Raw genomic sequence first — 57,221 nt, 5'->3', positions numbered from 1 at the left:
GTTGTCGGTCCGTTACTCAGGGGAAGTCGGCCAGTTCGGCTTCTGGGAGCGCGGCTGTGCTGAGGCCGGCCTCCGAGAGTGACGTCGACGAGGCGCAGGTGCAGCCGCCGTCGGCGGATGCTCGGGGGGCAGCAGCCCGTGGTGTTTCAGCCGGGTGTGGAGGCCGGGCAGAGCCTTCGCGTCGTGGCTGGTGGCGTCGGTGGTGGCCGAATCTGTGATCGCGTAGACGCCGTCAGGGTGACAGATCTCGGTGAGATGTCTGGCGCCCCCTCCAACGGATGCCGTATCCGCGGCGCGCGTGGCGGACCGTCGGGTCGCGGGGCGGGACGACTGCGACGGCCGAGGACGGCAGGCCACCGTCCCCGGCCGTCCGCCGGCGCAGGCAGCCAGCCCTGTCGCGGAGCGACGCTCACCGCGCCGATGAGTTTCCGTGGCGGGATCGGTCTGCACAGCATGAGAACTCACACACTCCAGACCGCCGGCGCGGACCTCGTCTATGACGTTCGCGGGCCGCTGCCGACCACAGATGGACGCCCCCCGTTGTTCATGATCGGGCAGCCCATGGACGCTGCCGGCTTCGCCGCGCTCGCCGCGCGCTTCCCCGAGCGGACCGTGGCCACCTATGACCCGCGCGGGCTCGGTCGCAGTACCCGTAAGGACGGGCGAGTCGAGCACACGCCGCAAACGCAGGCCGACGACGTGCACGCCGTCATCGAGGCGCTCGGGGCCGGGCCGGTTGAGATGTTCGCCAGTAGTGGTGGAGCGATCACCGCGCTCGCGGTCGTGGCGAAGTATCCCGCAGACGTGACCACTCTGGTCGCGCACGAGCCGCCGCTCATCACCCTCACGCCGGACGGCCCAGCGGCCGTGCGGGCGCGGGCCGGAGTCCGGGAGGCCTACGAGAAGCGCGGATGGGGGGCCGGGATGGCTGCGTTCGTGGCCATGACCTCGTGGGCGGGAGAGTTCACCGACGCGTACTTCGCACAGCCGCAGGCCGATCCCGCCGCGTTCGGGATGCCCACGGAGGACGACGGCTCACGTGACGATCCGCTGCTGTCCGACCGGTCATGGGCGGTGAGCAGCTACCGGCCGGATGCCGAGGTCATCGCCGCTGCGCCGACCCGCACCGTGATCGCCGTGGGCGAGGAGTCCGAAGGCTTGCTGACCGGACGCACCGCTGTCGCGACCGCCGACCTGCTCGGGCAGCGAGTGACCGTGTTCCCGAGCCATCACGGCGGTTTCTGCGACGGAGAGTTCGGATGGCCGGGGAAGCCGGACGAGTTCGCGCATCGGCTGCGGGAGGTCCTTGACGGCACCTCGTGAACCAACCGCCGACAGAACACGCCGACACCGGCGGCGCCGGGAAGTACCAGAGATCTTCGGACACTCGAAACACCCGCCCATCACGCACTGCGGCGGGTGCGCGTGCGGCACCGGACGGTGGCAGCCTCCTCATCAACGGAGCCACCCGGCCAAGGATCGCGTACGCCCCCCCCACCGCCCGTCCGGGCCAGGGGTTCGAGCCATTTCGCATGTGCAGGTGTGGGTATGCGGGGAGGAGCCCGCGCATCACCGTGGCCGGCACGCGGGTGGGGAGCCTTGCGACCGTACGCGGTCGATACTGGAAGTCCGATCATCTGCGCACCACCCTCCTTCAGCCCCACCTCGTCCTCACGAACCTCAAGATCGCTCGCTGAAGGTGAGCTACGGCCCGGACAGCCGGCCATGACCAGCATGAGCACCAGGGACAACTGGTGCGGCGGAGAGGAGTTCGAGGAGAGCCATGCCTCGCGTGGTGGCTTGCAGTCGGACGCGCTGGCCGTGCCGTTCGCGTTCCAGTAGCCCTGCCGCGGCGAGTTGATCACAGTGGTAGGCGGCGGTGCTGGGACTGATGTGCAGGTTGCGGGCGAGCTCTCCGACCGCGGGGCGGTGGGTCAACTGCCGCAGGATCGCCGCCCGTATGACTCCGAGGACGAGACCGAGCGCGTCGGCTGCCGGGGGAGGGACGTCCGGGGAAGCGCCGGTGACATGGCCCAGGCCCGGCAGGGGCTCGGGTCAGGCCGGCCCATCGGTCTCCCCGCCTCTCCACCGGACGACGCCGGACACGCCTTCGCCTCAGGTGTGCGCGGCGGTGTCCGACGGATTCCCGGCAGCGATCACTCTGATGACCAGGCGCATCACGCAATGGCAGTCCCGACGGACCCGTCCGGCGACCTGCCCGTTCGCTTCGCCTTCCCGCGGGCCGACCGCCCCGTGCGGCACCGACCAAGGGGCGGAGACAACCCGACCGGCATCGACCGGCGCGCCCGACGAGAGGCCCCTGCTACCGCAGGCCGTCCAGGAACTCGATGACCCGCCTGGTCAACAGTTCCGCCGCAGCCCGATCGTAGGACGGCAGCGAGGAGTCCGCGAACAGGTGCTGCTTGCCGGGGTAGAGGAACAGTTCGGCATGGTCAGCACCGGCGGTCAGTTCCCTGGCGGCGTCGAGGTCGCCCTCGTCGGCGAAGAACGGGTCACCTTCCATCCCGTGCACCTGCACCGGGACGTCGGCCGGCCATGCCTCACCGAACTCGGACACCGGCAAGCAGGAGCAGAAGAGCAGAGCACCCTTGGCGCCGGCGCGCGTCTGGGCCAGGCGCTGGGCCGGCATGACGCCGAGGGAGAAACCCGCGTAGATCACCTCGCCACCGAGCGGCTGAACTGCGGCGATCCCGCGCTCCATGACGGTGCCGAACCCCGTCTGGCTCGCATAGCCGAGGCCCTGCTCCAGGGTGTCGAACGTGCGCCCTTCGTAGAGGTCCGGCACGTGGACGGTATGGCCTGCCCGGCGGAGTTCGACCGCGAAAGCCTCGACCCCGGGAGTCAGCCCCTGAGCGTGGTGGAACAGCACAACCTCGGCCATGGCATGCCTGCTTCCGACTCATCGAACGATCCATATTTCTCGAACAATCGGCGATGCTAGTCTAATGCCATCATGTCGAGCAACACTCCCGACTACGACCTCGACGAGACGATCGAGCTCACCACCACCGAGCAGGTGCGGGCCATCAGCGACCCCCTGCGCACCACCATCCTCGGGCTGCTGCACGAGCGCGCCGCGACTGTCACCGAGCTCGCCGCCGCGGTCAAGCGGCCGAAAAGCACCGTCGCGCATCACGTCGCGGTCCTGTCCAAAGCCGGCCTTCTGCGCGTGGTACGGACGCGCAGGGTCCGGGCGATCGAGGAGCGCTACTACGGCCGCACCGCACGGATGTTCTTCGTCGGCCTCGGTCGGCAGACGGCGGGCGGAGCGCTGCCGCCCGACTTCAACGACTTCGAGGTGGCAGCGAGGGAATCGGCTGCGGCACACGAGCTCGGGCGGCTGCGTCAGTTCATCCGGCGGGCCCGGATCTCCGAGGAACAGGCGGCCGAGTTCTGGGAGCGCGTCGAGCAGGTGATCCACGAGTTCGACAGACTGCCGCGCACCGGTGAGACGGTTCACGGCTTCGCCGTCGGCGTGTATCCGATCCCCGACTACCCGGCCCTGCCGCCGACCGGGGATACCGCGGAACAGGACTGAGGCGTCCGCTCATCCTCTCCGGCCTGCCCCGAGCAGCGCCTCCCCCCGGCCGGCACGCCATGCGAACGCCGGGGGCTGGCACCCGGCCCCGTTCGCCGTGACCTCGCCGGGACGCAGGCCACCGGTGTGAACCGCCCGACCGCCCGACCACTGTCCGGACGGGGCCGGAGGCACACACGCCGCCCTGTTGCCGGGCGGCGGATGGTTGCACGCGAAGCCCGTGCCGCCTGCCGCTGTCCGCGTCCCACCGGACGTCGCTCCAGGTGCTCGTCATCCCCTGCCCCGTCCGCTCCCCGGGCGGGGCAGGGGTGGCCGGGCCGGCTCGCGTGGTCAGTGTGCGTCGGCCCCCGGTGGAAGGCTGTCCTCCGCCCGTACCGGCTGGAGGAGGGGGCGTTTGGCGGTGCGGCCGTCTCCCGAGGACCGTCCCCTCAGACGGCGTACGAGCCAGGGCCCGAGGAAGCCCGCCGCCCAGCGGAGTTCGGCGGTGGTGGCCTGCCGGCCGGTGGACAGAGGAGCCGGCGGCAGAGGATGCGTCCACGTGTCATCGCTCCCGGGGAGGTGAAGAGCGTGGGCGAGAGCGGCGGCGACGCGCTGGTGGCCGAGGGTGCTCGCGTGAAGCCGGTCGGTGCTCCACAAACGGGAGTCGCCTGCCACCGGATGAAGCGCGGTCTCGGCGACCGTGACCCCGTGGCGGCGGGCCGCCTGACGGATGTGCTGGTTCAGGGCCGTGACGCGTGGGACCAGGGGGCGGGCGAGCGGGCTGATGCGCGCGGGATCAGGGATGGTGATCGTGGCCACGTGAACGCCCTGGGCAGTGAGCGCGGCAAACATGGTCTCCAGGTGGGCGGCGACCTGGCCGGCGTCGAAGCGGGGCCGCAGGAGGTCGTTGACACCGGCGACGACGGTGGCCAGGTCGGGTCGCAACGCGAGGGCGGGCGCCAGCTGTTCGGCGTGGATCTGTGCGGCAACACGACCCCGTACGGCCAGGTTGGCGTACTGGAGCCCGGGCTCGAGCCGGGCAAGCTGTTCGGCGAGGCGGTCAGCGAAACCACGCAGGCCGACGGTCTCGTCACCGTCGCCCAGGCCTTCGGTCTGACTGTCACCCAGGGCGACATAACGGAGATACGCCACGTCAGAGCCCGGCATGGAGCTGCCGCCTCTCTTCCAGGACGGCGATCGTGCGCGCGCACCAGTCGCGGTTCTCCTGCTCGAAGGCCACGCCACGCAGACAGGTCAGGTACGGGCCGATCCGGTCGCCGTGGCGCAGGAACTCCTCCTCCGTGAGATCGCCGCGCAGGCGGAGCAGCAGGGAACCGAACAGGTCGATCTTGGCCTGGGCGATGCGGGCGCGTTCGGTGAGCCGGGCGATGAGGGTGTCGGTGTCGACGCGGTCTGCGGCCTGAACCTTGACGAGGAGGTCGTCGCGGATGAAGGCCGGTTTGGCGGACGCGGCCGTGAAGGTCTCCAGTTCTGCCAGGCCGGCGTCGGTGACGTGGAACAACCGCTTGTTGGGCCGGGTCTCCTGCACGACTTCCCGGCCGGCGACCAGCCCTTCCTCCTCCAGCCGGGTCAGTTCGGAGTAGAGCTGCTGCGGCTGTGCGTACCAGAAGTTGGCTACGCCGATGTCGAACGCCTTGGCCAGTTGGTAGCCGCTGAGCTCGCCGTCGAGCAGCGCCGCGAGCACGGCGTGCCGTAGTGCCATGGGATCGGCTCCTCACATGCCTCTGTTGCCGTACGGGCCACCCATGATAGTCATGAAGATGACTATTCCTGTTCATGACTGTGGAGGTGCGCCCCGTGGACACCGCAGACCGTTTCCGCGCAGCCGTCGACAACCGGGACCTCGCCGCCCTGGACGACCTGTTCACCGACAACATCCGCCTCTACAGCCCCGTGAAGTTCACGCCCTTCGAGGGCAAGCCGGCGGTGATGGGGCTCTTCGGGGTCCTGTTGCGGACCTTCGAGGACTTCCGTTACATCGGCGACCACACCGGCACCGCGCAGACCAGCGCCGACGCCACGACCGCGCCCTCCGCGGTGCTGCTCTTCCGTGCCAGGGCGGGCGGCAAGGAGATCCACGGCATCGACCTGCTGCACTTCGACGACGACGGCCGGATCAAGGAGTTCACCGTCATGGTCCGGCCCCAGTCGGCCGTGCACGCCCTCGGTGAGGCCGTCCTCGCCGGCCTCACCGCGGACGGACTGGCTGTAGCCCCCATCCGTCCGTAGACGACCCGCAAGCCCGCGGACGGGCCCAAGGGCCCGTGCGTCCGCGAGCAACGGTCGCACCCTCGCAGTGGGCGAGCACCGCGGTCAGAGACGTGGCTCCGCCGGGTTCGGCCACGGTACGCAGCCGCTGTCGACGGCGAGGGCCTTCGTACCGAGCGAGCGGCCGACGGCATGGCGGTACTGCCGGCTCAGTGGGCATCCCAGCGGGATCCGAGGCGGAACAGGCCGGGCCGGGAGTGAGGCGCTCGCCGACCCGGACCACGGCGCCGGACACCTCCACCCGTGCCAGCAACCGCTTCGGTGTCCCCGTCGCGCGTGATCCCCGCGCGGCGCACAAGGGCCCAGGAGGCGTCCAGAGCGCCGAGGATCGCGACGTCCCCATGGAGGACTCCGCATCCGAGTGCCGTCCGCTCATCGACCGTCGGGTTTCACCTCCGGGAGGGGACCTCACATCGGCGGGGGCGGCTGAGCAGCCGGTCGATCTCGGCGAGCACACGGTCCGCATGCGGACGCCCCCGCGCCCGCACCGCATCGCTCCGGTTCTCCTCGGAGGGGCGGCGGTCGCGATGGAGCTGCCTGGCGTGCTCGAGGGCGGGGCGATGCTCGGGCGGGAGCTGGGCGAGGGCCCAGCCGGCCGCGCTGGAACGGGATCTCGGCGTGCGGCTGTTCGACCGCGACCGCCACCCGGTCCCGCCAAGTGGTGACGAAGCGAGGTGGCCTCTCCTTGAGTGGCCTGCGTACGGGACGCCGTGGTGATGGAGCCCTCGCAGACGTAGGTGCCCCTCCCTCAGCGGCCCGGATTGGTACGGGGCCGCGGGGGCACGTGCACCCCAGGACGGGCCAGGACGGAGGAGAGGTGATCGCCATGGCCGAACAATCCATGCCGGTGGCGAAGCAGAGGGCTCGAACAGTGGGTTGCGCGGACACGCGGACGCCGCCGCTGCGCCCAGGCGAGTATGCGCCGGCCGACTACTCGGCAGTCGTGACGCGCGCTGCCCGGGAGGCCGGAGTTTCCCCTCTGCTCGTGATGACCGTGCTCCACAACGAGGCGTACAAGCCGCACCATCCCCTGCTGGAGCGGTTGTGGCAGTGGTGGAAGCCCGGGGCGTCCTTCGGCGTGGCCAACATGCACCACGCGACGTTCGAGCGGGTCCGGCGGACGCACGGCCTGCCGGGGCGATGGCAGGACCTGCGCGACGACCCCGCCTTCGCCATCCGCACGGCCGCCCTGCACTTGAGGGACCTTGACCGGAGCCTCCCGGAGCGGCACGTACGCCGGTACACCCGCGACGAACTCCTCGCCCTCGGATACAACACGGGTGAGCGCAACATGCGCGCCTTCGCCCGGGGCGTCCCGCCGGGTCCGATGGCGCGGTCGTACCTGCGCCGTTTCCGCGCCCACCGGGAACGAGCCGCCGCATCCCTGGCCGACGGCGGCAAGCCGCACGACGCGGTCACCGGCTAGCGTGTCCGCGAGTGGGTGACGTCGCCGGTCGGCTCGGTTGGGTCGGCGATGGGGGGAGAAGGCGTCCGGGCCGGCCGCCGAGCCGGAGCCCGGCGGAGCGCACGAGCCCACGAGCACACGAAGCGCACGAAGCGCACCGAGAACCGGAGCAGGTCTGCGAGATCCGCCGGTGTACTGCGGCGGATCCTGCGGGGAAGTGACTCGTGGACACGAGGGCCACCGCACGCCGACGGCGGCCCCCTCTTACTTCCCTCCGGGCGCGGTTCGAGACGCACCCGCTCCCCGGGCGACCGCGGCCGGCCGCGGCAGCGGCCTCGGTCAGCCTGTCGCCGTGTCGAACGCGACGAAGCGCAGTTCCGAGGTGTACCGCCGTCCTTCGTCGTCGCGGAGCCAGGTCTGCTCCGGGGTGGGCAGCATTTCCGTGATCGTGACCGTGCCCTGTGGGTCACGGCGGGCCAGACGGCGCAGCGCCTTGGCGAGGATGGTGACGTAGACAGGACTGTCGAAGTCGACGTAGAACGGCCGGGACTCGGTCGGTGAGACGACGAAGACGTAGCGGGGCAGGCCGAGCCGGCCGCGCCAGCGGCGGGCGCGGACGAAGCGGCGGGCCTCGTCCTTGTCGTCGGCGAAGTCGGCTTCGGCCGCGGGCAGTCGCCAGGTCTCCCGGGCCACCACCAGCCGGTCCAGGGTGACGCGCGGGGTGTGGTCGTCCTGCGGCAGGAGTCGGAAGAGATCCATCGACAGGGTGGTCAGGACGTGCGAGAAGACGTCCGTCACCGGGAACCGCGCGCCGTCCGGCAGCCGGACGACGAGGTCGTCCCCGTCCCCCTCCACGACCGCGTCGGCGCTGCGCACGGCCCGGGGACGGGTGGGGTCGGCGGTGAAGTCGGTGAGGGCGACCTGGTAGTCCTGGGGCCGTATCAGCGTGTGCCGGACCCGGGTGGACAGGCGTGCGCGGTGCTCCTTGGGGAGCAGCGGCAGCAGGCGTGGGCCGGGGTGGTCGCGGTCGGTGAGACGGACCAGTTCGCCGACGTCGGGGTGCTGGTGGGTGAAGAGGGAGGCGCCCAGTGTGTTGGCGGCCAGGTGGAGTTCACCGAGAACGAGGGTGAAGTCGCCGCGGGCCACCGCCTCGGTGCCGTCGGCGGCGATCATGATGTCCGGACTGAGGTAGCGGGCCGCCGTCCAGCCGCCGGATCCGGGGAACTCCTCCCGCACCGCCGCCTCGATGTCCGCGGAGCGGACGTCCACGCGCCGGGTGCCCGCGGGGACGGCGAGGATGCGCCGCCAGACTGCGGCGAACTCCTCCTGGAGTTCGCCCGCGGTGGCGCGCACGGGGCCGTGCAGCACCGGCAGGCACGCGAACCAGAAGGCGGCCAGGTCGACCGTGCCCTCGGCGGCGAGGCGTTCGTACACCGGACGCATGCCGGTCCGCAGCGCGGTGGCGAGTTGTGAGGTGAGCCATCCGGCGCTGTCCATCAGCAGCCGGAGCGGGCGCAGCGCCTGAAGAACCTCGGGGCCGAGGCGGGCCGTCGCGGACCGGCGCGCGTCGTGGTACACGAGCGCCCGGCACGGCGCGGTCGACGCGGACTTCTCCCGTACGGCGGCGGTGTCGGTCAGGTCGGTGAAGTCCCGCTCCAGATCCGTCATCGCGCCGGCCAGCTCGTCCACGCCGCGAGCGGCCGCCACCGCCGCGCGCCCCTCCTCCAGCCGGTCCAGCGCGGCGATCCCCCGCCGGCGGGGCCCGGTCGCGCCGACGGTCGCCAGCCAGGTCCGCAGGTCCCGGTCCGGGTGAGTGCCCGCAGGGACCTCCAGGCGCCAGGTCACCCAGCGGCGCGCGACCAGGTCGGCGAGCACGGCGGGCACGTCGTGGTCCGGAAGCGCGGCGGTGATCTCCCGCGCCGGGCGGACACCGTCGCAGAGGGCGAGGACGGCCGCGGTTTCGGCGGGGACCGCAACCGGACGTCTGCCGGGAACGCGGACCCGGTCGCCGTCCATCGTGACGAAGGGCACCCGGCGGGGGGCGATCCACTCCCTCAGGGCCGGGTCGGCGTCCAGCGTTTTGGCGAGTGCGTCGATGCCCCAGCTCGCCCAGTAGACGGTGGACTCCGCGACCAGTCCCGATCCCGTGCCGAGGGCGGCCCCGGACGTCGCGGCGTCCCAGCGGCCCCAGCCGACGGGGCCGAAGAAGCCGATGGTGTCGTTCTTCACGCAGAACCGCTGCCAGTAGTGGGCGACCAGTTCCTCGCGCTGGCGGGGCATGCTGCTGCGCTTGTCCACGCCCGGCGTCCAGCGCAGGAACGGCGCGATGCCCGAGGTGAGCACCGGACGGTTCTGCCAGGCCACGGCCTCCCGGAAGGACGGCATGCGGGCGATGTCCTGGAGCGTGTGCGCGCTCTCCACGGCGGCATCGGCGAAGAGGCGGGAGAAGTCCGCCCATCGGGCGCCGTCGAGGGGGGCGTCCGCGTCGAACTTGTCGGCGGCTTCGGCCAGTCCGGGCGGGGCCAGGCGCAGCACCCCGTCGGCGGGGAAACCGGGGCCGCGCAGCGCGAACTGCTCCCACAGGCGCCAGCGGCCGAGGGACGGCGGGAGGTCTTCGGTCATGGCAGGGCTCTCCTTGCGAGCGCGGACGGGGCGAACGGCACAGAGGCACGGGGCGCGCCGGGTGGGCGGGAGGCTGCCCGGCGGCTGGTGTGGAGGGAGGGCGGCCCGCACCCGCCTCCCGGTGTCGGTGCGGGTGGGTCGCGCCGGCGTCGGGGACGGGTGGGAACGCGGTGCGGCCGTGGGGTCAGGGACGGCCGTAGTCGGTGTCGACGACCTCGGCGAGGTCCCGCGGCGTGGGGTAGGCGAAGACCAGGGAGACCGGCACCTGGGCGCCGAGGATCTCCTCGAGGCGGCCGGTGATCTGGAAGGCGGTGAGCGAGTCGCCGCCCGCCTCGTAGAAGTCGGTGTCCTCGGTCAGGTCGGGCAGGCCGAGCACCTCGCGGAAGATGTCGACGAGCAGGTCGGCGGTGCGGGTGGCGGTGGCTGCGTTCTCGGTCATGACGTGTGCTCCTCGGTGGTGGTTGCCACGGTGCTTTCCGTGGGGTCGGTGGTGGCCGGGTGGCGCAGGGCGTGCAGGCGGGCGGGTGTGTTGCCGCCGGAGACGACGGCCACGGCCCGCTCACGGCGGCCGGCGCTCAGGGCTCCGGCCAGTGCGACGGCTCCGCTGGGCTCGGCGTCGACGCCGAGGCGGCGCAGCAGAGCGGCGGCGGTGAGGATCGCGTCGTCGTCGACGGTGATGAGGTCGTCGACGCGGTCACGGATGATCGGGTAGGGGACGCGTCCCGGCCGCTGGCCGCGCAGGCCGTCGGCGACGGTCGCGCAGGGCGGCAGTTGGACCGGGTGCCCGGCGGCCAGGGAGCGGGCGTAGCGGGGGACCCGGTCCGGTTCGACGCCGACGATCCGGACCGGATGGTCCGCGGCCGCGACGCAGACGCCGGCGAGGAGGCCGCCGCCGCCGGTCGGAACGTAGACCGTCTCGGTCTCGGGGGCGTCGGCGAGGAGTTCGGTGCCGACCGTGCCCTGGCCGGCGACCACCAGACGGTGGTCGGAGGAGGGCACGAGAGTGGCTCCGGTCTCCCGCGCGAGCGCGACGGCCCGTTCCTCCCGCTCGGCCACTCCCCCGCCCACTCGGACGACCTCGGCGCCCAGCGCGCGGACGGCGGCGGTCTTGGCGGGGTCCGCACCCGCCGCGAGGACGACGGTCAGGCGGATGCCGAGGGAGCGGGCGAGCCGGGCGAGGGCGATGCCGTGGTTGCCGGACGAGCCGGTGACGACCCGCTGGGCCCCGAGCGCCAGGAGGGCGTTGGCGGCTCCGCGTGTCTTGAACGAGCCGCCGTGCTGGAGGTGTTCGGCCTTCAGCAGCAGTTCCGTGCGGTGTGCCGCCGGCACCGGGCCGCTCAGCAGGGGCGTATGGCGGATGTGTGGGGCGATGCGGGCGGCGGCCGCGGCGACGTCGGCGGGCCCGGGCCTGGTGCCGGTCCCGGCCGGCCGAAGGCCGGTGGCGGTCACGGGGTGCTCCCCGCGACCAGCCGGCGGCGGTCCGTCTTGCCGCCGCGGGTGGTGGGCAGCGTGTCGTGGCGCCGGAAGTACCGGGGCATCAGGTGCGGCGGCAGCGAGCCGAACAGGTGGGCGCGCAGCTGTGCGTCCTTCGTATCGGCCAGGTCTCCGGTGACGTGGGCCGCCAGGTACGTGCGTCCCCGCTCGTCGGTGTGGGCGGTGACCACGGCGCCGCTGACCCGGGGGTGGGTGAGCAGGGCGCCCTCGATCTCGGCGGGGTCCACGCGGTAGCCGCGGATCTTGACCTGCCGGTCGGTGCGCCCGGCGTAGGCGAGGCCCTCGGGGCCCCACCGTCCGAGGTCGCCGGTGCGGTAGAGGCGGGCGCCTGGCGGGCCGTAGGGGTCGGGCAGGAAGGACTCGGCGGTACGGTCCGGGCGTCCGCCGTAGCCCCGGGCGACGCCCGCGCCGCCGATGTACACCTCGCCCACCGTGCCGTCGGGGACGGGCGCGAGGTCGGCGTCGAGCACCCGGACGACCGTGCCGGGGCGGGGTGCTCCGACCAGGTCCGCCGCCGGGTCCGGCTCGGCGGGGACCCGGTGACGGGTGGTGGTCATGGTGCACTCGGTCGGGCCGTACTGGTTGATGAGCGTGCCCGGGACCGACCGCCGTCCGCCGGCGGCGAGGAAGGGGCGCAGGGACTCGCCGCTGGAGGCGACCAGGGTGACGCCGCCCAGCGGGTCGGGCAGATCCGGTTGCCCGGCCAGGTGGGCCAGGAAGGAGGGGGTGGTGCTGAGCAGTGCGGTCACCCGGTGTGCGCGCACGGTGTCGGCGAAGTCGGCGGGCCGCAGCAGCCGGGAGCGTTCCACGATCACCAGGCGCCCTCCGGCCAGCAGCGGGGCGAAGGTGTCCCGGAGGGACGCGTCGTAGCCGAGCGGGGCCGTCTGGAGGGCCACGGTGTGCGGGCCGAGGCCGAAGGCGCGGGCGGTGTCGCGCAGGTAGGCGTCGAATGCGTGGTGTTCGACGAGGACGGGGCTGGGGTCACCGGTGCTGCCGGAGGTGTGGCTGACGTAGGCCAGGGCGCGTGGATCGACCCGGGCGTGCGGGGTCGCGGGCGTGTGGGGCGGAGTGACGGGATCGTCCAGCAGGAGCGTCGGCAGATCCGGGTTCCGGCCGAGGGCGCGGATGTGGGCGGTGGTGGTCAGCAGCAGGCGGGTGCCCGCGCTCCGGACGAAGGCCGCGAGCCGGTCGCGTGGCTGGGTGACGTCCAGGGTGAGGAAGGCGGCTCCGCAGCGCAGCACCGCGGCCATGGCGGCCACCGCGTCGGCCCCGTGCTCGACGGCGATCGCGCATACCGTCTCCGGCCGGGCTCCGTGGGCACGCAGCAGGCGGGTGAGTTCGTCGGTGCGTGCGGCGAGGCCGCCGTAGGTGACCTGCCCCGCGGGGGTGTCCAGCGCGACGCGGGCCGGGTGGCGGGCCGCGTGGGCGGCGAGGTCGTCGGCGACGGTGTCCATCACGCCTCCTGGGTGCCGGTGACGGTCAGGTCGACGGCCACGAAGCGGAGTTCGGAGGTGTAGCGGTGCCCGTCGGCGTCGGTGAGCCAGGCCTGTTCGGGGGTGGGCAGCATCTCGCTGACCTTCAGGCGGGCCCCGGGGTCCTTGCGGGCGAGCCTGCGGGCCGCCTTGGCGAGGATGGTGACGTACACGGGACTGTCGAAGTCCACGTAGAACGGGCGGGGTTCGGCCGGGGAGACGACGAACACGAAGCGGGGCAGGTCGTGGCGGCGTTGCCAGTGCCGGGCGCGGACGAACCGGGTGGCCTCATTTTTCTCGTCGGCGAAGTCGACATCACCGACGGGCAGTTGCCAGGTCTCCCGGGCCACGGTCATGCGGTCGATGGTGATGCGCGGGGTGTGCTCGCCCTCCGGGCGGAGCGTGAAGCGGTCCATGACGCGTTGGGTGAGGGTGTTGGCATAGGCGTCGAGGACGTCGTGGACGGTGCCGTCGGGCAGGACGGCGGTGAGGCGGCCGTCCCGGTCCTCGACGCGGACGTCGGCGCTCGGCACGGAGTTCGGGCGGTGCGGGTCGCCGGTCTGGTCGACGAGGGTGACGTAGTGGTCCTCGGGCCGGTCCAGGGAGGGCCGGCTGCGGGTGGACCAGCGCAGGGGCAGTTCCTTGGGCAGTGTGGGCAGCAGGCGGGGGCCGGGGAAGTCGCGGGTGGTCTCCGCGATGAGCCGGTCACGGTCCGGGTGCTGGTGGACGAAGAGGGAGGCGCCCATGGTGTTGAGCGCGCAGTGCATCTCGCCGAGGACGAGGCCGACGTCGCCGCGGGCGAGGGCGTCCGCGTCCTCGGCGACGACCAGGACGTCGGGACTGATGTAGCGGGCGAGGGACCAGCCGTCTCCGGGCTCGGCGAACTCACGGCGCACGCGGTCGGCCAGGCTTGCGGTGGTCAGGTGGACGCGGCGGGCGTCGGGCGGCAGGTCGAGGATCCGGGCCCACTTGGCGCGCAGTTCGGCCTGGGCGGTGTCGATCAGGCCGTCGGCGTCGGGGTGCGGGGAGGGCAGGGTGTGCATCCACAGGGTGGCGAGGTCCACCGGTGTGCCGTCGGCGCTCAGGCGGTCATGGACGGTGCGCAGGCGGGCCCGGATGGCGTCGGCGAAGCGGTTGGTCATCCAGCGGGCGGCGGTCAGGCACAGCTGGAGGGGTTCGAGGTGCTCCAGCAGGGCGGGGCCGGCCGTGGCGGTGGCCGAGCGGCGGGCGTCGGAGTACACCAGTCCCCGGCACGGGGCGGTGCGTGTGCCCTTGGCGCGCTGGGCGTCGCTGTCGGTGAGGGCGGCGAAGTCGGCCTCCAGGGCTCCGATCGCGGCGGTCAGCGCCTCGGCGTCGGTGCCGGCGGCGCGTACGGCGTCCCGGCCGCGCTCCAGCACGGCGAGTTTGGTGAGGGCACGGTCGCGAGCGGGCTCGTCGGGGACGCGTTCGAGGATCCGGCGCAGGGCCTGGTCGGGGTGGGTGGCGGCGGGCACCTCCAGGCGCTGGGCCACCCAGCGCCGGCGGACCAGTTCTCCCACGATGCCGGCGACCTCGCCGGGGTCCAGGTCCAGGTCGGCGGCGATGGCGGCCGTGTGCCGGGTGCCGTCGCAGCGCCGCAGGACGGCCTGCTGGAGCTCCCCGACGGGCTGGGCGGGCCGCCCCGGGACCCTTACCGTGCCGTCGTCACAGCGCACGAAGGACATGCGGCGCGGGGGGATCCACCGCATCAGCTCGGTGTCCTCGGCGAGCACCTTGGCCAGGGCGTCGACGGCCCAGCCGGAGAAGTAGACCTCCTGCGCGGCGAGGAAGTCCCGGCCGGCGTCCACGGTGACGGCGTGCGGTGCGGACGGGTCCCAGCGGCCCCAGCCGACGGGGCCGAAGAAGCCGATGGTGTCGTTCTTCACGCAGAACCGCTGCCAGTAGTGGGCGACCAGTTCCTCGCGCTGGCGGGGCATGCTGCTGCGCTTGTCCACGCCCGGCGTCCAGCGCAGGAACGGCGCGATGCCGGTGCGCAGTACTGCCGGGTTCTGCCAGGCGAGGGCCGCCTGGAAGCGGGGCCGGCCGGCGATCCGCTGGAGCTGGCGGGCGGTCTCGACGGCTGCCGCCGACAGCTCCTCGGCGAAGGCTCCCCACTCGGGTCCGGACAGGTCGCTGCCGGGGCCGAACTTGTCGGCGGCCTCGGCCAGTCCGGGCGGGGCCAGGCGCAGCACGCCGTCGGCGGGGAAACCCGGGCCGCGCAGCGCGAACTCCTCCCAGAGCCGCCAGCCTCCGCCCGGTAGCAGAACCGGTGCGTGCTCGTCCGACATCACGTGCTCCTTCCGGAAAGGGGGGTACGGGCCGGCCGGGCGGTGGCCGCCCGGCCGGACGCCGGGCTCCCCGGCCGGACAGCACCGTCCCGCGACGGACGGCACGGCACCAGAGAAGATCCGGCAGCAACGCGCGCCACGGGCTCGGCGCGTTCGTCCCTGCCCCGGGCGGGCGGGCGCCCGGCACGCTGTCGGCGTCGGCCCCGACCTGCGGCCGGCCCCACCACCTGCGGGAGGTTCACCATGACGCAATCCGACTCCACGACCGGCCCGGGCGCCGGCGAGACCCGTCCGGACACCGACGAGGTGTACCTCGTGGTGCGCAACGACGAGGAGCAGTACTCGATCTGGCGGGCGGACCGCGAGGTGCCCGCCGGCTGGCACCCGGAGGGCAGGCGGGGCAGCCGGCAGGAGTGCCTGGAGCACATCGGCGTGATCTGGACGGACATGCGCCCGCTCAGCCTGCGCCGCCGGCTGGCCGGGGCAGATGTCTGAGCCAGGGGCGGCCCGGCTGCTGGACCCGCCGGCGCACGCCCCGCCGCCGACCGCGTCCGGGCTGCTGTGTCCGGCCGTGCTGGACCTGTCCGGGCTGCGGCGGCGGAGGCAGGCGCCCGGCCCCCGGGTCCTGCGCGGCCCGCTGGAGCTGTACCTGACCCATGTCGGGGCCCAGGACGAGCGGACCCTGCGGGACGCGCGGGAGCTGCTGGACGCGGAGGAACGTGACCGGGCCCGGGCGTTCCGGCACGAGCGCGACCGGGCCGCGTACGTGGTCGCGCACGCGGCGCTGCGTGACGTGCTGAGCGCGCTGCTCGGCGTGCGCGCCGAAGCGCTGCCGCTGGCGCGGGAGCCGTGCGCGGGCTGCGGCGGGCCGCACGGGCGACCGGTCGTGCGCCTACCGGGTGTGCATTTCTCCCTGTCGCACAGCGGGGACCTGGTGCTGGTGGCGGTCGCCCCGGCTCCGGTCGGCGTCGACGTGGAAGGGCTGGCCACGAACCGGGCGGTGCTCGGCGCCCAGTCGGCGCTGCACCCGGCGGAGGCGGAGGAACTGGCACTGCTGCCCGCGCACGGGCGTCCGGCCGCGTTCACCCGTGCCTGGGTGCGCAAGGAGGCCTACCTGAAGGGTCTGGGCACGGGTCTGGTGCGTGATCCGGCGCTGGACTACGTGGGTACCGGGCCGCTGCCGGCCACCCCAGCAGCGGGGTGGCGCGTGTGGGACGTCCCGGTGCCGGCGGGGTACGCGGCGGCGGTGGCCCTGCGGGCGCCCTGAAGGCGAACGGACGCCGACGGCGGGGACCGGTGCGGTGACCGGTCCCCGCCGTCGTGTCGCAGGGTCTGCCCGCCGGCCGTCCTCGCCCGGTCCGCCGGCCCAGGGGCCCGGAGCGCGATGCCTTCACCCATGACCCACCCATACGGCGGAGTCGGCGCGCTACGATCACCCGCGTGACCGCTCCGGAACCGACCATCGTCGCCACTTCCGGAGGTCATCGCGTCGGCGCGCGCACCCGGGTCCTCTTCGACGCCCTGGTCCACCACGCGGTCGATCTCTCCGGTGTGCACGGCAGACGCCCCCGCATCCTGTACCTGGGCACGGCGGTGGGCGACGCCGAACACGTCACGGCACGGGTGGGCGAGGCGGCCCGGGTGGCGGGCTTCGACCTCACCCCACTCCCCCTCTTCCCGATGCCGAACGTGGAGGACGTCGAGGGCACGGTCCTCGGCCACGACGTGGTCTGGGTGATGGGCGGCTCGGTGGCCAACCTGCTCGCCGTGTGGCGGGTGCACGGGCTGGACGAGATCCTGCGGCGCGCGTGGCGCGCCGGGGTGGTGCTCGCCGGGGTGAGCGCGGGTTCCCTCTGCTGGTACGAGGGCGGCACCACGGACTCCTTCGGCCCCGAACTCCGGCCGGTCACCAACGGGCTGGGGCTGCTGCCGTACGGCAACGGGGTGCACTACGACAGCGATGCGGGCCGGCGGCCGCTGACCCACCGGCTGGTCGCCGAGGGCGTCTTCGCGGCGGCGCACTGCACCGACGACGGTGTGGGGCTGGTCTACCGCGGCACCGAGCTGGTCGAGGCGGTGGCGGAGCAGCGGAACAAGGGCGCCTACACGGTCTTCCGGGACGGCGACCGGGCCGTGGAGGAGCGGATCGAGCCGCGCCTGCTGCCCCCGCCTCCCGGCTGACGGACGCCGGGGGGCGCGGGCGGCCGGCCGCGAGGGCCGGTGGGCGCCCGCGGCCGGATCGGGCGTCTTCGGATCACACCAGGCCATGGCGTACGGCGTGGGCGACGGCGTGGGCCCTGTTGCGTGCCTGCAGCCGGGCCATGACCTCGTAGATGACGTTCTTGACGGTGTGTTCGGAGCACCGCAGCAGCAGGGCGATGTCGGCGTTGCCGTGGCCCTCGGCCATGAGGCGCAGCACCGAGGCCTGACGTGCGGTCAGGGCGGGACGTGCGCCGCCGTCGGCCGGGTCCGCGGAACGGCGCCCCCCGGTCAGCAGGTGGGAGAGCTCAGGGTAGGGGATGCTCGGGTGCGGATGGGTCGCGCGGCGCACCGCGGCGGTCAGGCTCTCCTGGGTGAGGTCGGCGGCCCGCAGGACGACCGCCCCGGCCCGCAACGCGAGCCGCAGGTCCGTCCGGCCGACGGTGTCGCACACGACGACCAGGGGACCGGTGTCCCGCCGCCCCCGCAGGACCCGGGCGGCGTCGGTGGTGGTGACGACGGTGACGGTTCCGGGCCCGCCGTGTTCCGGCGCGCAGGCCAGCCCCGCGCGGCGGGCCACGCAGCGGACACGGTCCGCGCCGGACGCGGGCGTGATGCGCAGGACGACGGGGGCGGGCGTCGCGCCCGCACCGGGCGCGGGCGGCGCGGTGGTCAGGGTCGCGGTCACAGCAGGCCCGCCCGGAGCGCGTAGGCGACGGCGTGGGCGCGGTTGCGCAGCCGGAACCTCTGGGTGATGTCGTGGACCACGGTGGTCACGGTGCGCGGCGAGTAGGCGAGCCGCTGGGCGATCTCGGCCGTCTCGTGGCCGTCGGCGAGCAGCCGCAGCACCGAGCGTTCCCGGTCGGACAGCATGCCATCGGTCCAGCCCCCTGCGGCGTGCCGGGGGTCGGCCGGGCGGTCCAGGAGCTGTTCGAGCAGACGGGGCGGCAGGGTGCAGTCGTCACGGGAGGCGGCCAGCACCGCGTGGGCGAGGCGGGGTGCGTCGGCGTCCCGGCGCGGCAGCAGGCCGCGGGCACCGGCGGCGAGGGCGTGCAGGGCGTCGCCGGAGGCGAGGGCGCCCGCCACCAGCACGACGGCGGGGCTGTGCCGCAGGGCGCGGGTGGCGCGCACCATGTCGAGTTCGGCCGGTCCGGGGCGGTCCACGGTGAGGACGGCGACCCGTGCGTCCATGGGCTCACACACGGTCAGGTCCGGGCAGGCCAGCAGGGTGGTGCGCGTGCCGGCCTCCAGTACCGGGTCGAGGGCGACCACGCCGACGGTTACGGGTGCTCCCATCTGCTACTCCTAGGAAGTTCGTCCGCCCGGTCGTGCGCGCTCCGGGTCGGTGCTGCGGTGGGGACTGGGCACCACCGTGCCGGGGGCGGGGGTGCGCCGGCATCGGTAACCGGTCCCCACCTTTCCGGCGGGCGGGGCCGCCCTCCGTCCGTATCGGCTCCCCGGGACGGCTTCGCCGCCGATCGCGCGGGGGTCGGTGGCCGGCCGGCGCGACGGCGGTGATCTGCGGCTGAGGGCCGGTGCGGGGCGGGCGGGAGGGGGCCCTGGGGGTCCGTACCCCCTGAGGAGCGGGAGCGGAGAGGGCCGGGCACGCGACGGGGGCTCGCACAAGGGCCGAACGCGCAGAACCGCGCTTCCCCGCGGCGTCCCGCTACCCATATGCACCGACCCGGTACCCCAGCCGCTGACCTGCTGCTTCCACCGGCCGGTGGCGGGCCGGCGCGACGGGTGCGGCGGGGCCGCGCAGAATATGGGGGACGCCTACCCATGTGGCGGCAACGGGGGGTCTGCGACCTTCTTCTCGTGACTGAGACCGCCAGCCCCCCGACTCCCCGGAACGCCGGCCTCCCGCCCTCCTGGTGGGCGCCGGCGCTGTCCCTCGCGGAACGGCTCGCCGCCCCCGGCCTCCCCGGGGTGCCCGCCGAAGCCGCCGCCGGCCCCGCTCCGTGGGCCGTCGGGGACGCCGACGGCTTCGCCGTCCGGCTGGCCCACCTCGGCGTCGCCCCGGCCACGGCCGCGGCGCTGGCCGCCGAGCCCGCCGAGCGGCTGGCCGCCCGGGCCGCCAAGCCCGGCTGGGCACGGTACGCCGAAGCCGTCCTGGCGGACGCCCCCCGGGAGCCGGCGGAGCCGGCCGGCCGAGAGGGCGAGGGGCCCGACGTCTTCGCCCCGGTCGTACGTCCGCTCGTCGCCGCCGCCACTGCGCGGCTGGCCGGGCTGCTGCCCGCGGGTCCCGGACAGGGCGTGTGGCGGGAGGCGTTCGCGCGGCGGCTGACACACCAGCTGGTCCGCCAGGCGGCACGGACCCTGGTCCACGAACTCGACACGGCGCGGCGCGCCGGGCGACTGGCCGGCGCCGGCCCCCGTGAACGGTTCGACGCCTTCACCGCCGCCACCGGCACCCGGCAGGGCCTCGGCGCGCTGTTCACCTCCCGCCCGGTACTGGCCCGGATGCTCGCGCAGACCGCGCTGGACGCGACCGCGGCCACCGCCGAGCTGGCGACCCGTTTCGCGGCCGACCGGCAGGACCTCACGGCGGGGCTCCTCCGCGGACGGGACCTTGGACCGCTCACGGGGGTGGACCTCGGCCGCGGGGACGCCCACGAGGGCAACCGGTCCGTCGCGGTCCTGCACTTCGCCGGCGAGCGGCTGGTCTACAAGCCGCGTCCGCTCGGCCAGCACGCCCTCCTCGACGACTTGGTGGGCTGGCTCAACGCCAAGGTGCCCGGACTGGACCTGCGCACCCCGCGCAGTCTGCGCCGCGAGGCGTACGGCTGGCTGGAGTTCGTCGAGCACCGCTGGTGCCGGTCGGTGACCGAGACCGACACCTTCTACCGGCGCCAGGGCGCACTGCTGGCCCTGCTGTACGCGGTGGACGGCGCCGACATGCACTACGAGAACGTCATCGCCTGCGGCGACCAGCCGGTCCTGGTGGACGCCGAGACACTGCTGCACACCGGGCTCGCGCAGTCCATGACGGCGGGTGCCGACCCGGCGGCGGACGCGCTGCGCGCTTCCGTGCACCGCACCTGTCTGCTCCCGCACCTGCTGATCGGCGAGCACGGGGCCCTGGACATCTCCGCGCTCGGCCGGTCCGCCGACGGCACCTACCCGAGCGAGGGCCTGCACTGGCGGGACAGTGGCCTGGACACCATGCGGGCCGTGCGCGGACCGCTGCCCAGCCCTGCGGCCCACAACCAGCCGCTGCCCGCGGGCCTCCTCCTGGAGGGTGCCGACCACAGGGCCGCGCTGCTGGAGGGATTCCGTACCGCGTACACGGCAATCGCCAACGACGGGGATGAACTACTCCGTGAGCACGGCCCCTTGATGTCCGGCGCGGACCGTCCCGCCCGGCTCGTCGCCCGCGCCACCCGGCTGTACGCGGCGCTCCTGGAGGAGTCCGCCCACCCGTCGCTGCTGGGCGACGCGCTCGCCCGGGAAGGGGTCTTCGCGGTGCTGTGGACGGAGTCCGAGCACGACGAGGCGCGCCGGCGGCTGATCGAGCACGAGACGGCGTCGCTGTGGCGCGGTGACGTCCCGCTGTTCACGCACCGGCCGTCCGGGACCGCGGTGAGGGCGGACGACGGCACATGGCTGCCCGGTCTGCTGCCGGTGGCGGGCGTGGCCTCGGTGCGGGAGAAGATCGCCCGGATGGACGAGGTCGACTGCCACGACCAGGAGTGGATCATCACGGCCACGATCGCGGCACGGGGAGCGGGATCACCGCTGGACCGGCCCCGGTCCGAACTGGCGGTGGAGGCGGTGCCGGCCGTCACGCCCGACGCGTCCCGGCTGCTCGCCGCCGCGTGCGGGATCGCCGACGAGCTCGCCGCCCGCGCGGTGCGAAACGGTGGCCGGACCAACTGGCTCGGCCTGGAGCGGGTGTCCGGCGCGCACTGGGCGGTGCTGCCGATGGGCGCCGGACTCGCGCAGGGCTACTGCGGAGTGGCGCTCTTCCTGGCGCACACGGACGCGCTGACCGGAGCGGGCCGGTACGCCGTCCTCGCCCGGGAGGCGATCCGGCAGCTGCCCGCCCTGCTGAAGGCCCTGGCGGACGATCCCGAACTGAGCGCGGCGGCCGGACCCGGCGCCTACGACGGTCTCGGCGGCATCGTGTACACGCTGCTGCGGCTGTCGGCACTGCTCGGCCCGGAGCCGGCGGACTGCTTGCCCGACGCGCTCACCGCTCTCAGGCACGCTGCGGACGCCTCCTCCGATCCGGGGTTCGGCGGCGGTATCGCCGGGGCCCTGACCGCCGCCGTCTCCGTGCACGAGGCGACCGGGGACCCGGCGGCGCTGCAGCTGGCGACCACCCTGGCCGACCGGTTGCTCGGCGCGGTGTCCGGCCCCGAGGGGGTCCCGGCGTCGGGGGCCGTCTCCGCCGCGAAGGGCCTCCCCGCCGGTTTCGCCGACGGTGCCGCGGGCATCGCGTGGGCCCTGCTGCGGTACGCCGCCCGCCTCCCCCGGGAGGCCGCCGCGCACACGGCCGCCGCCCGGGTGCTGCTGGACACCGCGCCGCGGGGCACCGCGGACGCGTCCTGGTCCCACGGGTACGCCGGGACGGCGGCCGTCGCCGCCCACCTGTCCCCCGTATGCGGGCCGCCCGCCGGGCCCGCGGCCCCGGACGTGCGCCCCGACCTGAGCCTCGGGCAGGGCGCGCTCGGCGCGCTGGAGGCCCTGGCCGTTCGCGCCGGACGGGGAGATCCGTCCGCCGCCGGAACGCTCGCCCGGCACGCCGGCCGGGCACTCGCCCTCGTCGAGGCACAGAACCACCGCTGTGCCACCCCCGACCACGTTCCCTCCCCCGGACTGCTCGACGGGCTGTCCGGTATCGGGTACGGGCTGCTGCGTCTCGCACACCCCGGCACCGTCCCGTCCGTCCTGCTCCTGTCCCATCCCGGCCGCTGACCGGCGAGGCACCGCAGAAACTAGGCACGTCCACCTCCGGCCCCGTACCCACGGTACGCAGATCAGAAGGGGATCACCCATGGACCAGCACCTGAGCACCACCGTCGCCGACTCCGCCGCGACCGCCGCCGAGGAGCAGGACGCGGCGGGCGGGATCACGCTCGCCGGCCGCAACCGGGCCTGCGCCCGCGCCCGGGTGCTGGCCGGGATGGTGCTGACCAGCGGCATCGTCATCACACTGACCTCGCTGGACACCTCGGTCTCCGTGCCGAGCTGATCCGGCGCGGTCGTCACCTCGCGTGAGGGCGCGGGCCCGGCGGGTGGGCCCGCGCCGCGGTGCGTCCGCCGGACCCCCCGTCCGCCAGGAACCCCCCGTTCCCGCCCCGGGCGAAGGGGCGATTCGTGCCGGGACGGGCGGTTCACGCCGGGTGACCGCGCCGATGCGGTCTGCCCCAGATCCCGACATCCTGATTATCATCTGCGTTCATGCGTTCCCATGCGCCTTCCCTCGTCGGGCGGGACCCCCAACTCAGCCTTCTCGAGGGTGCCTCGGCCGAGGCACGACAGGGACGGGGCGGTGTCGTCTTCCTGGTCGGTGAGGCCGGGGTCGGCAAGTCACGGCTCGCGGCGGAGGCCGTGGGCGGCGCGCTCGGCTCCGGGATGCGGGTACTGCGCGGCCGCAGCAGCACCACCGGCCCCGCGGTGCCGTTCCGTCCGCTGACCGAGGCGCTGATGCCGCTGTTCCGCGGCGGCGAGCCCCTGGACGACACGGCCCTCGGCCCGTACCGGCCGGTCCTGGGGCGGCTGATACCCGAGTGGGACACCGGGGAGCGCGAGAGCACCTCCATGGTGATCCTGGGCGAGGCGGTGCTGCGGCTGCTGCTGGCCGCGGGGCGCGGGCAGGGGCAGTTGCTCCTGCTGGAGGACCTGCACGACGCCGACCCCGAGACCCTCGGCGTCCTCGAATACCTGGTGGACAACCTGGAGTACACGCCGGTGCTGCTACTGGCCACCGTGCGGACCGATTTCAGCGACGCGCTGGACCTGGCGCAGGCCGCCCGCCGACGGGGCGTCGCCACCCTCGCCGAACTCCCGCCGCTGACCCGGCCCCAGGTGGAGGAGATGACGGCGGCGCACCTGGGGGTGAACGGCCCCCACGAGGTGCCGCCGGCGGTCCCCGACCGACTGTGGGAGGACAGCGCGGGCAGCCCTTACCTGGTCGAGGAACTGCTGCAGTCCATGATCGGGGCGGGCACCCTGGTACAGGGCGCCGACGGGTGGCGCACGGTCGGCGATCTGCGGCGGGACGTCTCCTCCACCCTGGCCCGGGGCATCCTGCGCCGCATCGACCGGCTGGGCGCGCAGGGTCTGACGCTGCTGTCGGCAGCCGCGGTGCTGGGCCGGCGCTTTCCGCTCACCGTGCTGCAGCACATGACGGGCGTCGACGACCGGACCCTGCTGAGCCATCTGCACGCGGGCGTCGCCGCCCGGCTGGTCATCCCCGACGAGCCCGCCCCCGACTGGTACTCCTTCCGCCACTCCCCCACCGTCGAGGCCCTGTTCACCCAGATGACGCCGGGGCAGCGCGCGGAGCTGGCACGGCGCGGCGCGCGGGCCGTCGAGGAGCTGCACCCGGGCCTCGAGGGCGACTGGTGCGCGCTGGCGGCCGGGCTGCGCTGCGAGGCCGGGGACCGGGTGGAGGCGGGGCTCCTCTACGCGGACGCGGGCGGGCGGGCCCTGGCGGCGGGCGCCCTGGGCTCGGCGGTGACCCTGCTCAGCCGGGCCGAGGGGCTGCTGGCCGAGGCCGGTGATCCGCAGGCCCGGGCCTCGGTGCTGGAGGACCTGCTGCCCGCGCTCGCGGAGGCCGGCGACTTCGTCCGCGCCTTCGACCTGGCGGAGGACCTGCACGCGCTGGGCGGGGCCGGGCTGAACGCCGTACGGCTGGCAACGCTGCACGCCCGGCTGGCCAAGGTCGCCCACACGGCCGGCCGGTGGAGCGACGGCAACCGGCAGGTCGCCCGGGCCCGGGAGGTTCTGGCGGGGGCACCGGACGAGGCGACGGCCGCGGCCGTCGACGTCACGGCCGCCTACCTCGCCCTGGACACCCCGGGTCCGGACCGCACCCAGCACGCGGAGAAGCTGGCCCGCTCCGCGGCCGACACCGCCGAGCGGCACGGCCTGCCGGTCGTCGCCTGCCAGGCGCGGGAGCTGCTGGCCACCGTCGCCCGCGAGCGGGACCCCGAGGAGTCCGCCGACATGCTCCGTCAGGCCCTCGAGACCGCCGAGCGGCACCGGCTGCCCCTGCAGCGCATGTACGCGGCCACCCGTATGAGCGGCAACTCCTGGCTCGCCGAGGGCGACACCTCCGGCCTGCTGGCGGCCCGCGAGGAGGCACTGCGCCTCGGCTCGGTGAACATCGTGCACACGGTGGACGGCATCCTCGTCCTGGACGCGGTGCTGCGCGGCGACCACGGGGCCGCCCGGTCGGCCGCGGCGGACTGCCTGTCGGTGGCGCGGCGGCTGCGTCTGGCACCCGTCGTGCGGTACGTGCTGATGGCGCGGGCCACTCTGGAGGCGCACCGTGCGGACCGGCCGGCGATGGAGGCGTCCCTGGCGGCGTTCAATGAGTGGGACGGCGCGGGTTCGCAGGAGGAGCCGCTGAGCCTGGGCCTGGCCCGCGCCTTCTGCGCGCTGCTGGAGGAGGACCGCGACCTGGCGCGCGCCGAACTGCGGGCGGTGCAGTCACTGGAGGCCGACAACCCCTCCACCTACCACCTCGGCGGCACCCACGGCCTGGTCCTGCTGCTGGACGTGCTCGCCGGTGACGCGGACCGGACCCGGCACGAGGAGACGACCGCCACCGCGATGGCCCGGATGCGATGGAACCGCCAGTTCGTGCTGCTCGCCGACGCGGTACTGCTGGGCCGGGAGGGTGCGGGGCCGCGCGCGGCGGCGGCGGTGGAGTCGGCGCTGGCCGCGGCACAACCGTATCCGCTCGCCCGGCATCTGGGGCTGCGGCTGATCTCGGACGCGGCTCACGAGGACGGCTGGGGCGACGCGGTGGGCTGGCTGCGGCAGGCCGAGCACTACTTCCACGAGCGGGACGTCGTGGCCGTCACGGGCGCCTGCCGGGCGGCGCTGCGCCGGTTCGGCGCCCCGGTGCACCAGCACCGCTCCGGCACCCGTTCGATCCCGGGGGAACTGCGCGCCCAGGGCGTGACCGTGCGGGAGTTCGACGTGTTCCGGCTGCTGGCGGAGCGGCTCAGCAACAAGGACATCGCCGACCGGCTGTTCATCTCGCCCCGCACGGCGGAGAAGCACATCGCGAGCCTGATCACCAAGACCGGAGCGGCCAACCGCGCGGACCTGTGCGCGCGGTCGGCCGCTCTGAGGGAGTAAGCCCCGGTCGCAGTAGGGTCGTTACCGCATCTCGCGCACCGCCTTGGACGCCAGGACCGCCAGGCCGGTCGCGGCGAGCACCGCCGCCACCACCCCGAACAGGGCGGAGACGTCCCTGCCGGCCAGCACCCCGCACACGATCAGCGACAGCGGGGCGACGGCGTACCCGAGGACCATGTCGACGGAGACGACACGGCTGAGCACGTCCTGCGGGATGTTCCGCTGGATCCAGCTCAGTCCGAACACGCCCTGGAATCCGATGGCGAAGCCCATGGCGAGGACGGTCGCGACGACGACCGGGGTGCTGTGCACCAGACCGAGGACGGCCATGCCCGCGCCGAGCCAGCCGGCCAGGGCGGCCACCAGCAGACCGACCCTGGGCCGCCCGCCGAGGGCGCCGCCGGCGAGCGTACCGAGCACGGCTCCGGCGGCGAGGGAGCCGTTGAGTACGCCGAGCGTGGCCGAACCGCCGCGCAGCACCTGGTCGGCGAGGGTGACGAAACCGACCGTGAAGGGCCCGGCGTAACAGAAGTTGACGGCGGTGTCGAGGGCCACGACGGTCCGCAGCCGCGGGTCGCGGGCGGTGTACGTGATGCCCTCGCGGATGCGGGCGGCGAGGGACGCCTGCTTCTCGGGTGTGCCGTCCGTGTCGGTGCGGGGCTTCCTGGGGCGGGTGCGGACGCGGGTCACGCACAGTCCGCACAGGGCGAAGCAGGCGGCGTCGACGAGGAAGGCGACCGGGGCCTGGGTCAGCGCGATGACCAGGCCGCCGATGGCGGGGCCGATGATGGCGGCGGTCCGCGCGCCGGCTCCCATCAGCGCGTTGGCCGGAGTGAGCAGTTCGTCGTCGACGACCGAGGGCAGGATGGAGACGCGGGCGGGCTGGAAGAAGGCGTCGACGGTGCCGAAGGCGGCGGCCGCGGCGCACAGCATCCACACGGTCAGGTCGCCGGTGAGCCCGGCGACGCCGACGGCCGTCATCAGGGCGGCCCGCGTCCAGCTGGAGGCGACCATGAGGGTGCGCGGGGACATCGAGTCGCCGAGGCTGCCGCCGACCAGGGTGAACAGGGCGCGGGGGACGGCCTGGAAGGCCAGGACGTAGCCGAGGGTGAGGGTGGAGCCGGTCAGGCCGAGGGTGATCCAGGAGAACGCGACGACGCTGAAGCCGTCGCCCAGCAGGGACAGCGCCTGTCCCGTCCACAGGAGCCGGAAGGACCGGTGCCGGACGGGGGCCCACAGGCGTGGGCCGGCGTCGGCGAGGGTGGTGGCCATGGGAAGCCTTTCGTCGGACCGGGGTCCGGTCAGTAGCGGACGGGCAGGGCGGTGAGGCCCCTGTTGAGCAGGGAGGGCTGCCAGGCCGGGCGGCCGGGGTCGGTGAGGGTCAGTCCGGGGTGGTCGCACACCAGCGTGCGGACGGCGGTCACGGCGACCAGGCGGGCCAGGGCGGCGCCGATGCAGAAGTGGGCGCCGAAGCCGAAGCCGAGGTGGGTGGCGCCGGAGCGGCGGACGTCGAACCGGCCGGGGTCGGGGAAGCGTGCCGGGTCGCGGTTGGCGGCGGCGGTGACGAGGAAGATCCGGTCCCCGGCCCGCAGGGTGCGGCCGTCCAGGTCGAGGTCGCGGGCGGCGGTGCGGATGGACATCTTGGACGGGCCGTCCAGGCGCAGGGTCTCCTCCACCGCCCCCTGGGCCAGCTCGGGTTGGGCGCGGACGGCGGCCAGCTGGTCGGGGCGGGTGTGCAGGGCCAGGACGGTGTTGGCGATGAGGTTGCTGGTGGTCTCCCCGCCGGCGAACGCCATCTGGGTGAGCATCCCGGTGAACTCCTCGACGCTCACCGAGTCGCCGACCCGGCCCTCCCGGAGGACCTGGCTGATCAGGTCGTCGCCCGGTTCGGCGCGGCGCCGGGCGACGAGGGCGCCGAGGTAGTCGTCGAGGCTCACCAGCGCCTGGAGGGAGGCCCGGTACTCGCTCTCCTCCTGGGCGGTGCCGAGGACGAGGTCGGCGACGCGGGTGTTCCAGTACCAGAAGGAGGGGCCGTCGGTGGGCGGGATGCCGAGCCAGCGGGCGAACACCAGGGCGGGCAGCGGTTTGGCGACGTCGGCCAGGAGGTCGCCGGTGCGGCCGGGGGCGGCCTTGCGGGCGAGGACGGCCCGGGTCGCCTTCTCGGTGAAGGCGCGGTAGCGGGCCACGGCACGGGCGGCGAACGCCTCCTGGAAGACCTGGCGGAGCCTGCGGTGCTGGGGCGGGTCGTTGAAGACCATCCAGCGCGAGAGGATCGTGAAGGCCCGTTCGGCGTCGTCACGGGCGCCCTGCGGGACGGCGTCCATCAGGGGCCGTACCCGGTCGGCGGAGACCGCGGGGTCGCGCAGGCAGCGCATCACCTGGTCGTAGCCGGTGACGAGCCAGGCGTGGTGCAGGGGGCTCCAGTGGACGGGGGCCTGGTCGCGCAGGGCGTCGAGGTGGCCGTAGGGGTCGGCGATCATGTCCGGGGAGAGCAGGTATCGCTCGGTGAGGTGCGGGGCGTGGGTGGTCATCGGGTGTCTCCCGTCGCGGTGCGCCCGGTGCCGGCGTCGGGCCCGGCGGCCCGGGCGCTGCCGGCTTCCCCGATGCCGGTGAGCAGGCCGGCGATGCCGCGCACCCGGGGCTCGGCCATCATCGACATGTGGTCGCCGTCGCTGATGTGCAGCGTGAGTCCGCCACCGGCCACCTCGCGCCAGCGTGCGACGTAGGTGTCGTAGTCGACGTCCAGGCCGGGCATGGTGCGGCCGCGTGGCAGTCCGGCGGCCTCGCCGCCCACCACCAGGTGCACGTGACCGGGGTACGGGCGGACCTCGTACGCGGCCAGGGCGGCGAGCAGCGAGTGCCACACCTCGATCGGGGCGCCCTCGACCAGGGCCGCCTCGGACGGGCTCATGCCGGCGCCGAGCAGCGCGGCGGTGAGTTCGGCGCCGGCCCGGTCGCGCTGCGGTGAGGGTGGCAGTCCGCGCAGCCGGTCGCGCATGCGCAGGGCGTCGCGCAGGTCCCGGGTGACACCCAGGAGCCGGTCGCGGGCGGCGGTGTTGGGCAGATAGGGCTCGATGAGGACCAGCGGGGCGACGGTGTGCCCGGCCGCATGGAGCTGGGTGGCCATCTCCAGGGCGATGTTGGCGCCCATGGACCAGCCGAGCAGGGCGTGCGGGCCTGTGCCACCGCGTTCGGTGATCTCGGCGACGTAGTTGGCGGCGATGCCGGTCACCGTGCTCGGGTCGGTGCCACCGAGCAGGCCGCGCGCCTGGAAGGCGTGCACGGGGCGGCCGGGCGGAAGGGCGCGGGCGAGCGGGACGAACCAGGCGGCGCTGCCGCCGGTGGGGTGCACGCACCACAGGGGTTCCCCGGTGCCCTCGCGCAGGCGTACTTCGGAGGTGATGGCGGTGGGCAGGCCCTCGCCCGCCGCGCGGACGGCGTGCCGGGCGAGCCGGGCGAGGGTGGGGTGCTCGATCAGGTCCCCGACGGAGACCGGCAGGCCGCGCGCGGCGGCCATGAGGGAGACGCGGACGGTGGACAGGGAGCTGCCGCCGATGCGGAAGAAGTCGTCGTGGACGCCGATCCGGGACAGGCCGAGGACCTCACGCCAGATCTCGGCGAGGATCTTCTCGGCGGCACTGGAGGGGGCGGTGTACTCGGTGTCCGTGCGGTCGAGTTCGGCCGGCGGCAGGGGCAGCGCCCGCTTGTCGGTCTTGCCGCTGCGGTTGACGGGCATCTCGTCGAGGACGACGAACCGTGCGGGCACCATGTAGCCGGGCAGGGAGGCCCGCAGGGCGCCGCGCAGTTCCTCGGGGGCGGGCGGTCGTGCCCCGGAGACGACGAGGTAGGCGACGAGGGCCGGTTCACCGGGCAGGTCGGTGCGGTGCAGGACCACCGCCTGCCGGACGTCCGGGAGTTGTCTCAGGGCGTGCTCGATCTCCCCCAGCTCGATGCGGAATCCGCGCAGTTTGACCTGGGAGTCGCGGCGGCCCAGCCACTCCACGGAGCCGTCGGGCCGGTGCGTGCCGAGGTCGCCGGTGCGGCACAGGCGGTCGCCGGGGGCCCCGTACGGGTCGGGGACGTAGGTGGCGGCGGTCAGGGCGGGCCGGCCCAGGTAGCCGCGGCCGACGGCGTCGCCGCCGAGGTAGATCTCGCCGGGGGCTTCTGCCGGGACCGGCTGGAGGTCGTCGTCGAGGACGTGGACCCGGGTGTTGCGCATCGGGGTGCCGACGGGCGGACGGCCCCGACCGGGCTTGAGCTCGGCGGCGAGGGACCAGACGGACGTTTCGGTGAGGCCGTAGACGTTCTGGAAGCGCCGGCCGCGCGACCACAGGTCGGCGAGTTCGGCCGGGCAGGCCTCGCCGGCCACCTGGAGCACCTCCAGGCCGGGGAAGGTGTCCTCGCCGAGGACGGCGAGCGCGCTGGGCGGCAGCATGGCGGCGGTGACGCGTGTCTCGCGCAGGGTGCGTGCGAGGTCGGGGCCGGGGCGCAGGTCGCCGGCGGGGGCGGTGACCAGGCAGCCGCCGTTGGAGAGGGACCAGGTCAGTTCCAGGATCGAGGCGTCGAAGCCGAAGGAGGCGAACTGCAGGACGCGGTCCCCGGGGGTGGGGTCCACCAGGTCGCGCTGGCCCTCGAGCATGTTGGACAGGCCGCGGTGCGGGATGGCGACGCCCTTGGGGGTGCCGGTGGAGCCCGAGGTGTAGATGATGTAGGCGAGGGTGTCGGCGTCGGCCTCCGGGCCGCCCGGAACGGGCTCCTGGTGTTCGGCGGGGGCGTCGAGGTGGATGACCGGCCCGTCGAACGGCACCGCGCCGGCCAGCGGCCGCTGCGTCAGCAGCACCCGCATGCCGCTGTCCCGCGCCATGAACGCGAGTCGCTCGGTGGGGTGTTGGGGGTCCAGCGGCAGGAACGCGCCGCCGGAGCGCAGCACGCCGACAGCGGCGCGCACGAGGTCCGGGCCGCGTTCGGCGCAGATGCCGACCACCGTCTCGGGCCCCACACCCAGCCGTCGCAGCCGGCGTGCCAGCTGCTCGGTCTGCTCGTCCAGTTCGGCATACGTGAGCCGCTGCCCGAGGTGCTCGACGGCGGGCGCGTCCGGGGTGCGGGCGGCGTGGCCGGCGATGTGCTCGTGCAGGAGCAGCGGGGAGGACGGGAGGACGGGGCCGCGGGCCCAGTCGTCGAGGGCGGTGGCGCGGGCCGCGCCGGTGAGGGCGGGCCGGGCGACGCGGCTGTCGGGGCCGGCGGTCATGGCCTCCAGCTGCGCGCAGTACACGTCGGCCAGTTGCTCGGCGGTGGCGGGGGCGACGTACTCCGGGTCGGCGTCCAGGGTGAAGGCGTTGACGCCGGCGTTGACCAGCAGCGGGAACATGGTGCGGGCGATCTCCAGGGAGTCGTCCCAGGAGTCGTGGGAAAGCCGGTGGAAGTTGACGTAGTTGAAGACGGCGTCGGTCAGTCGTGGTTCGGTGGGCCGGAGTTCGGCGATGCGGACCAGAGGGACCCTGCGGTGCGGCAGCATGTCCTGCTCGGCCCGGAACACCTCCCGCAGATGAGCGAGCCAGGTGCCGCGCGGGCGGGCCACCCCGAACGGAACGGTGTTGAGGAACAGCCCGCGCATCCTGTCGGCGCCGGGCAGTTCGGGGCGGCCGTTGGTGACCAGGCCGATGCTGTGGCCGAGCGCGTCGTCGTCGCGGCCGGCGAACAGGCTCATGGTGTGGTGGAAGGCGGCGAGGAGCACGGTGCGGCGCGGCACGCCCGCTTCCCTGGCGAGCCGGCCGATGCGTTCGGCGAGGTGGGCATAGGAGCGGCGGACCTCGTGGACCGGTGGGTGGTCCTCGGCGGCGGCGTCGGTACGGCGGCGGAAGGTGACCGGCCGCAGTTCGGCGAGCCGGTCGCGCCAGTACGCCAGTGACTCCTCGCTCGCCAGCGCGGCGCGTTCCAGGGCGACGTACTCGGCGAACGGCGGCGCGCTCGGCGGCTGCGGAGCGGTGCGGTGGGCGACGGCCTCCCGGTGCAGGGCGAGCAGGTCGGCGACGACGGAGGTCAGGCTCCAGCCGTCCAGGACGACGTGGCAGTCGGTGAGGACGAGCCGCAGGTCGTGGTCGGTGATGTGGTGCAGGTGGATGCGGACCAGAGGCGCGTCGGCCAGGTCGAAGCGGCGGTCGAACTCCTCGTCGACGAAGCGGCGCAGTCGCGCCCGCTGCTCCTCGCGCGGCAGTCCGCGCAGGTCGGTGTAGCCGACGGGCAGGCGCGCGGTGCGGTGGACGAGCTGGAGGGGCTCGCGGTAGGAGACGAGGTCGACGGAGGTGCGCAGAATGGAGTGTCCGGCGACCACCGCGTCCACGGCGGCCTGGAAGGCGCCGAGGTCGAAGCCCTCGGGGACGGTGATCTTCAGGTCGGTGACGTTGTGGTAGGCGCCGCGCCGGGGGTCGGCGAGCATCTCGTGCAGCATGCCCGCCTGGAGCATGGTGAGCGGGTAGGCGTCGGCGAGGTGGTCGGGCAGCCGGCCGGCGTCGGCGGGGTCCAGTTGGGAGAACGGGGCCACGGGCTCAGGGGTGTCGACCGCGTCGGTGACGAGCGCGGCCAGGTCGGCAAGGGTGCGGGCGCGGAAGACGTCGGCGACGGTGAAGGCCAGTCCGGCGAGACGGCCCAGGCCGACCAGGCGCAGGGCGAGGATGGAGTCGCCGCCGAGGTCGAAGAAGTTGTCGGTGCGGCCGATGTGTTCGGTCCCGAGGACCTGGCTCCACACCCCGGCCAGGGTCCGCTCGACGGGTCCTTCGGCGGGCACGTGGGCGCGGTGTCCGGCAGCCCCGGCGTCCACGGCGGTCAGCGCGGCGCGGTCCACCTTGCCGTTGGCGGTCAGCGGCAGCCGCTCGTGGCGGACGAACAGGGCCGGGACCATGTAGTCGGGCAGGCTCAGCCGCAGACCCTCGCGCAGGGCGGGCGGGTCGAGGGGGCGGGCCTCGGGCGTGACGACGTGCGCGACCAGCCGGGCCGTTCCGCCGTCGGCGCGGGCCACCACGGCGACGTCACGGACGCCGGGCAGGGCGCGCAGCGCGGTCTCGATCTCGCCGGGCTCGATCCGGTACCCGCGGATCTTCACCTGGTGGTCGGCGCGGCCCACGTAGGCCAGCCGTCCGTCGGGCAGCACGCGCACCAGGTCGCCGGTGCGGTACATGCGGGCGCCGGGCTCGCCGAAGGGATCGTCCAGGAAGCGCTCGGCGGTCAGCTCGGGCCGGTTGCGGTAGCCACGGGCGACGCCGCCGCCGGAGACGTACAGCTCGCCGGCGGTGCCGGGCGGGACGAGCCGGCCCCAGGGGTCGAGGACGTATCCGTGCTGTCCGGCCAGCGGCCGTCCGATCGGTGAGCGGACCGTGCCGCGGACGTCGTCCTCGGTCACGGTGTGGATCGTGACGTGCACGCAGGTCTCGGTGATGCCGTACATGTTCACCAGGGCGGGGCGGCGCCCGGGGGTGGTGAACCAGTCGCGGTAGTCGCGCACGTCGAAGGCGTCGCCGCCGAAGATCACCGTGCGCAGCGCGAGGTCGTCGAAGGCGTCGCCGGCGGCCTCGAGGTGGGCGCGCAGGCCCTTGAAGGCGGCGGGGGTCTGGTTGAGGACGGTGACGTGCTCCTCGCGCAGCACCCGGTGCACCGCCACCGGGTCGCGCACCTCGTCCGCGCCCAGCACGACGACGCGTCCGCCGCCGGTGAGCGGCGCCCACAGTTCCCACACGGAGAAGTCGAAGGCGGGCGAGTGCATCAGCGTCCACACGTCGGCGGGGCCGAAGTCGAAGTGGTGGTCGGCGGCGGCGAGCAGCCAGGCCAGGTTGGCGTGGGTGACCTCCACGCCCTTGGGCCGGCCGGTGGAGCCGGAGGTGTAGATGACGTAGGCGAGGTCGTCGGGGGCCGGCCGCACGTCACCGTCGCCGTCCGGGGCGTGTTCCTGGCCGGAGTCGTCGAGCAGCATGAGCTGGGCGGGCAGGTCGTCCACGGTGGTGCGTGTGGGGGTGTCGGTGACGATCCAGTCGATGCCGGCGTCGGTGACGGTGAACGCGCGCCGGGCCCGCGGGTGGGAGGGGTCGAGCGGGAGGTAGGCGGCGCCGGCCCGCCAGATGCCGAGCAGGGCGACCGCCAGGTCGGGGGTGCGGTCGAGGCAGACGCCGACGAGCGAGCCGCGGGTCACCCCGGCGGCGCGCAGCCGCCGGGCCAGCGCCGAGGCGCGGGCGTCGAGCCGCGCGTACGTCAGAGAGCGGCCGGATCCGCTGACGGCGACAGCGTGCGGGGTACGGGCCGCGTGTGCGGCGAACCGGTCGGGCGCGGTCCGCGGGTCGGAGGTGACGGCGGCGCCGGTGCCCGCGGGGCCGTCCGCACCGAGGAGGTGCGCGCGCTCGGCGGGGGTGAGCGGGTCGATGCCACTGAGCGGGGTGTCGGGGGTGGCGCGGAACGCCTCGAGCAGGGTGACGGTGTGGCGGGCCAGGGCGGCGACCGTGGCCTCCTCGAAGAGGTCGGGCCGGTAGACGAACGCCAGCTCGGTGCGGTCCTCGCCGTCGCGCAGGTCCAGGGTGAGGTCGAACTTGGCGGTCGTCAGGCCGATCGGGTAGGGCGTTCCGCTCGCCCCGCCGAGGATGATGCCGGGCGCGGCGGCACCGGACTGTGTGTAGAGCACCTGCACGAGCGGGTTGCGGGCCAGGTCGCGGTCGGGGCTGAGCGCGTCGACGACCCGCTCGAACGGCAGGGACTGGTGCTGGAATGCTTCCAGGACCCGCTCCCGGGTACGGGCGAGCAGCGCGGCCGGGGTCGGGTCGTCGGCGAGGTCGCCGCGCAGCACGAGCGTGTTGACGAAGAAGCCGACGAGTTGCTCGGTCTCGGCGCGGTCACGGTTGGCCACGACGGTGCCGACGGCGACGTCGTGCTGTCCGGTGTGGAAGGCGAGCGCGGCCTGGAACGCGGCCAGCACCGTCATGTAGGGGGTGGTGCCGGTGCGTCTGCCCAGAGCGGCGAGCTCGTCGGTGAGGGCGGGCGGCAGGGTGACGCGGTGGACGGCCCCCCGGCCGGAGGGGGCCTCAGGCCGGGGGTGGTCGGCCGGCAGTTCCAGCGGGGTGAGCCCGGCCAGGCGGGTGTGCCAGTACTCCAGGGCGGCGGACTGGTCGCTCTCGCGCTGCCAGAGCGCGTAGTCGGTGTAGTCCAGGGGCAGTTCGGGCAGCTCCGCGGTGCGTCCCCGTGTCCTGGCACGGTACAGCTCGGTCAGGTCGCGGACGAGGAGGTCGAGGGACCAGCCGTCGGAGACGATGTGGTGCATGCCCAGGACGAGGACGTGGTCGTCGGCGGCCGCGCGTACGAGGGTGGCGCGGAAGGCGGGCTCGCGGGCGAGGTCGAAGGGGCGCAGGGCGGCGGCGTGCACGGCGGCGGCCAGCCGGCGTTCGCGGTCCTCCGCGTCCTCCCCGGTCACTCCGGTCACGTCCAGGACCGTGCCGCCCGCGGGCAGGACCCGCTGGTGGGGCACGCCCTCGTACTCGGGGAAGACCACGCGCAGCTGTTCGTGCCGGGCGGCCAGGTCGGCGACGGCCGCGGTGAGGGCCGGTATGTCCAGCGGGCCGGTGAGGCGCCAGGCGGCGGGCAGCAGGTAGGTGGGCGCGCCGGGGTCGATGCGGTCCAGGAAGTACAGGCGCTGCTGGGCCGCGGAGAGCGGGATCCGCTCCGGGCGCGGCCGGACCCGGACCGGGCCGGTGTCCCGGGCGGCGGCCCGGCCGCGCAGCCGCTGCTCCAGCAGGCGCCGGGCGGCCGGGGTGAGGGTGCCGCCGGTGGTGACGGGGCCGGGACGCACGTCGGGTGTGGTCATGGGGCGCTCCGATCTCGGTTGTGGAGAGAAAGAAAGTCGGGGGAGGTGCGCGGTGCTCCGCCGTCCCGGCGGTCGCGCCGGGACGGCGGGGCCGCGGACGCGGGCACCCGGGGCCGGGGCCGGGTGTCAGAGGTCGGCCGTGAGGGACAGGTCGATCTCGTCGTCGCTCATCTGCGAGATGAGCTCCAGCAGGCACCTCTCCACCTCGGCGGCGAGCCGCTCGACGGTGGGGTGCTCGAACAGGTCACGCACCTGGAGCGGGCAGTCGAAGGCGGTCCGCAGGCGGGAGGCGACCGCGACGGCACGCAGGGAGTGGCCGCCCAGGGCGAAGAAGTCGTCGTGGACGCCGACCTTCGGCAGGTCGAGCACCTCGCACCAGATCTGCGCCACCACCGTCTCGGCCGGGGTGCGCGGTGCGACGCCGGCGTTCGGCGCGGACGGCTCGGGCGCGGGCAGCGCGGCGGTGTCGAGCTTGCCCTGCACGGTCAGGGGCAGGGCGTCCAGGAGGACGAACGCGGCCGGGACGAGGTAGTGGGGCAGCCGGGCCCGGCAGTGGGTGCGCAGGGATTCCTCGGACAGTCCGCCGCCCGCGGCGTAACCGACGAGGGCCGTCTCGCCGGCCACGGTACGCACCACGACGGCCGCGCCGCGCACCCCGGGATGCGCGCGCAATACCGCTTCGGCCTCACCCGGTTCGACACGGAAGCCGCGGATCTTGACCTGGTCGTCGTTGCGGCCGAGGAACTCCATGTCCCCGCCGGGCAGTCGGCGCACGACGTCGCCGGTGCGGTAGAGGCGGCCGCCGGGCGCGCCGAACGGGTCAGGGACGAACCGCTCGGCGGTGAGGGCGGGCCGGCCGAGGTAGCCGCGCGCCATCTCCGGTCCGCCGAGGACGAGTTCGCCGGGCACGCCGGTCGGTACGGGTTTGCCGAGCGGGTCGGTCACGTAGGCGCGGCGGCTGCCCAGGGGCCGGCCGATGGGCACCCGGCCGGCCGGGGCCGCGGCCACGGTGTGCGCGGTGGCGGAGATCACCGTCTCGGTGGGGCCGTAGGTGTTGATCACGGGAACGCCGGGCACGTGGGCGAACCAGTGCGCCAGAGGGGCGGAGGGCAGCGCCTCTCCCCCGGTCACCAGCAGCCGCAGGGTGGCCAGCCGGGGGGCCAGCGTGTCCAGGCGGGCCACCAGTTCCGTCCAGTACGAGGGGGTCAGCTCCATGACCGTCACCCGCTCGGCGGCGACGTACTCCGCCAGTTGCTCCGGCGTCCAGATCTCGTCGGGGCGCACCAGCACCGTCGCACCGGTGCTCAGTGCGGGCAGGATCTGCTCGATCGAGGCGTCGAAGGACGTGGAGGCGAAGGTGAGCACCCGGTCCCGCGCGGTCAGCCCGAACGTCTCCCGGGCGGCGGCGACATGAGCGTCCAAGGCGTGGTGCTCGACGCCGACGGCCTTGGGGCGGCCGGTGGAGCCGGAGGTGAAGATGACGTAGGCGAGGTCGCCGCCCCGGGGGGCGTGGCGGGGGCCGGCCGGGTCGGGGCGGACGTCGCCGACGTCGACGGTGCCGGTGCCAAGGGCGGCTGCGCGGTCCCGGGTGCCCGCGTCGCACACCACATGCCGAACCGCGGCCTCCTCGCACATGTACCGCAAGCGCTCCTCGGGCAGCCGGGGCTCGAGCGGGACGTAGACACCGCCCGCCCGCCAGACGGCGAGCATCGCCGCCACGGACCACGCGCCGCGGCCGACGCACACGCCCACGGCGTCACCCGGCACCGTGCCCGCGCGGACCAGGGACGCGGCCAGCCCGCCGGTGAGGGCGTCCAGGCAGGTGTGGTCGAGGACCGTGTCCCCGCAGACGACGGCCGGGGCGTCCGGCGCGACCCGCACCTCGAACGGCGGCGCGGGTTCCGCGTCCCGTCCGGCGCCCGTGACGAGTTCCCGCCTCTCGTCCGCCGAGAGCAGGTCCGCCTCGTCGGCGCGGGCGGCGGGGTCGGTCAGCAGGACCTCGAGGACGCGTCCGACGTGCTGGGCGAACCGGGTTGCGGTCTCCGGGTCGAACAGGTCGGCGGCGTATTCGACGTTGAGCGCGAAATGATCTGTTCGGATCACGAAGGTGGCGGTCAGATCGAACTTGGCCGATCCCCAGGGCAGTGCGAAGTCGGCGGTTCTCAGACCGGGCAGGCCGGTCCCGGCCGTGGTCGATTCCTGAACGTCGACCATCGCCTGGAACAGCGGGTTGCGGGACAGGTCGCGCTCCGGCCGGAGCCGCTCCACGACCTGTTCGAACGGCACTTCCTGGTGGTCGAAGGCGCCGAGAACGACATCGCGTACCCGGTCGACGAGGGTGCCGAAGGAGGGCCGGCCGGACAGGTCGGTGCGCAGGACGACGGTGTTGACGAAGAACCCGATGAGGGGCTCCAGTTCGAGCCGTCCGCGTCCGGCGACGGGTGTGCCCACGCAGATGTCGGTCTGTCCGGTCCAGCGGGCCAGCACCGTCTGCGCGGCGGCCAGCAGCACCATGAAGCGGGTCGCACCGCGCTCGCGGGCGAGGGTGTCGACGCGGTCGAGGAGTGCGCGGGGCAGGTCGATCTCGACGGCGCCGCCGCGGCCGGTGAAGGCGGGGGGCCTCGGCCGGTCCGTGGGCAGCTCCAGAACCGGGGCGTCCTCGAGAGCCCTTTCCCAATAGGCGAGTTGTGGTTCCAGGGCGCCGCTGTCGGCACGGTCGCGCTGCCACACGGCGTAGTCGCCGTACTGCACGGGCAGCGGAGCGGAGCGGACGCGGCCGCCCGCCCGGCGGGCCGCATAGTGCCGGCCGAGTTCCTCCAGCAGCACGTTCTTGGACCAGCCGTCGGTGACGGCGTGGTGGAAGGTGAGCAGGACGACGTGGTCGTCGTCGGCCAGTTCCCACACACCGGCCCGCAGCAGCGGCGGCCGGCCGAGGTCGAAGCGGCGGGTGGCGTGCGCCGCGGCCAGGCCCCGTACGGCCTCCAGGCGGGTCTGCTCGTCCGGGGCCTGCGGCGCCGCCTCCCAGAGCAGGGGCACCGTGCCCGGATCGCAGACCTGCTGCACGGGGCGGCCGTCGATCTCGACGAGGGCCGTGCGCAGCACTTCGTGCCGCTCCGCCAGGTCGTCCAGGGCCGCCTGCCACGCGGCACGTTCCAGGCCTCCGCGTACCCGCCAGCAGTACCACAGCAGGTACGACTCGCCGTGGTCGGAGGTGCGGTCCAGGAACCACAGGCGTTCCTGCGCGAACGACAGCGGCAGCGGCCTGGCACGGTCGACGGGGACGACCTCGGCGCCGCCGCCGGCACGGGCGGCCGCCACGTGTGGGGCGAAACCGCGGACGGTGGGGTGCTCGAAGACGGTGCGCAGTTCGATCTCGCGGCCGAGGCGCTGGGCGATCCGGGAGACCGCCATGGTCGCGAGGAGGGAGTGACCGCCGAGGTCGAAGAAGCCGTCGTCGATGCCGATCCGGTCCAGGCCGAGGACGTCGGCCCACACCTCGGCGACGATGCGCTCGGTCTCGTCGCGGGGCGCGGTGTATGCCGGGTCGCCGGTGTGGCGGGTGTGTGCGGGATCGGGCAGGGCGGAACGGTCGAGCTTGCCGGACACCCCGACCGGAAGGGCGTCCAGGACGACGAACTCGGACGGCACGGCGTAGTGCGGCAGGTAGCGGGCGCACCAGGCGCGCAGTTCGGCCCGGCCGGGCGCGGCGGGCGCGTCCGGGGCGGGTACGACGTAGCCGACGAGGCCGCGTCCGGTGGCCCGGTCGGGACGGGCGGCGGCGCCGCCGACCAGTGGACAGGCCCGCAACACCGTTTCCACTTCGCCGAGTTCGATTCGGAAGCCGCGGATCTTGACCTGGTCGTCGCGTCGGCCGAGGAACTCCAGCTCGCCGCCGGGCGTCCAGCGCACGAGGTCGCCGGTGCGGTAGAGGCGGCCGCCGGGCGGCCCGTAGGGGTCGGGCACGAAGCGCTCGGCGGTCAGAGCGGGGCGCCCGAGGTAGCCGCGCGCCAACTCCGTTCCTCCGATGAGGAGTTCACCTCCGACGCCGACCGGGACGGGTTCGCCCTCGGTGTCGACGACGTACACACGGCGGTCGCCGAGGGGCCGGCCGATGGGAACGGTGTCCCCCGGAGGGCCGTCTGCGTCATGGGTGGTGGCGGTGACGGTGGTCTCGGTGGGCCCGTACGCGTTGCAGACCCGCGCTCCGGGGACGGCCGCGCGCCAGGCGGCGAGCGTGTCGGCGGGGACGGCCTCGCCACCGAGGACGAGCAGCCGCAGCGAGCCCAGGGCGGCGGCCAGCCGCCGGTCGAGGGAGAGCGTGAGCTCCGACCAGTAGGTGGGCGGCACGTTGACGACGGTCAGGCCGTACCGCTGGACGATCTCGGGCACCTGTGTGGGCAGCCAGGGCTCGTCGGGCCGCATGACGACGGTGGCGCCGCAGGTGAGGGCGGGAAGCACCTGGTCCAGCGAGGCGTCGAAGGCGAAGGAGGCGAACGCCAGTACCCGGTCGGCGGAGGTGAGCGCGTAGCGCTGCCGGGCGGCGGCGACGTGCGAGGCGAGGGCGGCGTGCTCGACGCCGACGGCCTTGGGCCTGCCGGTGGAGCCGGAGGTGAAGATGACGTGGGCCAGTTCGCGGGGGTGCGGTCGGTGACGGGGGGCGTCGGCGGCCGGGGGAAGCGCGGTGACGTCCACCGTGACCGGTGCGAGCGGGGCGGCGGCACCGGTGGTGCCGGGTTCGGCGACCACGCAGGCCAGGCGGGCCTCCTCGGCCATGTACCGCAGCCGCTCGGCGGGCAGTTCCGGGTCGAGGGGGACATAGGCGCCGCCCGCCCGCCAGACGCCTTCGATGGCGGCGACCGACCACGGGCCGCGGCGCAGCAGCACGCCCACGGGATCCCCCGCGGTGACACCGGCGGCGCGCAGCGCGGCGGCCAGCGAGCCCGTCATGGCGTCGAGCCCGGCATAGGTGACGCTGTCCTCGCCGCAGCGCAGGGCGGTGGCGTCGGGTTCACCTCGGAAGACGACCGGCGGTGCCGGTTCGGCGGGGCGGTCGGCCGCCCGATGCCAGTCGGGCCGGGGCCGCCCGCGTCCGGCGAGGTCTGTCGGCAGGGCACGCAGCAGGTCCTGCACGGGAGTTCGAGGGTCGGCCAGGACGGCTTCGAGCAGGGCCGTGTAGGAACGGGCGAAGGCCCGCATGGTCGCGGCGTCGAAGAGCGCGGTGGCGTACTGGAGCACCGCGGCGACGCTGCCGTCGGTGCGCAGGGTCAGGTCGAGGAAGATGTCCAGCGGGGTCTCGGTGAGCGGCGGTTCGACCAGCGTCACCTCGAGACCGGGCATCCGTACGGGCCGGAGCGGAGCGTTGAGCAGGGTGAACGAGGCCTGGGCGAGCGGGTGACGGGACAGGTCCCGTGAGCCGCCGAGCGCGGCGACGACCAGGTCGAAGGGGGCCTCGGCGTGGGCGAGGTCCACCGGCACGCGGCTCTGTGCCCGGTCCAGCAGGGCGCCGAAGCCCGGCCTGCCCGCCAGGTCGGCCCGGAGCACGACCGTGTTCACGAGGGGGCCGATGAGCGTGTCGGCGCCGCGCCGGGCCCGGTCGGCGAGGGTGCTGCACACGGCGACGTCGCTGCGGCCGCCCGCCCAGTGCCCGAGGAGCGCCTGGTAGGCGGTGAGCAAGAGTGTGTACCGGGTGACGCGCCGCGAGCGGGCGAGGGCGTCGACGGCGGTGACCAGGTCGGCCGGCAGATCGAAGCGGACCACGTCGCCGGAGCCGTCCCAGACCCGCGGACGTGGCCGGTCGGTGGGCAGTTCGAGCGGGGTGAGACCGTGCAGCCGCTCGCGCCAGTGGCTCAGGAGGCGCTCCAGCCGTTCACCGCTCAGCCGCTCGGACTGCGCGCGGGCGAGCTCGGCGTGGCGCAGGGCGGGCGGGGCCACCGGCTCATCCCGGTATCCGGCGGCGAGTTCGTCCAGCAGGATGCCCCACGACCAGCCGTCCACGGCGATGTGGTGCACCTCCACGAGCAGCAGGTGCTCGTCGGGCGCGACGCGGGCGAGCACGGCCCGCAGCGGGTGCTGCGCGGACAGGTCGACGGGGCGTCCCAGGCGGCCCGCGAACAGTTCCTGCGGGCCCTCGGCCTCGACCCGCTCCAGTACGACGCCCAGGGGCGGGTCGACCACCGGTACCGGCTCACCGCCGACGGCACGGAACCGGGTGCGCAGCACCTCGTGCCGCGCCGCGATCCCGGACAGCGACCTCTCCAGCCGGTCCGCGTCCAGTGGGCCCCGCAGCCGCAGGACCAGCGGAAGCATGGATCCGGTGGACGAACCGGCCAGCTGGTCCAGGAACCACAGGCGGCGCTGCGCGAAGGATGCCGCGCCGGAGTCGACGTCGTTCGGAGCCTTGTAGTGGGCCGGTCCTGCTGTCACTGTGAGCCTCCAAGCCGTGTTTTGCAGCAGACTGCCGCCGGCGGCGCGGGGCCCATAGGGAAGAAGACGCAGCACCGTGAGCAGAGCCTGCTGCGGTGGTGGAAGCGGGCGGGAACACATGGCGTCCACTACGTCGGTGAAACAGACCCGTGGGGCACGAACGCGGCGGTCCGCCGGGACGCCATGGGCCGCTTCAAGCACGAGGCGGCAGCCGCCGACCCGGTGCGCAGGGTGGTCTGCCCGACCGAGGACGGGGCGAACGGCCGCTTCTGCCACTTCGTCCCCACCACGTGGGACAACCTGTCCGTCGACATCCTCCAGATGCGTCTTTTGACCGATTCGGATGGAGGCTCCGTCAGCTCAGGCGTTCAACGGCGTTCGACGACCGCCGACCCGTCACACGGGTTCGACGGGAAGCCACAGCTCGCACGTAGCGGTGCTGAAGTCGTCCGCGCGCTCCAGGACGGCGACGACCGAGGGTCCCGGCCGAAGTCGCCACGGGTTGCAGGGGAACCACTCGGTCGCGGTCGCCGCCCAGGTTGTCTGCAGGGCTTGCGGATGCGGTCCGCTGGTGCGGAAGACCGCCCACATTCCGGCCGGCACCTCGATGGCGTCGAGCCCGTCGGGGGCCGGTGTCTCCCGGCTGAGGGCGACTCCGTGCAGGTAGGTCAGTTCGCTGCCCTCCCTGGTGTCGGGATCGAGATCGTCACTGACCTGCAGCAAGCCCTTCGGTTCGGTGTCGCTGAGGGCCTTCAGCCGCAGATGCTCCTCCTGCGGCAGCGCGGCGATGTGCTGCTGGATGTGCGGATTGACGCCCTCGTGGATCAGCGGAACCCGAGTGGCGTGTCCGACCAGCCGGAACGCGGGGCGGTCGACGAGGCGGGTGTCCATGGGAAGAGTCCCTTCGACGGTCAGGCGGAACCTGAGCTGCGGTTGTGTACGCAGGGGGCCTCCATGACGGCGCACGTCACCGGGGCCGGCGCCGTGGACGGCGCGGAACGCTCGTCCGAACGCCTCGCTCGAGCCGTATCCGTGCCGGACGGCGATGTCCAGCAGATCCCGCTCACCCCGGACCACGTCGGCGGCTGCCACGGTCATGCGGCGCCGCCGCATGTACTCCGACAGCGGCATACCGGCCAACGACGAGAACATGCGTCGCAGGTGGTACTCGGTGGTGCCGAGTCCCCTGGCCAACCCGTCGACGTCGAGTTCCTCCGCGAGGTGCTCCTCGACGAGATCGACGAGTCGGTTGAGTGCCGAGATCATGGGGCCTCCCTTCGACTCCAACCCTGGCAGCGGGCACCCCAGCCGTACCCGATCGCTGCGATCCGATCCGATCATCCGCCCGGACCGACGCGGGACGGCACACGCGGATACGGCCGTGTACGGCTTGCCCAGTCCTGCGGGGGGTCTGGCCCCCGTTGGTGACCGCTTCGCTGCCGCGCTCACGAGTCTCTCGCGGCAGTCCTCTGCCGAGCCTCGACCAGACTGCGTCCCAGGGCGGTCAGGTCGTAGCCGACGTGTGGTGGGGCCTCGGTGCGTGCACGGCCCTCTACCAGCCCGCCCGCGAGCAGACGGTGCACGGAGTCGGTCGGAGCGTTGTCACCGATGCCGCCGATCGCGGCGCGCGGCTCGCGGCGCCGGCGTGGTCCCGCTCGAAGCGCCGCCGGCACAACGGGGTCCCAGGTGTGGGCGAAGGCCGGTGGCCGCGCGGCGGCAGTCGGCGACGGACGCGTAGCAGTGGGCGGCGTGATCAGTCGTCTCGCCGCCCATCGTCGTCGGGCGGCCCGGACGGGAGGTCTTGGGCAGGTCGCGGTCGACGAGGTCACGAACCTTCCTCGAACGCGGTGGCGTGGTCGGCGGCCCACTGGCGGAACGTCCGCGGCGCCGTGCCGAGGATGTCGGCCACCGCAGTGGTGACGTACGCCGGCTGTCCGACCGCCGCACTCCACGCGGTGAGCAGCATGTCGACCACCGCGCTGGGCGCAGTGCCCTCCGACAGGCCGCGGAACTCGTCCGGTGTCATCTCCTCGAAGGCGATCCGCTGTCCCAGGGCGTCACCGATGACGCCCACCTGCGCGGCCTGGGTCAGCGACTGGGGCCCGTGAGGACGTAGTCGCCTCCGGCGTAGCCGCGCTGATACAGCGTTCGCGCCGAGACGGCCGCGACGTCGCGGTCGTCTACCGGTGCCGTCTCGGCGGCGCCATAGGGCCACCGGACGGCCTTGCCGGCCCGGATCGTGGGCGCCCACCAGGCCAGTGAGTTCGACGCGAGCATGCCGGGCCGGATGATCGTTGTTTCCAGTCGGGTGGCCGCGATGAGCCGCTCGATGCCGGCGTGCAGCTCTGCCATGGGGTTGGGCTGTTGGAAGAAGGGGTGTGGTGTCCGGTGCGGAGAGGAGAGGAGGACGACCCGCCGTACATGGGCCGCCAGCCGCTCGACGACTGCCGGGGCGGTCCGGGACGGGGCCGTCCAGACGAGGAAAACGGCACCCGCGCCGTGCAGGGCCGGGTCGAGGGACTCGGGCTCGGTGAGGTCGCCGGTGAAGACCTCGGCCTTCGCCGGGAGTGCCGCCGCCGCTGCGGGGTGCCGGGTGAGGGCGCGCACCGGCACGCCCTCATCGAGGAGTTGGTCGACGACGAGGCGGCCGACCCGGCCCGTCGCCCCGGTTACCAGCACAGGACGGGTGTCTGTCGGATACATGCCGCACATAAAAACGTTACCCGGTCAAAAAAGCAACCTGGTCACTGATGTTACGGTCGTCGGATGCAGGAGCCGACGGGACTGCGCGCCCGCAAGAAGCAGCGGACGCACGACGCCATCGCCGACGCGGCCATCTCGCTGTTCCTGGAGCGCGGCTTCGACCGCGTCTCGGTGAACGACATCGCCGCGGCGGCCGAGATATCCAAGCCGACCCTCTTCCGGTACTTCCCCACCAAGGAAGACCTGGTGCTGCACCGGTTCACGGACCACCAGGGCGAGGCCGCACGCGCCGTACGCGACCGCGATTCCGGTGTCGAGCCGGTGGCAGCACTGCACCGGCACCTCCGGGCGGGTCTCGATCGGCACGACCCCGTCACCGGCCTCAACGATCACCCCGAGGTGGTCGCCTTCCACCGGCTGGTGTTCAGCACACCGAGTCTGGCGGGACGACTCGCGCGCTACCGGCTCGAGGACGAGGAGGCCCTGGCGGACGCCCTCGGCGAGGGGATCCCAGCCCGCCTGATGGCCGCCCAGGTACTCGCGGTCCTACGGGTTCTCGCCCGCGCCAACTGGCAGAAGATCGCCGACGGTCGGACCGCCCGCGACGTCCACCCCGAGGCAGTGGCCGACGCCGACTACGCGTTCGACCAACTTCGGTGACTGGGACGCGGGCAGAAGCGTTCGGGTCGGCGCTGCCATGACAGGACCGCCCGCCCTGCCCCCGGGTCGGCCGGGCCCCGCTGCGGCGAGCGCCTCCAGCGGGACCTGCCACGGGCGGGCAGCCGCCCCGGGGTCGAGGGCATGGTCCGCGACGCCCCGCCTCGGCTTGTCTGCGGTGAACGGCAAGGCCCCGTTGCTGTACTCGAAGTATCCGCTTCCGACACCGTCCAGCTCCGCCCGGGCACGTCGCGAGCGGGACGGAGGTGGCGGCACCCTGTTCGGGTGTCGTGGAGTCGCAAGTCGGCAGTCGGGCGACCTCCTCGTCCGTCAGGTGACGCCCGGGGCCGGCCACGACGAACCCGGGTTCGCGGCGTCGACGGTGAGGCCGTCACCGGACCAGCGCCTGTCGGCCTCGACCGCGAACAGCGCGGTCGCGGTCTTCGACTCCCCGTAGGCCGGCACACGGTGTACGGCCGCCTCTGGGTGCCGACGTCATCGACGACCACCGGCGCGTGCAGGTGGGCGTTCGGGCTCAGTGCCACGGACCTGCAGCACACACCGGGCACGGCCGCCTCCCTCTCACGCCGCCCCAGGGAGTCTTGGCGTCGACGGTCATCTGCCGTCGGATGCGGCTCCCACCCCGAGGGATCCGCCGCCCAGCCCCGGAATCAGTACCGCCGCGACCGCCAAGTGCATCAGAGCGAGGGAGATCCGGGTGCCGGCATCCATGCCGTCGCCGACGAAGGGCAGGAAGGACACGGCCAGTACGACTCCGGCCACCGCGGGCCAGATGGCGCGTGCGCGAGGCACCCCGAATCGTTCCAGGGCGGCCAGCAGTCCCCAGCCGGAGAGCGACGCGAGCAGCGCGACGACGGTTACGGGCACCACACCGATGTCGAGTGTCTGCTCGCCGTCGACGATCCGCAGCCGGTGCCCCAGCAGGGGGTCCGTGACCAGCCACACCAGGACGGGAGCCAGGACGGCCAGGGCCGTAACCCCCAGGCGCCTTCTCCGCGCGCTCACTTGGCGCCCCCCGAGAGCGCACCGTACAGGAAGACGTCCACCAGTTCCCGCGGGGTCAGGTCGGGCTCGTCCTCCGTACGCGGCTGGGTGAAGAGCAGCCCGAAGAAGAGGGCCGCGATCTGCTCCGGCGGCCTGCGCAGGGTGACCCTGTCGGGTTCCAGCAGGTCTGCGAGGGCCGCACGGATACGGGTCGTCGACTCGTCACGGCCGGCGCCGCGCACCGTGCCGGGATGCTTGCCGCCGCGATGCCCCAGCGCGCCCATGATGGCGCCCATCCTGGACACGTGCGCCTGCAGCGCCTCGGCCGCCTCCGCGAGCCGGTCGGGCAACGGCTGTGACACGTCGATCGCGTCGAGCTCGCGGACCACGTGCTCGGGTGAGAGCGCCTTGGCCACGCAGGTCTGGAGCAGCTCCTCCTTGTCGGCGAAGACCCGGAAGATCGTTCCCTCTCCGATGCCGGCAGCACGGGCGATCTTCGAGGTCGTCACCGCGGCACCGTACTCGGCGATCAGTGGGATCGCCGTCTGGATGATCATTTCGCGGCGCTGCTCCGGCGACATGCCGGGGGCGCGGCGGCGGGCGGTCTGGTTCTCCTCAGGTGCGGTCATGTCAGGAGGGTACGGAGTGAGCACTCACTCCGTCAATGAGTGAGTGCTCACTCCGCTGTATTCCTTGTGATCGCTCGCGATGAGCTCGCGCCACCTGGGCCGCCACCTCCGGGCCGCGACCGGTACCACCCCGCTGCAATGGCTGGTTCGGCGATGAGCGCTTCCTCGACACGGTGAGTCTCGCCGCGGCCGCGAGCCTCGTCGGACCAGGTCTCGAACACGAAACCTGACGAAGTCTCGCTGCGCGCCGCGGGCACCGGGGCTGTGCCGATCATGGCCAGCACGGGCCGCTACCGCGTTCCGCCCGAAGCGCCGGCCCTCCAGGATGCGTCGCTTCCAGCCGACACCAGGGCTCGCACGGCCGGGGCGCGTCGTCAAGGGTCTGGTCAGTCGACCGCCCGCAGCATCAACCGTGCAACTGCCATGACTCCCCGACCGATCCACCCGAGCAGCCCTGTCTCCACGGCCAGTTCGGCAACATCCGCGGCCGCCTCGCCTCGGTCCGAGTGCGAACGGCACCGGGAGCAGGAACGGGGCCAACGGCCCTTCCGCGCACCACACTTCTTGCATCTCGCCATGGCCCCGATTCCCTCCTTGCGACCGGACCGTCAGTACGCTCGGAGCTCTGCGCGCATGTGGCGCGACAAGCCAACTCCATACAGAAGGACCCGCGCCACGGCATTGTGGTTGCGCTCTTCGGGGCCAGTAGTCGCTCACCAAGGCATTCGACCGTCTCCGCCACACATGTGCCGGCGACTGTCTGCCTCACCAGTCACTCATTGAGGTGAGGTCTCAGTCTGCCAGGGCGGCGAGGTGGGCGTTCACGGCGACGACGCCGTCGACACCCTGGCTGAGACCCACGACCACGGGGACGAGACGCGGTTCCGGGACGTGTCCCCGCAGGGTGACGACCCCGTCCGCGACCTCCACCGCGACGGTGCCCTCGTCCAGGCCGAGGATGCGCCCCAGGACGTCCCGTTCGACCTCTCCGCGGATCTCGACGTCGGAGCGGATGAAGGCGTCGAGCAGGTCGCTGCGGGTGACGATGCCGGTGAGAAGCCCGTCGTCGCCGACCACCGGCAGCTGCTTGACGTGCCGCCTCCGGAGCTCTCGCGCGGCCTGGGGGATCGTCCAGTCGGCGCGGGCGGTGAAGACAGGACTGCTCATGAGCGTGCCCGCGGTTCTGGCTCGCGCCTTGCCCCACGAGCGCTCCTCATCCCCGTCCTGACCCTGCGGATCGGGCATGCCGGTCTCGTGCCGCAGCACGTCGGACGCGGACACGACACCGACGGGAGCGCCGTCGTCGTCGACGACCGGGGCCGCGACGATGTCGTTGGCGTCCAGCAGGGCGGCGACCTCCTGCAACGGTGTGTGGGGACGGAAGGTGACAACCTCCTCGGTCATCACGTCACCGACCGTGCGGCGATACAGCATGGCATCGGCCTCCTCCCGCTTCGCGACGGGCAGCCGCGGTCGGGGCCCGGGCGAACCGCGCGCGGCCCGTCCGCCTCAGAGCCCTTACCGGCTCGTCCACGCCGTCTTTCCCCACCATGACAGCACCGCGCCGCTCCGGCGACCAGTGCCGTTCGGCCTGGCAGGGAGGCCGGCGGTCCCATGGTCAGGAGTGCGGCGGAGGGCTACGGGTGGGCATTGCTGTCGGGTGAGTCCTGCGATGGGTCAACTCGAGGGGTGCCCGCTGCGGAGGCGCGGTTCGGTCCCGGACCCTTGGAGTCAGGTTGTGGCTTGGACCAGCCGCTTCATACCGGGCTGGTCGGTCACGCAGCCCACCAGGCCGAGCGTCCGGGCGAGCGCCAGGTCGCGCTCGTCATTGACGGTCCAGGCCATGACGTCGATGCCGGCCGCGCCGCACTGCTCCACGACGGCCCGGTTCAGCTGGCGCAACTCCACGCTGACCAGGGTCGAGCCGATCTTCTGAGCGCGGTTTACGAAGTCATGGCGGTGTGCGCTGGCGCCTGCGACCAGCACGGTGCGGGCTTGCGGCAGCATGGTGCGGATCTCCATCAAGGCAACGTCGTGAAACGACAGCACCGACACACGGCCCAGCAGGTCACGGTCGGTGAGGACCTTGGCGAGTGACCGGGCTGCAGCCACATCCTTGATCTCTGCCTGGACCGGCAGCGTCGACCCGACGGCGTCCAGCACCTCCCCGAACGTGGGGATGCGCTCGCCGAGACCGGCGTCAAGCCCTTTGAGCTGCCACAACTCCCGGTCGGCGATCGGGCCCGAACCGTCCGTCGTGCGGTCCAGCGTCTCGTCGTGCATGACGACCAGCTCGCCGTCCTTGCTCAGATGCAGGTCAAGTTCGATACCGTCCAACCCCTCCCGTTCGGCCCGCAGGAACGAGCGCAGGGTGTTTTCCGGCTCGGCGGCCATCACACCGCGGTGGCCGATGGTGAAGAAAGACACTCGGTTGCCGTCCTTGGAGGGAGTGGTCCAGGGCAGCCGCACGAGTGCCGTGCCCCTGGCGGGCGGCGGGCGCACCGCCATGTGCTCGATCAAGCCTAACGGGCCTGTCCGGCCGCGCGCCTGGCCCGCCGCGAGCCCTCTCCGAGTGTGTGCGGTCAGCCGGTGATGCGCAGCAGCAGTTTGCCGGTGGACATGCGTCCATAGAACCGCATGGGCCGTTCACCCTGACACCGGCCTGTGGAGTGGGCGCCCGCCACCCGCGCGGCGTCAGGTGGCCGTGGCGCATGGCGAACGGGGAGCGGGTGGATGCGGCCCGGTGCCCTCCGGCTCCGTCGGCGACGGTCCGTCCTCGCCCCTGCCGCTGCCTTCTGCCACGCTCGTTGAACGGTGAGGTCTGCCCGCGAGGGCATGCTCAGTCACAGACCGCCGGTAGGCTGCTGCGGTGCGCACGGTTGAGCTTCTCTTGGATGAAGCGGCGGAGCTGGCTGTCCGGGAGGCCTGGCGGCGACTCGCGGACGCGGGGCTTCCCAGTCAGGCGCGCCACCGCTCACCGACCAACAGCCCGCACCTGACCCTGGCCGCCTGCCCGGAGCTGACCGCGCCGATCCGTTGGGAGCTCGCCAAGGTGGCCGCCGCCCTGCCGTTGCCGGTGCGGTTCACCGGCGTGCTCCGCTTCGAGCGGCCCACCTCGGTGCTGGCCTGGTCGCTGGACCTCGACTCCGCGCTGGCCGACGTGCACCGCCGCGTGTGGGAGGCGGTGGCCTCGGACAGCCCGCCCGACACTCTCAGCCCGTTCCACGAGCCCGGTCGATGGAGCCCGCACATCACTCTCGGCCGGACCCGGCGGTCAGGTGCCTTCGCCGGCCGGCGCGTCCCCGGACTGCTGCCGGCGCCGCCGCTGTCGGTCCGGCTCACCACCCTGCGCAGCTACGACACCGCGACCGGTGCCCTGGAGCTGCTGGAGCCCCGCCCCTGAGCGGCCCCGACGCCAACCGGTCAGTGCCCCGCGGCACGGCCGTCGGGGGTGCTCACCAGCGGCACCTCGAAGCATGAGTGCCCGTAGGCCGGCCTGCGGCATTGCACCCATCTGGCCTGTCGTGATGGCGAGGGTTGTGGAGTCCGGTGAGGGTGGGACCAGGATCGCCGTCTACGTCGGTCAAGCCCTCCGACCTCCCACGAAGGAGCCCTGTATGTCTGAACGCAATACCGCCATCCGCAGCCTGCACGATCTCGGTCTGGCCGCCTGGTTCGGGGGCTCACTGATGGGGGCGGTCGGTCTCAACGGTGCGGCCCAGGTCGAAGGCGGCACGGAGGTGGCCCGAGACCGGATCTCTTCGGCGGGCTGGACGAAGTGGACGCCGGTCAACGCCGCCGCGATCGGTGCGCACCTGTTCGGCGGCGGCGGGCTGCTCGCCGTGAACGCGCACCGTGTCGCCACGCAGCAAGGCGTGGCCGCCTCCACTACGGCCAAGACCGTCGTCACCGCCGCCGCCCTGGCCGCCACCGCCTACGCCCGCATTCTCGGCAAGAAGGTCGAGCTGGCGTCCTCCTCCGACCCCGCTGACGCCGAGAAGGCGGACAAGCACCCGATCGACCTCGACAAGACGCGGCAGCAGCTGGCCTACGCGCAGTGGGCGGTGCCGGCCCTGACGGGATGCCTGGTAGTACTCAACGCCCTGCACGGCGAACAGCAGCGCCCGGCCGAGCAGATTCCCGGCATGTGGGAGCGGGCTCGCTCCGTGACCCACCTGATGCCGTCACACCACCCCGCGGGACGGAGCGGATGCCACCGTCGGCCGTAGCTCGTCGCGGGCGACGCGGGCACGGTGGCTGTTGCGACATGTCTACGACGGCTGAGGGAACCCGGGGAGGGCCTGGCGGACCCCCCGCCGAGTTCGCCTTTCACTTGAAGCCAGGGAGATGTCATGTCCACACACGCACGTGCCGCCCGTACACCCGTACAGCAGGCCGCCTTGACCGTGGGAGTGGTGTTCCTCCTGGTCGGTGTCCTCGGTTTCGTCCCCGGCATCACCACGAACTACGACACCATGGAGTTCGCCGCGCACCACTCAGAGGCCAAGCTCCTCGGCATCTTCCAGGTGTCCATCCTGCACAATCTCGTGCACCTGGCCTTCGGCGTCGCCGGACTGGCACTCGCGCGCACCGCAGGTCATGCGCGCCTCTACCTCCTCGCCGGCGGTGCCGTCTACCTGGTCCTCTGGCTGTACGGCATGATCATCGACCATGACAGCGATGCCAACTTCGTCCCCGTCAACACGGCCGACAACTGGCTTCATCTCGTGCTCGGCCTCGGCATGATCGCACTGGGCGCCCTGCTCACCCGCAGGCCCAGTCCGACACGGACTGCTGGCTGACCGGTACCGGCGATCACTCCGGTCCGGGCGCATGGGCGGCCGTCCGGGGCGGGGCGGCGCCGGCATCCGACCCTTCTGCCCCCGGCAGTTGTTGCGTCTGCCTGCCGTCCATCAAGGAGGGCCGGGGCCTGTCACGATGAATCCTCGATGGACGGCATCCTGGTCGACACCGACTACCGTCCGCTGCCCACCGGACGGCCCAGCCCTACTTCAGGTGTCGGTCCAGGAACCGGCACCCGTCCTCGAGCTCGAACCACGGGGTGCCGGTGTGCCCTCCCGGGTTGGCGTGCAGCGTCTTCTCCTTGCTGCCGAAGGCGTCGAACAGGTCCAGGGCGCGTTGCCGGGGGTTCCCTTCGTCGTCCCACTGCAGCAAGAACAGCAGCGGGATGGTCACCTGCCGGGCCTCCTCGCGCTGGGCACGGGGCACGTATCCCCCGGCGAAGAAGCCTGCGGCCGCGATGCGCGGCTCGACCACCGCCAGCCGAATGCCAAGGGCGGCCCACCCCCCGGAGTACCCGACCGGGCCGCCGGTCTCGGGCAGAGCAAGGAGGGCATCCAGAGTGGTCTGCCATTCCGGGACCGCTTTCTCGACCAGCGGGCCGATGAAGGACTCGAAGACCTCGTCGACCGGCTCACCCGCCTGCATCGCCCGCCGGAGATCGGCACGCGCCTTCTCGTCGGCGGCGGAGCGGGGACGGTCACCGCACCCGGCGGCGTCGATGGTGGCCACCGCGTAGCCGCGCGCCGCGGTGTACCGGGCCCGGGCCACCAGGCGGGGGTCCGCCTTGGGCAGGCCGTTGTTGTGGGCCATCAGGACCAGCGGTGCCGGTGCGGATCCGGGCGTCCACAGGGTGCCAGGGATCTCGCCGAGGGTGAATGCGCGCTCGAGGACTCCGTCGTCGAGGTGCTGTTCAGAAGTGAATCGCATGGTCGTGCCTTTCGGAAGCGCTCACAGACGGCGCTCCCGGACGACCTATCGCCCGACCGTGACCCCGGAGGGGAGCACCCATGTCGATACTGCGTTCACGGGTACCACCTCCTCGTTCGCTTGCACGGCTTGTGGGAGATTAGCAACGGTCGCTGCGGTCCGCCAACGGTTTTTTCGAGGAGGCTCCATGGCCGGATGCCCCCTCACCCCACAGGAGACGGTCCGGCTTGCCGTTCGCGTGACGGGCTTTCCCACGTGTCCCCTGCGGGCGAGTCCTTCTTGCGCGCAGTCGGAGGTGGGAAACGGGTGAATGCCCGCCCGCCGGGAATAGCCGGCATGGATCACTGTTGATCACACCATGACTTCTGAGACGCGCGAGGCATTCGGACGAGTCGGCATCTGGAGCAGTGCCCTGCACGGCTCGCGGGCGGACGACGCGGGTAAGGAGGCCATCGCGGATACGGTCGCCGAACTCGAGGAACTCGGGTACGGCACTCTCTGGATCGGGGGCAGCCCTTCGCCCGACGACGCCGCGGCTGTCGTCGCCGCCACCCGCACGGTCACCGTGGCCACCGGCATCCTCAGTATCTGGGACCACACCGCCGAGGAGGTGGCGGCACGCATCTCAGCGATCGATGCGAGCGCACGCGGGCGATTCGTCCTCGGCCTGGGTGTCAGCCATGGCCCGATGGTGCCGCAGTACGCCAAGCCGTACAGCGCGATGGTGGCCTACCTCGACGCACTCGACGCCGCCACCCCGCCCGTGACCTCCGGACATCGAGTCCTCGCGGCCCTCGGTCCGAAGATGCTGAAACTCGCGACCGGGCGGACGCTGGGCGCACACCCCTATCTCGTCACCACCGAACACACGGCGGAGGCGCGCGACATGCTCGGCCCCGACGCGCTGCTCGCCCCGGAACTGTCGGTAGTGCTCGACACCGACCTCGACCGGGCCCGCACCACTGCGCGGAACATGCTGGAAATGTACCTCCGGCTGCCCAACTACACCGACAACCTGCTGCGCCTGGGGTTCGCTGAGACCGACTTCGAGGACGGCGGCAGCGTCCGCCTCCTCGACGCCCTCTTCGCCCTCGGCGACGCCGAACACGTGAGGGCCCGGACACAGGAGTACCTCGACGCCGGCGCCGATCACGTCGCGCTCCAGGTGCTCACCGCCGACGAAGGTGGGGCAGGGCTGCCGCGGGCCGAATGGCGCCGGCTGGCCGGAGTGTTCAGCAACGAGTTGTAGCGAACGGCCCCCGTACGGATCCGTCGGGAGGTGCCGGCCATTGCGCGAGGTGGAGGCGGCGCAACCACCCTGCGCATCTGATCATCGCGGTCACTCCGACCTGCCTGTCCTCCGGTCAGCTCGACGACGGGATCGCGCGCCTCCGCCTCGGCTGCCTCCGGTTGCGGGGGCCGGCGCTCCCATCGCCGGGAGTTCCGAGCAGGTCCTCGGTCGGGATGCCGTCCGACTGCTGGACATCTCCACGGGTGCTGCCGCCACAACTCCGTTACCCGACTGCCAGCCAGGCCGCCGGCTCCGGCCCTTCGGGCGGCAGCCGGCAGCGCCCGGGGAGGCCATCAGCCACGGCATCCGGACAGGCCATCACCTCCCGGCCCGCGGTGATCCCCGCACGAGTCCCGTTCCGCCACCACCAACGAGCACCGATCGCCGTAGGGCCGCCGCCCATGCGGGAGTTCGTCGGGCAGTTGAAGAAATGAGGAGTTTTCGCCGTATCGCTCGGTGGATGCGTCGCATGCGACGATGTCGCCCGTGACCGGATTGTCTTCCTCATCTGTCGCTGAGGGCGTGCCTCGCAGCCACGGCCTGGGGCCCCGTGGTGCTGTCGTGCTCGTGTTCGGGTCCTCGGCCGCAGTCCTGGTGGTCGAGATCGTCGCTCTGCGGTTGCTGGCTCCTTACCTCGGTCTCACCCTCGAGACCAGCACCATGGTGATCAGCATTGCCCTCACGGCGATCGCGCTCGGCTCCTGGCTGGGTGGGCGCATCGCGGATCAGGTCAATCCGTCTCGGCTTCTGGGCCCTTCCCTCGGGATGTCAGGTGCGGTCGTCGCACTGACTCCTGCCGTGCTCCGCACCGCCGCGGAGTGGGCACCGGCAGTACTCCTCCTGCTAGCGTCGTTGACCATCCTCGTGCCGGGGGCGCTCCTGTCCGCGGTGACGCCGATCGTGACCAAGCTGCGTCTCACCAGCCTCGCCGAGACCGGAACGGTCGTCGGCCGGCTGTCCGGCGTAGGCACCGTCGGGGCCATCTTCGGCACCGTGTTCACGGGTTTCGTCCTCGTGTCGCGGCTTGCGGTCAGCAGCATCCTGATCGGTCTCGGAACGCTGCTGGTGGTGGGCGCGGCGCTGGTGGAGTGGCGAACGCGTGGTTGGACCGGCACCCCCGCCCTGACACTCGCAGTAGTCGCCGGCGGCCTCGCGACCATCGTCGCGCCCGGGGGCTGTGACGCGGAAACCAGGTACCACTGCGCGCGGGTCGTCGCCGACCCCGACCGGGACAGCGGCCGCACGCTCGTTCTGGACGGGGTGCGGCATTCCTATGTCGACATCGACGACCCGGCCTTCCTGGAATTCACGTATGTCCGTGCCATCGCCTCGGTGGTCGACGCCGCCTTTCCAAAAGATGAGCCACTGGCTGCCCACCACCTGGGCGGCGGCGGACTCACCATTCCCCGTTACCTCGCGGCAACGCGGCCCGGAACACGCAGTCTTGTGTCGGAGATCGACAGCGGGGTCGTACGCATCGATCGTGACCAGCTCGGCCTGGAACCGGGATCCGGTGTCGCCGTGCGCGTCGAGGACGGCAGGCTTGGCCTGCGGCGACTGGACACCGGCAGCCGTGACCTCGTCGTCGGCGACGCCTTCGGGGGCGTCAGCGTCCCCTGGCACCTCACAACGGTGGAAGCGATGACCGACGTACGGCGGGTGCTCGACCAGGACGGCCTGTACGTCGCCAACCTCATCGATCACGGTGATCTGGCCTTCGCACGTGCCGAAGCAGCCACGCTCAGTGAGATCTTCGAGAACGTCGCCGTCCTCGGCGAACCCGGCGACATCGGCCTCGACCCGACCGACACCCCCGAGGGCGGCAATCTGTTGCTGGTCGCCTCCGACCGAACGATCGACCTACCCGCGGTCCAGGCAGCGCTGGACGCCCGGCGTACCGGCTGGAAGATCGCCACCGGCGACGACCTCACGTCCTGGATCGGCCGCGCCACCCGGCTCACCGACGACTACGCACCCGTCGACCAGCTCCTCCAGCCCTCCAGACCACAGACCAGCCCGTGACAGTGGCCACCGTGGAAGGAGAACCGGTCGACCTCAAGGCAGAGCGCGACGTCTTCAGGACGCGCCGCTCACCGCTCTCGCAGGCTGGACCGCCTGCGCGGCGGGGCATTCGGTGTGGGGCTGTCCCACACCGTCGTGGACGCCTACCGGTGCCTCGTCGAAACGTACGAGGCCGACGACGAGTTGTTCCTCTTCGGCTCCAGCCGTGGTGCGTTCACCGCCCGCGGTCTGGCCGGGCTGGTACGCAACAGTGGCATCCCGAGAGACGGAGATCGGATTCATCGGGGTGTGGGACACGGTCGGCGCCCTGGGTATCCCGGTTCCGGAATCGGCGTGGCCCGGATCGGCGGCGAACCGGTGCAACCACCGCTGGGCGTTCCACAACACCGTGCTGAGCGGCTGGGTCGCAGCGGCCTTCCCGCGAAGGAGCGCTTCGACCGGGACACGGCCTACCGGCCGCCGGAGCTGGAGCGCTGCCTGACCGGGCAGGGCCGGGTCCGGCTGGAGCCCGCCCTGTTGCCGGGCCTCTCCGCAGGCCTGCCTCCGCTGCCTCCGGCCCCGCCCGGTCCGGAAGAGCCGGCCGACGCGCACAAGGGAATCCACCACGCCATGTGACGCGACGGCCTGGAGGACGGGCGGTCGTCGGCCCGCTGCGGCAGCGGTCGCATATCCCTTTGCGCGGCGTTCTTCCGCCATGGTTGGCTCCGCCCATGACCTGGCTGCCTCCTGACTTCGTCCACCCCGTCCACGTCGGAATACCCGGCGGAGGAGGCCACCGGCTGCGCCCGATCAGCGGTGCGGACGCACCGCTGGACTACCCGGCGGTCATGGGTTCACGGGAGCGGCTGTGGTCGATCTTCGGTCCCGCGTGGGGCTGGCCGTCGGCCACGATGTCGTACGAGGCGAACCTCGCCGATCTGGAGCGGCACGCCGTGGAGATCGAGGCGCACGAGTCGTTCAACTACACGATCGAGAGCGAGGACCGCGCAGCCCTGCGCGGATGCGTCTACATCGACCCTCCGGAGAAGCGGGGAGCCGATGCCGAGATCTCGTGGTGGGTGGTGGACGACGAGGTGGGTGGTGCCCTCGAACGGGCGCTGGACGCGTTCGTACCGACATGGATCTCCGCGGACTGGCCCTTCGAGCGGCCGCGCTTCATCGGCCGGGACGTGACCTGGGACGACTGGTTGACTTCTCCCCCTCGTGAACGAGGGGGATTCTCACGGCTCGCGTCGTGAGGGTTTCTGCTTCAGCGCCGACTGCCCGCCCGGAGTACTCCGTT

43 protein-coding genes and 2 pseudogenes are annotated in these 57,221 nt (G+C 73.3%); 19 read left to right on the top strand and 26 right to left on the bottom strand.

The window, feature by feature from the left end; genetic code table 11:
- Positions 1-453 precede the first annotated feature (453 nt).
- A complete protein-coding gene (locus tag ACZ5C2_RS30435) occupies positions 454-1,323 on the top strand; it encodes an alpha/beta fold hydrolase (protein WP_468798570.1) in 870 nt (289 codons plus the stop codon).
- A 555-nt stretch (positions 1,324-1,878) separates the two neighbouring features.
- Here the strand turns inward: ACZ5C2_RS30435 and ACZ5C2_RS30430 are convergent.
- Both ACZ5C2_RS30430 and ACZ5C2_RS30425 read right to left on the bottom strand, forming a co-directional pair.
- Positions 1,879-1,938 (bottom strand): annotated as a pseudogene (locus ACZ5C2_RS30430) (hypothetical protein); the annotation flags it as partial.
- 385 nt (positions 1,939-2,323) lie between these two features.
- Positions 2,324-2,902, bottom strand: a complete 579-nt coding sequence (locus tag ACZ5C2_RS30425) for a dienelactone hydrolase family protein (RefSeq protein WP_468798567.1) — start codon at positions 2,900-2,902, stop codon at positions 2,324-2,326.
- 72 nt (positions 2,903-2,974) lie between these two features.
- On the opposite strand from ACZ5C2_RS30425, the gene ACZ5C2_RS30420 reads away from it, so the two are divergent.
- Entirely contained in the window at positions 2,975-3,559 is a 585-nt protein-coding gene (locus ACZ5C2_RS30420) for an ArsR/SmtB family transcription factor (RefSeq protein ID WP_468798564.1), read from the top strand.
- Between the two features lie 330 nt (positions 3,560-3,889).
- Here ACZ5C2_RS30420 and ACZ5C2_RS30415 read toward each other — a convergent pair whose 3' ends face one another.
- Together ACZ5C2_RS30415 and ACZ5C2_RS30410 are read right to left on the bottom strand one after the other, a co-directional pair.
- Entirely contained in the window at positions 3,890-4,705 is an 816-nt protein-coding gene (locus tag ACZ5C2_RS30415) for an SGNH/GDSL hydrolase family protein (protein WP_468798561.1), read from the bottom strand.
- Complete coding sequence (locus tag ACZ5C2_RS30410) at positions 4,692-5,261, bottom strand: PadR family transcriptional regulator (protein WP_468798558.1); 570 nt, start codon at positions 5,259-5,261, stop codon at positions 4,692-4,694. Before ACZ5C2_RS30410 ends, ACZ5C2_RS30415 begins: the two co-directional genes overlap by 14 nt.
- A 95-nt stretch (positions 5,262-5,356) precedes the next feature.
- On the opposite strand from ACZ5C2_RS30410, the gene ACZ5C2_RS30405 reads away from it, so the two are divergent.
- Positions 5,357-5,788: a nuclear transport factor 2 family protein gene (locus ACZ5C2_RS30405; RefSeq protein ID WP_468798555.1), complete on the top strand. Its 432-nt coding sequence runs from the start codon at positions 5,357-5,359 to the stop codon at positions 5,786-5,788.
- 428 nt (positions 5,789-6,216) lie between these two features.
- Here ACZ5C2_RS30405 and ACZ5C2_RS30400 read toward each other — a convergent pair whose 3' ends face one another.
- Positions 6,217-6,558, bottom strand: coding sequence for an aminoglycoside adenylyltransferase domain-containing protein (locus ACZ5C2_RS30400; protein WP_468798719.1), 342 nt, complete (start codon positions 6,556-6,558; stop codon positions 6,217-6,219).
- A 257-nt stretch (positions 6,559-6,815) separates the two neighbouring features.
- On the opposite strand from ACZ5C2_RS30400, the gene ACZ5C2_RS30395 reads away from it, so the two are divergent.
- Positions 6,816-7,253: a lysozyme family protein gene (locus ACZ5C2_RS30395; protein ID WP_468798716.1), complete on the top strand. Its 438-nt coding sequence runs from the start codon at positions 6,816-6,818 to the stop codon at positions 7,251-7,253.
- Between the two features lie 318 nt (positions 7,254-7,571).
- Here the strand turns inward: ACZ5C2_RS30395 and ACZ5C2_RS30390 are convergent, their stop codons facing one another.
- The 5 genes from ACZ5C2_RS30390 to ACZ5C2_RS30370 all read right to left on the bottom strand — a co-directional run bounded on the left by ACZ5C2_RS30390 (position 7,572) and on the right by ACZ5C2_RS30370 (position 15,126).
- Entirely contained in the window at positions 7,572-9,854 is a 2,283-nt protein-coding gene (locus ACZ5C2_RS30390) for a lantibiotic dehydratase (RefSeq protein WP_468798552.1), read from the bottom strand.
- A 184-nt stretch (positions 9,855-10,038) separates the two neighbouring features.
- Positions 10,039-10,293, bottom strand: a complete 255-nt coding sequence (locus ACZ5C2_RS30385) for an acyl carrier protein (protein ID WP_468798549.1) — start codon at positions 10,291-10,293, stop codon at positions 10,039-10,041.
- Positions 10,290-11,303: a threonine ammonia-lyase gene (locus ACZ5C2_RS30380; RefSeq protein ID WP_468798546.1), complete on the bottom strand. Its 1,014-nt coding sequence runs from the start codon at positions 11,301-11,303 to the stop codon at positions 10,290-10,292. The genes ACZ5C2_RS30385 and ACZ5C2_RS30380 overlap by 4 nt, the downstream gene beginning before the upstream one ends.
- Positions 11,300-12,802: an amino acid adenylation domain-containing protein gene (locus ACZ5C2_RS30375; RefSeq protein ID WP_468798543.1), complete on the bottom strand. Its 1,503-nt coding sequence runs from the start codon at positions 12,800-12,802 to the stop codon at positions 11,300-11,302. The genes ACZ5C2_RS30380 and ACZ5C2_RS30375 overlap by 4 nt, the downstream gene beginning before the upstream one ends.
- Positions 12,802-15,126 (bottom strand): lantibiotic dehydratase, encoded by a 2,325-nt coding sequence (locus ACZ5C2_RS30370; RefSeq protein WP_468798540.1) that lies wholly within the window; start codon positions 15,124-15,126, stop codon positions 12,802-12,804. Before ACZ5C2_RS30370 ends, ACZ5C2_RS30375 begins: the two co-directional genes overlap by 1 nt.
- 243 nt (positions 15,127-15,369) lie before the next feature.
- On the opposite strand from ACZ5C2_RS30370, the gene ACZ5C2_RS30365 reads away from it, so the two are divergent.
- The 3 genes from ACZ5C2_RS30365 to ACZ5C2_RS30355 all read left to right on the top strand — a co-directional run bounded on the left by ACZ5C2_RS30365 (position 15,370) and on the right by ACZ5C2_RS30355 (position 17,307).
- Complete coding sequence (locus tag ACZ5C2_RS30365) at positions 15,370-15,621, top strand: MbtH family protein (protein ID WP_468798537.1); 252 nt, start codon at positions 15,370-15,372, stop codon at positions 15,619-15,621.
- A complete protein-coding gene (locus tag ACZ5C2_RS30360; RefSeq protein WP_468798534.1) occupies positions 15,614-16,393 on the top strand; it encodes a 4'-phosphopantetheinyl transferase family protein in 780 nt (259 codons plus the stop codon). Before ACZ5C2_RS30365 ends, ACZ5C2_RS30360 begins: the two co-directional genes overlap by 8 nt.
- A gap of 173 nt (positions 16,394-16,566) precedes the next feature.
- A complete protein-coding gene (locus ACZ5C2_RS30355; RefSeq protein WP_468798531.1) occupies positions 16,567-17,307 on the top strand; it encodes a Type 1 glutamine amidotransferase-like domain-containing protein in 741 nt (246 codons plus the stop codon).
- Positions 17,308-17,380: 73 nt separating this feature from the next.
- Here the strand turns inward: ACZ5C2_RS30355 and ACZ5C2_RS30350 are convergent, their stop codons facing one another.
- Both ACZ5C2_RS30350 and ACZ5C2_RS30345 read right to left on the bottom strand, forming a co-directional pair.
- Entirely contained in the window at positions 17,381-18,013 is a 633-nt protein-coding gene (locus ACZ5C2_RS30350) for a helix-turn-helix transcriptional regulator (RefSeq protein ID WP_468798528.1), read from the bottom strand.
- Positions 18,010-18,621 (bottom strand): LuxR C-terminal-related transcriptional regulator, encoded by a 612-nt coding sequence (locus ACZ5C2_RS30345; protein ID WP_468798525.1) that lies wholly within the window; start codon positions 18,619-18,621, stop codon positions 18,010-18,012. The genes ACZ5C2_RS30350 and ACZ5C2_RS30345 overlap by 4 nt, the downstream gene beginning before the upstream one ends.
- A 522-nt stretch (positions 18,622-19,143) precedes the next feature.
- Between ACZ5C2_RS30345 and ACZ5C2_RS30340 the strand changes: the two genes are divergently transcribed.
- The 3 genes from ACZ5C2_RS30340 to ACZ5C2_RS30330 all read left to right on the top strand — a co-directional run bounded on the left by ACZ5C2_RS30340 (position 19,144) and on the right by ACZ5C2_RS30330 (position 25,644).
- A complete protein-coding gene (locus tag ACZ5C2_RS30340; protein WP_468798522.1) occupies positions 19,144-22,245 on the top strand; it encodes a type 2 lanthipeptide synthetase LanM family protein in 3,102 nt (1,033 codons plus the stop codon).
- A 79-nt stretch (positions 22,246-22,324) separates the two neighbouring features.
- Complete coding sequence (locus ACZ5C2_RS30335; RefSeq protein ID WP_468798519.1) at positions 22,325-22,522, top strand: hypothetical protein; 198 nt, start codon at positions 22,325-22,327, stop codon at positions 22,520-22,522.
- Between the two features lie 209 nt (positions 22,523-22,731).
- Entirely contained in the window at positions 22,732-25,644 is a 2,913-nt protein-coding gene (locus ACZ5C2_RS30330; protein ID WP_468798516.1) for a helix-turn-helix transcriptional regulator, read from the top strand.
- Between the two features lie 21 nt (positions 25,645-25,665).
- Here ACZ5C2_RS30330 and ACZ5C2_RS30325 read toward each other — a convergent pair whose 3' ends face one another.
- The 4 genes from ACZ5C2_RS30325 to ACZ5C2_RS30310 form a co-directional block, all read right to left on the bottom strand.
- On the bottom strand, positions 25,666-26,916 hold the full coding sequence (locus ACZ5C2_RS30325; RefSeq protein WP_468798513.1) for an MFS transporter: 1,251 nt from the start codon (positions 26,914-26,916) through the stop codon (positions 25,666-25,668).
- A gap of 29 nt (positions 26,917-26,945) precedes the next feature.
- Positions 26,946-28,175, bottom strand: a complete 1,230-nt coding sequence (locus ACZ5C2_RS30320) for a cytochrome P450 (RefSeq protein ID WP_468798510.1) — start codon at positions 28,173-28,175, stop codon at positions 26,946-26,948.
- Positions 28,172-35,479 (bottom strand): amino acid adenylation domain-containing protein, encoded by a 7,308-nt coding sequence (locus tag ACZ5C2_RS30315; RefSeq protein WP_468798507.1) that lies wholly within the window; start codon positions 35,477-35,479, stop codon positions 28,172-28,174. Before ACZ5C2_RS30315 ends, ACZ5C2_RS30320 begins: the two co-directional genes overlap by 4 nt.
- 126 nt (positions 35,480-35,605) lie before the next feature.
- A complete protein-coding gene (locus ACZ5C2_RS30310; RefSeq protein ID WP_468798504.1) occupies positions 35,606-41,902 on the bottom strand; it encodes an amino acid adenylation domain-containing protein in 6,297 nt (2,098 codons plus the stop codon).
- Between ACZ5C2_RS30310 and ACZ5C2_RS30305 the strand changes: the two are divergent.
- A pseudogene (locus ACZ5C2_RS30305) lies at positions 41,882-42,133 on the top strand (hypothetical protein); the annotation flags it as partial. The gene ACZ5C2_RS30310 and the pseudogene ACZ5C2_RS30305 sit on opposite strands and share 21 nt — an antisense overlap.
- 165 nt (positions 42,134-42,298) lie before the next feature.
- Here the strand turns inward: ACZ5C2_RS30305 and ACZ5C2_RS30300 are convergent.
- The 4 genes from ACZ5C2_RS30300 to ACZ5C2_RS30285 all read right to left on the bottom strand — a co-directional run bounded on the left by ACZ5C2_RS30300 (position 42,299) and on the right by ACZ5C2_RS30285 (position 44,605).
- Entirely contained in the window at positions 42,299-43,168 is an 870-nt protein-coding gene (locus ACZ5C2_RS30300) for an AraC family transcriptional regulator (RefSeq protein WP_468798501.1), read from the bottom strand.
- 179 nt (positions 43,169-43,347) lie between these two features.
- A complete protein-coding gene (locus ACZ5C2_RS30295) occupies positions 43,348-43,575 on the bottom strand; it encodes a winged helix-turn-helix transcriptional regulator (RefSeq protein ID WP_468798498.1) in 228 nt (75 codons plus the stop codon).
- Between the two features lie 152 nt (positions 43,576-43,727).
- Positions 43,728-43,976: a hypothetical protein gene (locus ACZ5C2_RS30290; protein ID WP_468798495.1), complete on the bottom strand. Its 249-nt coding sequence runs from the start codon at positions 43,974-43,976 to the stop codon at positions 43,728-43,730.
- Positions 43,977-43,990: 14 nt separating this feature from the next.
- Positions 43,991-44,605, bottom strand: a complete 615-nt coding sequence (locus ACZ5C2_RS30285) for an SDR family oxidoreductase (RefSeq protein WP_468798492.1) — start codon at positions 44,603-44,605, stop codon at positions 43,991-43,993.
- 63 nt (positions 44,606-44,668) lie between these two features.
- Between ACZ5C2_RS30285 and ACZ5C2_RS30280 the strand changes: the two genes are divergently transcribed.
- A complete protein-coding gene (locus tag ACZ5C2_RS30280) occupies positions 44,669-45,265 on the top strand; it encodes a TetR/AcrR family transcriptional regulator (protein ID WP_468798489.1) in 597 nt (198 codons plus the stop codon).
- A 327-nt stretch (positions 45,266-45,592) separates the two neighbouring features.
- Here the strand turns inward: ACZ5C2_RS30280 and ACZ5C2_RS30275 are convergent, their stop codons facing one another.
- The 5 genes from ACZ5C2_RS30275 to ACZ5C2_RS30255 form a co-directional block, all read right to left on the bottom strand.
- The gene (locus tag ACZ5C2_RS30275; protein ID WP_468798486.1) at positions 45,593-45,727 is read right to left on the bottom strand and encodes a hypothetical protein; all 135 of its coding nucleotides are present in this window, start codon (positions 45,725-45,727) and stop codon (positions 45,593-45,595) included.
- Between the two features lie 150 nt (positions 45,728-45,877).
- Positions 45,878-46,288: a DUF6069 family protein gene (locus tag ACZ5C2_RS30270; RefSeq protein WP_468798483.1), complete on the bottom strand. Its 411-nt coding sequence runs from the start codon at positions 46,286-46,288 to the stop codon at positions 45,878-45,880.
- Positions 46,285-46,896, bottom strand: coding sequence for a TetR/AcrR family transcriptional regulator (locus ACZ5C2_RS30265; RefSeq protein ID WP_468798479.1), 612 nt, complete (start codon positions 46,894-46,896; stop codon positions 46,285-46,287). Before ACZ5C2_RS30265 ends, ACZ5C2_RS30270 begins: the two co-directional genes overlap by 4 nt.
- 792 nt (positions 46,897-47,688) lie before the next feature.
- On the bottom strand, positions 47,689-48,330 hold the full coding sequence (locus ACZ5C2_RS30260) for a CBS domain-containing protein (RefSeq protein WP_468798476.1): 642 nt from the start codon (positions 48,328-48,330) through the stop codon (positions 47,689-47,691).
- 297 nt (positions 48,331-48,627) lie between these two features.
- Positions 48,628-49,323, bottom strand: coding sequence for a glycerophosphodiester phosphodiesterase (locus tag ACZ5C2_RS30255; protein ID WP_468798713.1), 696 nt, complete (start codon positions 49,321-49,323; stop codon positions 48,628-48,630).
- 442 nt (positions 49,324-49,765) lie between these two features.
- Here ACZ5C2_RS30255 and ACZ5C2_RS30250 point away from each other — a divergent pair, with 442 nt between their 5' ends.
- From ACZ5C2_RS30250 to ACZ5C2_RS30240, 3 genes are all read left to right on the top strand, one after another.
- Positions 49,766-50,299: a 2'-5' RNA ligase family protein gene (locus ACZ5C2_RS30250; protein WP_468798473.1), complete on the top strand. Its 534-nt coding sequence runs from the start codon at positions 49,766-49,768 to the stop codon at positions 50,297-50,299.
- Between the two features lie 214 nt (positions 50,300-50,513).
- On the top strand, positions 50,514-51,125 hold the full coding sequence (locus ACZ5C2_RS30245) for a hypothetical protein (protein ID WP_468798470.1): 612 nt from the start codon (positions 50,514-50,516) through the stop codon (positions 51,123-51,125).
- A 123-nt stretch (positions 51,126-51,248) separates the two neighbouring features.
- Entirely contained in the window at positions 51,249-51,698 is a 450-nt protein-coding gene (locus tag ACZ5C2_RS30240) for a DUF4383 domain-containing protein (RefSeq protein WP_468798467.1), read from the top strand.
- 205 nt (positions 51,699-51,903) lie between these two features.
- Here the strand turns inward: ACZ5C2_RS30240 and ACZ5C2_RS30235 are convergent, their stop codons facing one another.
- Positions 51,904-52,626 (bottom strand): dienelactone hydrolase family protein, encoded by a 723-nt coding sequence (locus tag ACZ5C2_RS30235; protein ID WP_468798464.1) that lies wholly within the window; start codon positions 52,624-52,626, stop codon positions 51,904-51,906.
- A gap of 358 nt (positions 52,627-52,984) precedes the next feature.
- On the opposite strand from ACZ5C2_RS30235, the gene ACZ5C2_RS30230 reads away from it, so the two are divergent.
- The 4 genes from ACZ5C2_RS30230 to ACZ5C2_RS30215 all read left to right on the top strand — a co-directional run bounded on the left by ACZ5C2_RS30230 (position 52,985) and on the right by ACZ5C2_RS30215 (position 57,177).
- Complete coding sequence (locus tag ACZ5C2_RS30230) at positions 52,985-53,875, top strand: LLM class F420-dependent oxidoreductase (RefSeq protein ID WP_468798461.1); 891 nt, start codon at positions 52,985-52,987, stop codon at positions 53,873-53,875.
- Between the two features lie 519 nt (positions 53,876-54,394).
- The gene (locus tag ACZ5C2_RS30225) at positions 54,395-55,939 is read left to right on the top strand and encodes a fused MFS/spermidine synthase (RefSeq protein ID WP_468798458.1); all 1,545 of its coding nucleotides are present in this window, start codon (positions 54,395-54,397) and stop codon (positions 55,937-55,939) included.
- A gap of 114 nt (positions 55,940-56,053) precedes the next feature.
- The gene (locus ACZ5C2_RS30220) at positions 56,054-56,554 is read left to right on the top strand and encodes a phospholipase effector Tle1 domain-containing protein (protein WP_468798455.1); all 501 of its coding nucleotides are present in this window, start codon (positions 56,054-56,056) and stop codon (positions 56,552-56,554) included.
- A gap of 95 nt (positions 56,555-56,649) precedes the next feature.
- On the top strand, positions 56,650-57,177 hold the full coding sequence (locus ACZ5C2_RS30215; protein WP_468798452.1) for an N-acetyltransferase: 528 nt from the start codon (positions 56,650-56,652) through the stop codon (positions 57,175-57,177).
- Positions 57,178-57,221: the final 44 nt, after the last annotated feature.

The organism is Streptomyces sp. NPDC031365, assembly GCF_055569765.1.
This window is presented reverse-complemented; position numbering and strand designations above follow the sequence as displayed.

What these genes read in the sequence shown, in the direction of transcription:
- ACZ5C2_RS30395 (WP_468798716.1), top strand. Translation starts at nt 6,816, where the DNA reads ATGACCGTGCTCCACAACGAGGCGTACAAGCCGCACCATCCCCTGCTG.
- ACZ5C2_RS30315 (WP_468798507.1), bottom strand. Translation starts at nt 35,479, where the DNA reads ATGACCACACCCGACGTGCGTCCCGGCCCCGTCACCACCGGCGGCACC.
- ACZ5C2_RS30300 (WP_468798501.1), bottom strand. Translation starts at nt 43,168, where the DNA reads ATGATCTCGGCACTCAACCGACTCGTCGATCTCGTCGAGGAGCACCTC.
- ACZ5C2_RS30335 (WP_468798519.1), top strand. Translation starts at nt 22,325, where the DNA reads ATGGACCAGCACCTGAGCACCACCGTCGCCGACTCCGCCGCGACCGCC.
- ACZ5C2_RS30215 (WP_468798452.1), top strand. Translation starts at nt 56,650, where the DNA reads ATGACCTGGCTGCCTCCTGACTTCGTCCACCCCGTCCACGTCGGAATA.
- ACZ5C2_RS30360 (WP_468798534.1), top strand. Translation starts at nt 15,614, where the DNA reads ATGTCTGAGCCAGGGGCGGCCCGGCTGCTGGACCCGCCGGCGCACGCC.
- ACZ5C2_RS30245 (WP_468798470.1), top strand. Translation starts at nt 50,514, where the DNA reads ATGTCTGAACGCAATACCGCCATCCGCAGCCTGCACGATCTCGGTCTG.
- ACZ5C2_RS30280 (WP_468798489.1), top strand. Translation starts at nt 44,669, where the DNA reads ATGCAGGAGCCGACGGGACTGCGCGCCCGCAAGAAGCAGCGGACGCAC.
- ACZ5C2_RS30230 (WP_468798461.1), top strand. Translation starts at nt 52,985, where the DNA reads ATGACTTCTGAGACGCGCGAGGCATTCGGACGAGTCGGCATCTGGAGC.
- ACZ5C2_RS30390 (WP_468798552.1), bottom strand. Translation starts at nt 9,854, where the DNA reads ATGACCGAAGACCTCCCGCCGTCCCTCGGCCGCTGGCGCCTGTGGGAG.
- ACZ5C2_RS30330 (WP_468798516.1), top strand. Translation starts at nt 22,732, where the DNA reads ATGCGTTCCCATGCGCCTTCCCTCGTCGGGCGGGACCCCCAACTCAGC.
- ACZ5C2_RS30325 (WP_468798513.1), bottom strand. Translation starts at nt 26,916, where the DNA reads ATGGCCACCACCCTCGCCGACGCCGGCCCACGCCTGTGGGCCCCCGTC.
- ACZ5C2_RS30375 (WP_468798543.1), bottom strand. Translation starts at nt 12,802, where the DNA reads ATGGACACCGTCGCCGACGACCTCGCCGCCCACGCGGCCCGCCACCCG.
- ACZ5C2_RS30265 (WP_468798479.1), bottom strand. Translation starts at nt 46,896, where the DNA reads ATGACCGCACCTGAGGAGAACCAGACCGCCCGCCGCCGCGCCCCCGGC.
- ACZ5C2_RS30420 (WP_468798564.1), top strand. Translation starts at nt 2,975, where the DNA reads ATGTCGAGCAACACTCCCGACTACGACCTCGACGAGACGATCGAGCTC.
- ACZ5C2_RS30260 (WP_468798476.1), bottom strand. Translation starts at nt 48,330, where the DNA reads ATGCTGTATCGCCGCACGGTCGGTGACGTGATGACCGAGGAGGTTGTC.
- ACZ5C2_RS30240 (WP_468798467.1), top strand. Translation starts at nt 51,249, where the DNA reads ATGTCCACACACGCACGTGCCGCCCGTACACCCGTACAGCAGGCCGCC.
- ACZ5C2_RS30225 (WP_468798458.1), top strand. Translation starts at nt 54,395, where the DNA reads ATGTCGCCCGTGACCGGATTGTCTTCCTCATCTGTCGCTGAGGGCGTG.
- ACZ5C2_RS30410 (WP_468798558.1), bottom strand. Translation starts at nt 5,261, where the DNA reads ATGGCACTACGGCACGCCGTGCTCGCGGCGCTGCTCGACGGCGAGCTC.
- ACZ5C2_RS30345 (WP_468798525.1), bottom strand. Translation starts at nt 18,621, where the DNA reads ATGGGAGCACCCGTAACCGTCGGCGTGGTCGCCCTCGACCCGGTACTG.
- ACZ5C2_RS30385 (WP_468798549.1), bottom strand. Translation starts at nt 10,293, where the DNA reads ATGACCGAGAACGCAGCCACCGCCACCCGCACCGCCGACCTGCTCGTC.
- ACZ5C2_RS30415 (WP_468798561.1), bottom strand. Translation starts at nt 4,705, where the DNA reads ATGCCGGGCTCTGACGTGGCGTATCTCCGTTATGTCGCCCTGGGTGAC.
- ACZ5C2_RS30425 (WP_468798567.1), bottom strand. Translation starts at nt 2,902, where the DNA reads ATGGCCGAGGTTGTGCTGTTCCACCACGCTCAGGGGCTGACTCCCGGG.
- ACZ5C2_RS30370 (WP_468798540.1), bottom strand. Translation starts at nt 15,126, where the DNA reads ATGTCGGACGAGCACGCACCGGTTCTGCTACCGGGCGGAGGCTGGCGG.
- ACZ5C2_RS30365 (WP_468798537.1), top strand. Translation starts at nt 15,370, where the DNA reads ATGACGCAATCCGACTCCACGACCGGCCCGGGCGCCGGCGAGACCCGT.
- ACZ5C2_RS30320 (WP_468798510.1), bottom strand. Translation starts at nt 28,175, where the DNA reads ATGACCACCCACGCCCCGCACCTCACCGAGCGATACCTGCTCTCCCCG.
- ACZ5C2_RS30285 (WP_468798492.1), bottom strand. Translation starts at nt 44,605, where the DNA reads ATGTATCCGACAGACACCCGTCCTGTGCTGGTAACCGGGGCGACGGGC.
- ACZ5C2_RS30435 (WP_468798570.1), top strand. Translation starts at nt 454, where the DNA reads ATGAGAACTCACACACTCCAGACCGCCGGCGCGGACCTCGTCTATGAC.
- ACZ5C2_RS30235 (WP_468798464.1), bottom strand. Translation starts at nt 52,626, where the DNA reads ATGCGATTCACTTCTGAACAGCACCTCGACGACGGAGTCCTCGAGCGC.